Genomic DNA, 55,226 nt, shown 5'->3' with positions numbered 1-55,226 from the left:
GGTGTGGTCATGCCATTAAATATAATTAATAGAAAATCCAGGCTGTTGAATGCACTGCTTGGGCTAACAGGTACAGCCGCTATCATTGCTTTGGTTGTTGGCATTATGCCTCTTAACATGACGACACTTTCACCAGATGACCAGAATACGCTATCAAATATCCATGAGCTTACGAGCTGGATGAAAGCCGATTGTAAGAAAATGAAGCTGGAAGATTTTCATCTTGAGAACGATCCCGCTTATCTCAGAGACATTTCTCGCAAGTTAGCAGAGGAATGTATTTCCGGTAATTAATTCCTGTAGAATTGCTGGCATTCTGTCAGCTGCAGCTGCGCGGCCATGCTCAAAAATGCTGGCGTATTTTCCTCTCCGGATGCGTAGCCGGTCGCAGAACTGCTGGCAAACCCTGTCTGTTACGTAATCCTCTCACCACGCTGGACGTTCAGGTTGTTCTGTCCAGTTCTGCTGGCTGTACGGGAGATTGATAAGTATGATTGATAAAAGAGGGGGCAGAGAATGAACATTCCTAAACAGACACTGGTTTTATCTATTGCAGGTTGCTCACTTCAGTTATTCTTTATTTTCGCTTCTTTCATAGGTGCTGATGATAGTTTTGCTGTCTTCTGGACATCATGCGGCTTTGCCTATGTATTGCTTGCGTTCCATGTAGTCACTGGCGTTGTCGCTTGTTATGACATAAAACATCCACTAAAAGTTTAAAAGGCCGCATCTGCGGCCTTTTTTATTTCTTATCTGCGGGCTAAATTCCATCTGATCCCCGAATGATTATAACGGTGAAGGTGGTTTCCAGTTTGATTCTGGCGCATTGCCCACAGCTTCTGTATTACTCCCTTGGTTCGTCATTTCAGCAAAGCGTATCTCGCTTTCAACACGTACCTGGTCGATGTCCGGCCGCGAGATCTGATATTCATCGTCATCACGGTGGTTCACGTTGTGCCATGCCACCATTTTGGCAAATGCTGTATTGAACTGCTCATTATTCCCTTCCGGTGCCATCGCGACGGTAGAAGAACGGCTAAAGAGCACCGGCGCTACCTTGACCATATCCCTCTTGAGCGCATCGTAATCGCCGGTGTTTCGGAAAATTACCCTGTCGCCATAGTCGGTACAAATGTGACGACCGGTCTCCGGGTCACGGAACTGGACGCGTCCATTTTTCTTCAGTGAAGCCTGCAGACCAGGAACACCGGAATACATCGGCGTGCCACCAGGCTCACAGATTACAACACATCTGCTGTCTGTCGTGGATTTCACCGCATTACCTCGACGATCCCTGTAATCCCATCCTCTCAGCTGCGATATCGCAGCCTTGTCACCTTTCACCGCTTCAGCTTCCACCCACTGCCGGTAAGACGGCGGATACCATTTCCCCTGCCCGATAAGTTCAGCTCGTTCAGCCTTCATGGCTTCTTTAAGAGTAATTAGTGCCTGCATGCGCTGAAGCTCTGCAATATGATAATGCAGCTTCCTGACCAGAGGGTCACGATGTTCGATGCGGATGCGCGCTTTACGCATCCTGCATTCGTCATGAATCACCTGGTAACGTTCACGTCCATGCAAATCAGGCCGCTGCCAGTTAGCCCGCCAGGCAGCGTAACGGGCTTTCAGATCTTCTCGCGCAGCTGCGCGCGCTTCACGGCGCTGGCGACGCAATTCAGGATCACGCTTCATACCAGGAATATCGCGGTCGCTCACGGCCAGTTCCGGATTGTAACGGCTAACCGGCTTAACACGTTCAAAGATGTCTGCCGGCACCGAAACAAACGAACCAGCATGAGGTTCCGCACGCGCAAGCGTCAGATCAGGATGAACGTGGCTGGCCTTTACAGGGGTCTGTTCGTGATTGTAAGCGTCCATCACGACCAGTCCCTGCTGCTCGCGCATCAGCAGTAACCCCTGACGAGCCAGTAGCTCATGACAGCGTTCCCAGGAAAATTGTTTACTGCCGATAAGCATCTCAATGTCCTGACGGCAGTGTGAAACCGCATAACCCCAGAGGCTTTCCTTATCAGAGAAAATCTCACGTTTCAGCGCCCCCTGCGGGCCCGAACCTGTTCGCAGTTTTCGCCATTCCCGATCGGATACTGGGGTGGCTTCCAGACCGCCGCCGGTGAACTGTTCCGCAGGGGGAACCTGCTGGAAAATGTCTTTCGGTACCGGCTGCCAGCCTCCTTTATACGAGTCCAGAGTAGCCTTCGTTAGTGCAGGCCACACACGTTCCGCCCTGACAGGTGTGCGAGTTGGGTCATACCCGTCACAGATAACCAGACGGTCATGCTGTTCTTTCAGATACAGTCCAGACTGGGCCAGAAGTGTATGCACTGACTGTATGGTTCGTTGCGTTGGATCCTGATCAAGTGCAATCAGCGGCGCACGTAAACGTGCGGTCGCATAGTCCGATAAGGATTCTTTTTCTGTCATCCGTTCAGGGCGAGACGGCATAATAATCTTGTCTGGTTCGTAGCGACCGACAGCCGAAACTCGCGAGAAAATGTCCTGTGCAGGGGGAACAAACTCACCCAGTTTACGAGTAAGTTTATCGGTATCAAAAGCATGACCAAACGCGGAAAGCGTAACGCCAGGACGTTCACTGTCCCACCCATCCTTCACTTTTATCTCGCCGCTATCCTTTATCAGGAACAGACCTTCTTTCGCAAAACGCTGATGGAGAGAAGACCAGTCGGTAACAGGTGACTCCCGTAAACCAGCTATTGCCGTGTCAGCGATATATTCTCTCAGGCTCTGATTGCGACCACGTTTCCATGCACTTTGACGATCGCGTTCAACAGAAGTACGACGAACAATACGATTATCAGGGGCAATCACATAGCAGCCATTGTCTGGCGAAAAGCCATGTTTGAGCTCCAGCTCACGACAGGCCTTACTCAGTTTTTCCTGACTGTAAGCAAGACGGTTCAGATAACCAGTCTCCGGATGTACGCGGTTTACAGCGATGTGAACGTGGAGATTATCCGTGTCAGTGTGAACGGCAGCAACGAACTGATGGCCGACTAAACCGAGACGGGAAAGTGTATGGCTGACCGAATCGTAAATCTGTTCCGGGCGCGGGCTTTCATGAGATTGCCAGCTCAAAATATAGTGGAATACAGGGTCGCTTTTGTTATGGGCAAACTTCGCTTTACGGGCGGAGAACTCCATTTCTTCTGCTGCACTTTCAATTGATGTGCAGTTGTGAAAACAGGTCACACCGTAAAAATTCACCCATTCCCCGCCGTCAGGCATCACATCAACCAGCGAGATAAACGACTCATCGCGCAGCTTAGTGGCGTAGTCAACCAGACGGGAAAAGCGACTGCTGTGCGGCATTTCTGGCTTTGTACCGGAAGCTATCACGGCTTCCATTAAATCATCATCGCGCGGTTCATCACGAACAGAAACATACGACACCAGGTCCCCAAAGGAGGACTTGCCGTCTTGTCGTTTCGGTGGAATAACCGGGATCATGATGTTGTACTTTTCTCCGTGCTAATCGTTGTTCATGAGTTTGTTTCTGAGCGTTGTCGACAGTTCTGTTATTGCGACAAGGACCGTGGAGTACTCCTTATCCCCCACTCGTTTCCCTTCAACAAAGAGATGCTTTTGCAGTCTCCCCAGCCTTAACAGCTCGGTCATAAAGCTGTCGTCGATGAGTGAAATCATTTTCCTGTTCATCGCAGCGTTACGGATATAAGCCGATACGCTTTGCCCTACTGCTTCCGCTTTCTGTTCAATCTCTTCGATTTCATCCGGCGTGAATCTCAGGGTCTTGATTACGGTTTTCTGCCGTTTATCACTTCCCCTTCGGGATGTTTTGTCGCTCATATGTGCTCCTTACTCGGGTGTCGGGGCGGAGCCCTGACCAGGTGGCATTTGTAATATCGTGCGTGCGCGGTATTACAAATGCACATCCTGTCCCGTCTTTCGAGCCATTATACGCTTCGCTGACTGTTTCGCCTAGTGGCGATTTGACGGCATAGGCAGTGCGGAACACTGCCACTTTTCAGTGGTCAATGTTATGATTTGGATGACAATATTCTTAAAGAGGCAAGAAGATGAGTAAGAAGGCATTTTATTCAGATGAAGATATCGAGTTGGCAAAAGTTGCACTGGCTGGATTACCGGATCTGACATCTCAACGCAAATCACAAAAGGAATTTCTGGATGCAATCCGTGATGACCTGTTAGCACTGGTCAAAACGAAAGGTTACACAGTCTCAGACCTTAAAGAGACACTAAAAACCACGGGGTATGAAATCAGTGAGAGAGCACTTCGTGAAATCGTTCGTGATGCTGATAAAAACAAACCAGCCCGTAAAAATCGCAGGTCGACGCCAGGAAATTCGTCATCACCAACGAAATAATTCCTGCATCCTGAAGATATGATGTACTGATATTTTTCTTACCTGGCTGAAATATTTTTTCAGCCAGGTAAGAAGGGCGACGATGTAGAAATTACCATTCGAACGTCGGAACGTCTGCCAGCATTTCTCCCCATGAAGTAAAATGAACCATGCTGATGTCAGCCTTTATCATGGCAGTGTAAATCACTATTCTAGCCGCTTTTGAAATACCATGACGTTTCAGAGCGAGAAGCGGATAGCTGACGGCATCAACACGAATGATGAAACCCAGATCCGATTCATGTATCCATTCGCTTTCATACTCTGCGTGACATAGTTCGCTCAGAATCTCGCTATCCCTCCGCGTAATATGGCTCAGACTACATTCCAGAACAGAACGCAAAACTTTGTAATTAAGTTCAATGCGCTGCCCCCATCCGAGCGATGCAGTAACATCCTCCCACGTCCAGTGAGGGTTATCAGGAACCTGAGCAGTAAGCTGTTTAAATGGCAAACTAAGTGCGGTTGACAGGTTCAAACCTGATGCAACAATACGCGGATATAGTTCACTGGCTTTACATGAGTAAATCAGTTCTCCATTAACGAAGAGAGCTTCATCACCGTTATCAAGACGAATGCAGGTGACACCATGAGGCGCGCGGGAAATGTAGTGAGGCATGTTCCATTCCTTTCAAAAATGTGCCGGATAATATTCCGGCACTGTGTTATAAAATTCCGCCCCATTGCAGGGCTGTGATTATCAGGCGTACGCGCGGGAAAGCTCAATGGTACTCAGAACGTGATCCCATTCAGCCCCGTTAAGTGCTGGAATATGGATCGGTTTATGAATACGCCCGCAACGGACAAGTGATGTCCCCAGTTGTTTCAGATGTGGCGCGATAGCGTCTGGTTTCAACGTTTCGCGGGTTTTCCGTGGATGACGGGTTTTAACCCGCTCCTTTACAAAGTATTCGCGACATGCGACGATGAACTGGTCTTTCATAGTGCCTCCTCAGAGTCATTGTGATAACGAGCTGTTACAGCAGCCCGTGTAAACAGGCAGGGCACCCGCCCTGCTTTTTTATTGCCAGTCTTTCGGCAATATCCTGCGCGTCTTACGACGTAAATCTTGCAGGCCACCCGGCCTTTTCTGCCGTCGTCCTTTTCCGTTTTCTTGCAATGAGGGAAATGCCTTCATTACGCTAATGCCCTGACAGGGTGACGATGGAAAGCAGGGGTGAAGGACAGATTATTTGGAGCCTGCGAGAAAAAATCTGGACGGAAAGCGTCAGCGTCCCTTGCTGAACAGAGGCGCTCTGTCAGAGTGCATAAGTAATGAAAGGCTTTCACGGCAGAAACGGACAGGACGGCAGAATGCGCCGGTTAATCCGGCGTTCCCTTGCGACCGCCGTGGCGGTCAGTGGGAGCGGCGCTGCCGGAACGGCAGCTGCAAGCGGGATCGGTTAAGGTATCGCTTGCTATCCGTCAGGACGGAGACGCGTGCGGCTCCGCGTAGCGCGGTGGGCGTACGGCCACCACGCGAAGTGCAGGCGACGACCCGGCAGCGACGGGGAGCCGAAGGTACCCAGATGTCAGTCCTGACGACATGCTTTTCGTCGTCATTTAGCATCAAATTAATCCACAAAAAAAATTCATAAAAGTGCAGAATCTGCACTTTTTTCATATGTACTTCCCCACAAAAAAAACACTAAAATAAGTGCAGAATCTGCACTTATTTAGGTATCAGAAAATGACGGGTTACGAACTTCGTTTATGGCGAAAAGGTATGAACTGGAGCAGTGACAGGGCGGCCGAAGAGCTTGGAGTCAGCCTGCGAACATGGAAAGTTTACGAGAAGTCGGAAAAGGTATCGCGGGTAGTAGAGCTGGCAACCGTGACACTTTCTATCGCTGCTGCTGTTCCTTCCTTCGGACACCGGAAAACCACCAAAGAAAAGATAATTACCATGATCCAGACACTAACCGGCGCAGCTGGACTCATCGGGAGGCGCTGAGCACCTCCCCTGCCCTTATCAGGCGGCTTTCGATATATCGCGCATAAAGTCCATCATGGCTTTAAGTCTGCGCTGAGTGTTCAGCTTCGCTTCAAAGTCGTTGAGATAGTACACAGGCGTATAACGTACACGATTGAACTGCATCGTGAGCGTGTTCCCTGTCACCACCTCCGCCGCAATCCCCAAAAGAGACAACTGGATAAATGCCATATCGGCAGCAACCGGATCAATATCGATGCAACTGGCGAACAGGTGCGCGGACGGATTGATATCAGCCTCAAGCAGACATTCAGCATAGGCAATAATCATTCCTGCCGAACCGCAGGCCGGATCGCTTATCGTCGCGATACCCTCCCGCGTGACCGTCTCTTTAATGCCGGAAACCAGCATTCTGGCCATCATTGACTGGACAGAATAGGGGGTAAAATATTGCCCCATACCTCCCGACCCCAGCTCAAGCTCCATAAAAATTGAGCCGATGAAGTCATGGAATTTAGCCTCCAGCGCACACACCATCAGGCGGAACAACTCATGAAAATTGCGGATATCGTCAGCGTCGTATCGCGCGCAGATCTTCCGGCAATTTTCCGCGTTCTCTGGCGTTCTCACCCGCGCAATATCCAGTTCGCTCGCGGCAAGTCTGACAAAATCGCTGAATACATCCCAGCGGTGAAGGTGGCGGGCAGTCTGGTTAAACAGACTGATAAACTGCTTACGCGCGGTGTCGATGCTGATAAGGCGCGGGAGGGCTGGCTCGGACTGGACAGCCGGAGCCGCCTGCACGACAGGGCGGGCGGCTCCGCGCTTTTTTGTCTCATTGAAGAAATCGGCAAAACTAATCTGGGTCATGGCTTTTCTCCTGCCGCCCCGTCGGGGGCGGCGTTGTTGTCAGTTACAGGCGCGGCTCAGTTCAAGCGTACGCAGCACATGACCCCACTCGCTCCCGCGCATGGCGGGAATACGTACTGATCGCCCCTTTTTCCGGCAGTGCGCAATATGACGCCCCAGTGCCCGCATTTCCGGACTGAGGGCATTGCTGGCAATTTCACCGCGTTTGATACGCACCTGCTTTTTCACGGGCGTGTTTTGAGCCTCCTGCATCTGGACATAGAGGGCGGTTGGTGTAACAATCGAAACTTCACTGAATTGCATGGGTTTGTTCCTTTTGGTGAAGGCCGGATTTTTTCGTTGGAATCGCTCAAATCCGGCGTGGATGGAGCAGGCGTAAGCCTGCTTTTTTCATTTCTGGCTCTGGTTCTCAGGGCTGAATGCTGCTTTCACCTTCTCCACGATATCGGCGTGATTCAGGTTGCTGTAATCACGTACGCGGAAATAACGCTTTCCAATACGGACAAAAATGTCCGTCACGTTCATACAGATCATCTCTGCCAGCATGAAGGTTTCAGTGTCCTGCGCGGTATCACAACGCCAGTTGATCATCGGTGGGTGCATTCCCGCCGCATCGTGGAATTTGTTCACATCGATTTCCACGGGGGCGATCAGTGCGGACTTTTCGCGGCTCAGCCAGTAGGCCATTTCAGATTCAGCGCTGGCGCTGGAATCAAGAGAAGCGAAAGAATCAGTCGTGTGTAAATGCATGGTTTATCTCCTTTTATTAGTACATGCCGGATATCCGGCGTGGGGTTACTGCTGTACGTATTGCAGGTTGCGTTTCAGATCAAAAAGAAAATCCGGTTCAAACGACCAGGCGCGCCAGTTAAGCGTTCCGTTGGTGCGGATTTCCACCTGCACATCGCCGTATCGGGATACTTCAGACACGGTGACAGTGACACCCGCTTTCAGCGCAGTGGCCTGTGCCACCCATTCCTGCGCGACAGAAACAGGGTTTTGTTCTTCCTCCATCTTCCTGGAAGATTCTTGAGCGGCGGTTTTGACGTTGACGTTTCGTGTGTGCATCCTGGTTTTCTCCTGTGGTGATGGTTGCCCATCTCCCTGGTGAGTTCTCTCGCGGCAAAGGGCAAAGGAGCGACGGCGGGGCGGCAGGAAAAGGGCGCAGACAAAAGTTTTTGCAGTCCCTTGCAAAAAGTTTTGGCGGCGTTCACTTAACCCTTTGGATGACGACCTGACGGTGCTACGACCAGCCCTCCGCGTGAGGACACACGGGGGATGGGCTCACGCGGGCGAACAGGATGCACACACCCGACACGTCGGAACGGCGTGGCGCCATTAAAGCGACGGCTTCGCCGACGCGGTGAAGGCGTTCCGGACGGTACGGCCGGAGAAGCCGCAGCTGTTGACCTTTGCCATCAGACCCTAGCGATAGCCCGAAACCGCTTGCGGGTTCGGCGGAGACTGGCTGGTGCGTAAGCAGCTGCCTGGCGGAGTGGGGCTCGACGACTGGACCGCCACGCGGGCCAGGAGCCGAAGGTGGCCATTGCCCTGCCCGTCTTTCTGGCTCTGGCCATCACGGAACTGTAGCGAAGAGAACTAACCAGCAGGAAATCGATCAAAACAGACAGGATGAGGCACACGGAAAAGTCCAGCCTGAAGCACAGCCTCAGCAGACTAATCGCAACAGTGTGAATTAACAGCAGCCAGGAATTGAGTGATTGAGCGAGGACATACCAGACGGAGCAGAGGGGCAGCGCCGGAGGCGCGCCCCGCTTCCCCCGCCCCCGCAGGGGTACGGTCCGTCCCGGAAGTTCAGGCGTGCGGTCGCGTCGGGATGGAAAAAGGGGCTACCGGCGAACCGGCAACCCCTTCATAAAGGCGCTTCAGGCATGTCAAACCAACTCAGCCCTGAAAAGGCGGGGTTTCCCCCGCCTCCAGGTTGCTACTTACCGTTGGATTCGTAAGCCAGAATTGCAGCGACCTCCCGTTGTCCGTCCCTCAGGCGAATTTCGCAAAGCGATTTCCGCGTCAGGTAAGTGAATATCAGCAGTGTGAGACACACTATCAGTACGCACCAGATAACGGTACTTCGCGGCAGTTTCATGGTTTACTCCTCCTTGCATTAAGCTCGGTAAGAGGCCATACTGTTGTTGTTGAGACATACAGGGGGCCTCGTGGGTTAATGAAAATTAACTACGGGGCTTTCTGCTTTCTGCCACACAACACGGCAACAAACCACCTTCACGTCATGAGGCAAAAAGCCTCAAGCGCCATCGCCATTATATCCCGACGAGCCGATTCTGCCCAGGAATAACAGACTGATTACTGGATAAATCGTCACCTTTGACAGGTTTAATCAGGATCACTTCTGCCTGTGGACCAGTTGTGTATCTGTTCGTCGAGCGCCTCAAGATGCTGATCAATGCTTTCTGCGAGTCGCTCACTTTCTGTTTCCAGCCAGCCGCTTAACCCGTCCCACTCACAGCACATGTCTTTCAGCTTTTCCGACATGGTTTTCAGCTTATTACGCTGGCTGCGGGCAACCTTCAGCTCTGTTTTCCACGGGTTGTTTCTTACGGCCATACCGACCTCAGCGTAATTTTGTTTGGTACCATCCACCGTTCAAGCTCTTTTTCCGCCGGTGTCGAAGACTCCGCCACATCATGTACATCAAGTACGATCTCATGCGCACGGTCGTAGTAAGCCTTCACCAGATGAGACAGTGACGGGCTGCGTTCCGTCCACGCCCACAACATTCGCTGGATGTCATAGTCCCGTATATCCTGCTGGGACCAGAACTCATACCATGCGCGCAGTGTCTCCGGTGTCTGAAATGCCAGGTCGATTTCAGCCTGCCCCACGCGGTTCTGGTATTTCTCTTCCTTTTCACGGTGTCGCCGTGATTCCTGACGGGAATAAAGATTATCCTCGCGCACTTCCCGCTGCGTGTGGCGTTCTTTGATGCTGAACGCCTGCTCCGGAAACAGGTTCTGCACCATGTCGGTACCGAGCGGAGGGTAACACAGGCGACCGCGGCTACTGATCAGTATGTCAAACGCCTCTTCATATCGGGCCAGAGAAATTTTATCCCCCTTCAGCCAGTACGCCCCGCGCACCTGGTTGATCGCCTTTCCGCTAATTTTACTGCTACCACTCAGGAACCGGAAAAATGCTCTGGCATAGGGATATGGCTGCGGGTGTCGGCTTCCGTACCGCCCGCCCCCCTCTTCTACGGCAATAATGGCTCGTAACGCTGCCTCACGCTCCGGCAGTTGCGTGACAAGAGAAAGGTGACGAGGGATCATCAGGCCACCTCCATTCGCAGCGTTGAGAGAATATCGAATATTGAGTATCCATCACTGTCCAGCCTGCTGGTCAGGCTCAGCACATGGTTTATCACAGCAGCGTCAAATTGTGGGCATGAGCGGATACAGGATACTTCCTGCCCTTTTCTCCAGACCAACAGCATGATCCAGTCCTGACTAAACTCACCAGGACTACACAGAACCACTTCAAATCGGCCATGAGTGGGTGAAAAACGGATCTGCACGGGAAATAAGCCCCCGAACTCGCTACGATACTCCCCGTTAACATCCCAGTTTGCAGGCGCACTCAGTGCCCCCATAACAGCGTGTGTCATCTCACGGCGATAGGAGTAACCAGCGGCGCGGCAGGTTTCGAAATCTTCACCGATCATGGAGGAAAGCTTAAAGTTTGGCATATTCATCAGGTATCTCCTTATTGCCGCCCCGTAGGGCGGCTATCCTTATCAGGCGGCAATTGCCGCGTTGTCAGTGTCGGTATCGGTGCTGTCTTTTGCATCAGGCTGCGGTGACTGTAACCATGCAGGAACCCAACGGTTCTGCTTCATAAAGAACTCCGCATGCACTGCCGCGTCGCCTTTCTTCATTTTTTCTGCGTCAGCAGCGGCACCAGTCAGACCTGCATCTTTAAGTGAAGTGACTATCTGTGAATGTTTCAGGCTACCGAAGTAGTTCTCTTTTGTAGGCTGCCACCAGTCGCGAAGGTGAAAACCTATCGCGGCCTCAACCGTATCGAGAGGGCTGCGTGATGTGTGTCCATTATCACGCGTCTGTACACCATCGACGGAACAAGCCGCACAGAAGGCCAGCAATGACATCAGTACCTCTCCGTTCAGGGCGAAGAAGGTCGTGAAGTCCTTCTCCCATCCTGCTGGCAGCAGGGTTTTCAGGCGCTCTTTTTCGGTCATCAGGACTTCAAACGCTGCGCCTTCTTTACCGGACGGGGCGTTCTCTGTGAGGCTGCTGTGAGAAACGGTCAGGTTGATACGGAACGGATGCGGCGTGGTCACACATCCAGCAAAGACGCAGGTACACATACGCCAGACCATAAGCGCCACGGCCTTTTCAGGTTGCTGCATCAGCGCGGCCTGTACCGCCAGAGTGCGCTCGGATGACATTTTGGTGAGCAGCGGGATGCTGATCCCTTCTGCTGCATCAGGTCGATGCATATGAGTCACGGCAGGAGACTGCGCGGAATCCTCCCCGTTACTGTCATGGTCAGGTAAATCAGACATGCGGCATATACCACGCTGAATACGAAGCGCACCGTGCATGAAGCTCACTACCACGCCTGATTTTGCTTTCAGATCTTCTGTCCACCCACGAAGCTCAGCGGCATGTTCAATGAGGGATATTTCGCTGCTAATGGCCTCGGCTTCATCACTGTCAGGATCCAGAGCGTTAAATTTGTCGGACAGTTCGTCGATACGGCGGCTGTCATCTTCGCTGTAGATTGCATCTGGCTCCGGCAGAATGCGGTAGTCCTTTCCGTCAGGTCCGTAAAGGTTAATTGCAGCCAGACGTCCGGCAGCCCACATCCAGCCCTCTTTTTGATGGATTTCCTGAGCGATCAATTCAAGCTTTTCCAGTACCAGACGTTCAACAAGCAGACTGTCTACTGTTCCATCCCCTTCCTGCTCACTGAACAGATCTTCACGAACAATTCCGCCTGCGGCTTCATAAACATCACGCCCGATAAATGCGAAACGTGGATGCGAGACAGAAATTTCACTTTCCGTGATTCGGTTTTTGAGTGCGTTTACGGTAGTGCGTCCCCATTCCTCCTTTACGCTTTCGTAAACAGCAACCTGACGTTCAGGATCGCTTTCAAGACACAACACCTGACACTGCTCAACATCAAGCTGACCTTCTGCCAGCAGTGTGAGCAGTGACGGGGCAAGACTGGCAAGTTTGAGCATGCGCTGGACGTGGCGGGAACCGTAGCCAAGCACGTCGCCAATCTGTGCGGGGGTTTTCCCCTGCGCCGCCAGCGTACCAAATGCAGTGATCTGCTCGGCAGGGTGCATGGTTTCAAGTTCGTTGTTCTCGGCGTAAGAAGCCTCAACAGCAAGCTCGTCGCTGACACGTTTAACCGGAACCTGATAATCCGGTTTGATACGCCCCATTTCAGACATGAGCGTCAGCGCAGTCAGACGCCGACCACCTGCTGCCACACCGTATTTTCCCTCGGGCAGGGCATGGACAACCAGATTGTGAAGCAGTCCGAGGCTTTCAATGGAGTTAGCCAGTCGCTTAACGCTCTCGGTGGTGTAGGGAATCGTGCGCACGTTTAGCGGTGATTTAATGAGATCGGTCAGCGGAACATACTCAATGACTGCCGCATCGAGGGCAGCTTTCAGCGCCTCGTTTCCGGCGGTTTTATTCTTGCTGGTTTTTTTGGGTGCTTTTGATTTAACATCTGCAACTGTCATGATTTAGTACCTCTCAGTATTAATGATTGTCTTGCCCTGCGGAGTGACAGCTCCGACAGGGCACCTTCTTACTGCTGTTTTCTGGCTCTGTAACTGGCAAGGGCGCGGTTAAGCAATGCCCCCACGTCGTTCTCAAAGTTCCACGCGCACTTCGTCAAAAACCCTTCTTCACCCCGCACAACAAGCTGAAAATAAGTACCCTGATCGTTCTCAATACTGACGTTGGTGTACTGCGCCACCAGGGCGGTCGCCTCTTCACGGGTAAACGGCCCCTGAGGCAGCATCACGGGTGCAGTGACGGTACTGCCATTCAATAGAGCCGCCAGTTCGTTTTCTTCGGCGGTGGGTTCGCGCAGCAGCACTGGCTGATTCAGAAATTCCTGTAATGTTTTTCCCACTGCATACTTCCTTTAAAAAAGTGGCTGGTTTTAAAACCCATCACCCGTTGAGTTACGGGAGCCGCGGTTTTGACGTTTCGCGGGAACCTGCTGAACTTTCCCGGGGGATAAAACATCACCCGTTTGAGAACCTTCGCCGCAGGTGCGTAAACGACACCGGCCGAGGCAGATGTCCGGGGCGGACGCTAAAAGTTTTTGCCTGCAAAAAGTTTTGGTGGCCGTGCGTCAGCATTCACCCTGGACAGCCACGAGGACTGTGGCGGTCTCAGCACCCGGAGGAGGGACTCAAAGGGGTGTAAAAGGACCGGATGGAATGGGCAGGGACACGCCGCAATGACGGGAAGCCGCGCGCGGCGAAACGACATTGCCCCCTACATCACGACGGGGTATTTACGGCGTGATGCAGGGAGCGCAGGAAACGGCGCGACTGAGCGGCGCAGCCGGAACGGCTGCTGCAAGCGATGGGGGTTGCGTCATGGGATGGACACCCGCTGCCCCGCAGGGGCCGGGCAGAGACAGCTTTGCTGGCTCTGTGCGAAGCATGACAGCCCGCCCGGACGCCCACTGCAACAAGGGCAATGAGTTTGATTTACAGCATATCTTACTGAAAAAATTACTTTTTATTTGCCTCAGCCATTTCTGAATATTGTGGATCGCTGGCTTTCGGTAACTGCTGGCTCAGCTGACGATAATGGCGCAACCTTTCCAGGAAATATTCACGAAGCTCCTCGGGCTGCTCACGCGCCACAATTTCCGGCACTATGGGCTGATTTAGCCTCTCTTTATAAGCCACACCTGACGCAGCAAGGTCGACGGCGATCCGGTCCTGATCCTCTTTTGAACGCTTCGAAATATTAATTTCGCTCATGTTTTTCCTCTTTAGAATTCGACAGCACAGCTATTCTCGCTGGCATTATTTGCCATGGCGGTTAGTTGCTGCGCCGCAGGCGCGGTGACAATCGCCGGCAGGCAAAGCCTGCCAGGGTTTTCGCGCGGACTAACAGGCGGATGATACCGCCTGCCAGGTCATCAGTGACCTTTTCCACCCTGCAAAATGAAGTGACCGCCAATATAAACCGAGCACTGGCAGGTCATGTAATAGCATATTTCGTCGATCACCTGCTCCGTTCTTAGTTCCCGTTGACCATTTTCACGTCGACGGGCGTTAATCAAATTTTTGTACTGACGCAGGATGTCACGGGTCTGTGGATCAAGTTTCATTTTTTCTCCTGTTTGGCGGGGCTTTGCCCCGCCTTTACAATCAACCGTTGAACACATATCCATCAAGAAACACCAGACCGCTCAAGAACATATCTTTGGCATAAGCCGCCATATCAAAATATCCCCGCAGCGATTCCGGAATGTCATTGAGAAGGCCGCACTCTTCAGCCATAGTCCAGGCGTAGTCTTCTTCGCTCTCAGCTTCTCCGCAATATGCATCCTCGAACGCGTCATAATCACATTCGCCGGAGTATTCAACCCAGGCAATAAATGCAGCATCCTGGCCGTTTTCCAGCGCACGCTTGTAGGCTTCAATGAAATTCCAGTCAACGGAAGATTCGGATGCAAAGGCAGACGGGATCCCCTCCCAGTCCTGAAACATGAGTTCCGGGTCGGATTCATTGGCGTGCAGCTCGTTGCAGGCTTCCAGAAACTCCGACTTGTCATCAAAATCGGTGAGGTCAAACCATTTACCGTAAAGGCTACCGCAGTTGTATTTGTGGTACGTACCTACATAAATTGCCGGGGTGGTAGTGTTCATTAAATATTCCTCCAGTGTCAGTGTCGTCTGAGTTCCGGCTTACGCCGTGCCGACACGACAGCCCGACTACGAGCGGAAGATGCAGGGGCGACACCGGAGGCCGCAGCGCAGATAAATAGCGATGACGATCTGGACGGTTCTCCCGCGAATATTGAGCGGGAGAACGACGGGAAGAACGGCATCAGGCGTAAAAATCTGCGACCGGGCGAGGATGGCGGCGGAGCGAACCCTTGCATCTGAAGCGATCGGGCTAAAGTGAAGGCACGGCGTTAGCCGCAGACCGCACGGACGTTTTCACCTGCGTGCCCGTAACATCGTGGAGGGTGCGCCGGTAAAGCGGAGCGTGCGACATCCTTTTCGCAATTAGGCGGGGCGCGCTGCCCCGCCTAAAATCAGGCGGCAATTCGTATGCTGGAGAAAGATTTCATCATCGAGTCAATCTCGGTGCGGGCGCTGCTTACAACATCCCGCAGCCAGTGCCTGTCAAACCAGTCGCGGGATGGGCTGTCAGGGTGACGAAGCGCATAAGGCACGTGGGTCTGTCCGACTGTGCGGCCATTACATTCCAGGCGGATTTGCAGACGACGAAAGGTTTCCTTCCCGTCGAGTACCGATTTAAGACGTGCATCGAGAGTTTCGTTATCCCATTGCGCATCATCCTGCACCTGCTCCACTTCCGTTACTGTCAGGAGGAAATTGCGAGTTCGCCGTGTAAATACCAGCGGTTCAGCGGCGGGACGCAACGCTTCCATCAAACGGTATCCAGCGGATGCCACGCAACTACAGACGTGGTTAATCTCGTCACGCAGGGCTTTCAGCAGGCAGAGGATATGTTTCGTGGACATACCATCAGGGCAATTATCATATTCAAGCGAAATGGTTCCGGCATGAGCCTTACGATGCCCCAGCGAATTACGATAAAGGCGGACAACTAGTTCACTTCCTGCCAGTAATGGCAGCAGCATCTTCATAGCCTGATCGGACATCAAACCACGCAGTGCAATCTCAGGTAACAGTCGCTGTAACTGTAAAGCATCCAGCTGGCCATAGAATGCGACACCTTCTCCCCTGGAATAATTCAGGCTTGTATCGATATCCATATTGGCTGGCCAGCCGCGCGCAACCAGCGTGTTACGCGTATGACGGTGCATAAAGCGGTAAGCAATAGTCATGGTGTTCTCCTCTTCTGAATGCGGCGACGTCTTCGCCGTGCCGACACGACAGCCCGACATCGAGCGGAGAATGCAGGGGCGACACCGGAGGCCGCAGCGCAGAAAATGATCATGGCGGTCTGGACGGTGTTCCGGCGAAAATTGAGCCGGAACACGACGGGAAGAACGGCATGAAGCAATAAATTACTGCGACCGGGCGAGGATGGCGGCGAAGCGAACCCTTGCATTTGCAGCGTTCGGGCTAAAGTGAAGGCACGGCGTAGATATCCGCCGCGCCGGCGCGGCATAAAAAGCGGAGTGAGCGACTTCCTTATGCGTTGAAGTGACACCGGCCAGCATCAGCTGACCGGCAATGATATCAACGGGTATACTCCTCCCAATAATTATCATAATGATCAATAGCATCCAGCCGCTCCTTCGTACCGGTAATTGACCATGTATCCAGGAACCTCAGGCCTATGAGCACTGATTTCTCGACATCATCCAATAAAACAATACTGCAGAACCAGACAGTTCCTTCCTGATACGTCCAGCAATGATCAGAGTCTTCCCCTTTTAAGACTGGCCACCATGTGCGCCCCATATGCATGGCACCGGCTTCTGCCATCTCCAGATTTTCAGCCTCGATCAGGACGTGAACAAATGTCTCTACATTCGCAATTTGTGTCTGGAATCCAACAAGCCATGTATTCATGTGCGCTTTACCTCATCGATAGCAAAGCGCAGGTGATCCCAGTTAAAACCATAATTTGCATCATGGGAGTAATACGCCCGTTCCATAGCGGCAGCAATACTTGCGGAATCGAGCGAAGCGTCAACCTCAAGAAAGTCATCTTCCAGCCAGAATGTGCCGGTACAGAGAGCCACCAGGGGGTATTCCTGCAGACGGGTAATCATTCCCCCCACAGTCATCTCACGACGCAAAGCATGAGATGGGGTAAGCAACGAATCTGCGACATCGTTCCAGCACCATTCTTCATCATCGGGCACAGGCTGTTGAATGGTCTGGAGATGAACACCAGGCATCCTGGAAAGTCGTTCCAGCACATCACCCAGATAAAGTTTTTCACCGCTACCATCTTCACTTCCCAGGTAGTGGTTGTTGATGTATACGGCAAACTCCCCATTATCAAGATCAATACAGGTCAGTCTAAACATTCTTTAGTCCTCATCATCCGGCACCAGTCTGCGCCGTGCCGACACGACAGCCCGACATCGAGCGGAAGATGCAGGGGCGACACCGGAAGCCGCAGCGCAGATAAATAGCGATGACGTTCTGGACGGTTCTCCCGCGAATATTGAGTGGGAGAACGACGGGAAGAACGGCATCAGGCGTAAAAACTGCGACCGGGTGAGGATGGCGGCGAAGTGAACCCTTGCATCTGGAGCGTTCGGGCTAAAGTGAAGGCACGGCGGGAAACTTCTTTAAGCAACAGAGAGTTAAAAAATGGGCAAAGCAAAAACTTGAAAGTACATTCAATAAAGCAATAATACTGTATATAAATACAGTGCGGAGGTGCCTATGTTTGAATTATTACGTGTCGATTGCGAACCGGAAATTATACCTATTCCTCTTTACAGTGAGAGGTGCCCAGCGGGGTTCCCGTCCCCGGCGCAGGACTATGTCGAAGCCGAACTTGACCTCAATGATTACTGTATATCCAGACCCAGCTCGACATACTTTGTGCGAGCTATCGGTAATTCCATGAATGATATTGGGCTACATTCAGGCGATCTGATGATTGTTGATAAAGCCGAAAAGGCACAGCACGGCGATATCGTTATAGCTGAAATTGAAGGTGAATTTACTGTTAAGCGATTACTACTGAAACCGAGGCCAGGGTTACAAGCAATGAATCCGGCCTACCCTACTCTATGGCCAGAACCTGAGCAGCTACAAATTTTCGGTGTCGTAACTGCCTTTGTACACAAAACCCGGGGACATGGCTGATGTTCGCCCTGGCAGATGTGAACAGCTTCTATGCGAGTTGTGAGAAGGTCTTTCGTCCTGACTTACGTGATAAACCAGTGATCGTTCTTAGTAATAACGATGGTTGTGTAATAGCGAGATCGAAGGAAGCGAAGCGGCTTGGAATCAAGATGGGGATCCCATGGTTCCAGCTGAAGGCAATGCAGTTCCCGGAGAAAATCCTTACGTTTTCCAGCAATTATGAGCTGTACGCGAGTCTGAGCAACAGGGTCATGGCACACCTGGAAGAACTGGCGCCCCGCGTTGAGCAGTATAGCATCGACGAGATGTTCCTGGACATTCGCGGCATCGATGGCTGTACTGACTTTGAAGATTTCGGGCGCCAGCTGCGCGAGCATGTCCTAAGCGGAACCGGACTGACAATTGGTGTCGGGATGGGACCGACAAAAACTCTAGCAAAATCAGCACAATGGGCTTCTAAGGAATGGCCACAGTTCGGCGGCGTGTTAGCCCTTACCACCAATAATCCAAAGCGTACTGAAAAGTTGCTTTCTCTGCAACCGGTAGAGGAAATTTGGGGGGTTGGGCGCCGCATAGGCAAAAAGCTGAATACATACGGCGTGACGACCGCGCTGCAGTTGGCGCGCATGAACCCTACCTTTGTGCGCAAGAACTTTACCGTGGTACTGGAGCGAACTGTACGTGAGCTGAACGGTGAGGCCTGTATATCTCTTGAAGAGGCACCGCCCGCGAAGCAGCAGATTGTCTGCAGCCGATCATTCGGGGAGCGCATCACAACTTACGAAGCGTTGCGGCAGGCTATCTGTCAGTATGCCGAACGCGCGGCTGAAAAGCTGCGGGGAGAGCATCAGTTCTGCCGGCACATATCGGTCTTTATCAAAACCTCCCCTTTCGCAGTCAACGAAGCGTATTACGGCAACGTGGCCAGCGAAAAGCTTCTTGTACCTACCCGCGACACCCGGGACATTATTAATGCCGCAGTAAAGGCCCTGGACCGAATCTGGCTCGACGGGCATAGATATGCAAAGGCCGGCGTAATGCTGAATGACTTCACTCCTACGGGAGTAGCACAGTTAAATCTTTTCGATGAGGCTAAGCCGCAGGAACGAAGCGAGGAGCTAATGAAAGCCCTAGATGGCATAAACCATTCAGGGCTCGGGAGGGTATGGTTTGCTGGTCGTGGAATTGCACCAGAATGGCAAATGAAAAGAGAGATGCTTTCTCCGGCATACACAACCAGGTGGTCCGATATCCCCAGAGCCTCAATTTGAGTGTCAGAAGAGGCCTTTCATTTTGACTCGGGCCTCTTCAAGTCGCCGCTGCTCATCATCTTCTACGACTTCAGGTTTGATTGCAGAATCAAATGTCCCTGCCCCCAGTTCTGTAAGCACATCACGAATATTGGCCTGGGACGGCTTCCATCCCGTTGTCTGACTGAGTAAACCTACCAGACTATCTGCAGTGAAACTCTTATCCAACAACAGTGCAAGTAAGCCAGGAAGCCGTGGGTCGAGGTGGTGAAGTGCTAAGCCGGAGATAAGCGCTCTCCTATATAAATCCCCTCTATCGCTCCGTGGGACAGAATCAATAATGTCTAAAGACACATTGTCCGCCACCTGGTCCGGATGAAGATAAACCGTAAACTTCTTCCGTTCCTCGCTCACAGTCCTATTCCCCTTTAAATGCTGCGATGGCTTCTACGAGTGATGTTTGCGGCGAGTCCATCATGACAACCTTCGAGCCCAGATGCTGCCAAGCAGCCTTAACAGCATCCTCGATCAGTGGCGCACCGCCACCAACAATATAAACCCGGTTAACGTCCCTAAACCCTGCCAGGTCATCGACAACCTGGGCACCCAGTGTAGCGATCGCGCTATCGATGGTATCCAATACCAGTGCTGTCTTGCTTTCATCGTTGATAACCTGACGGACGAAGTCAGCGTTTGTACGCTGTTTGATAAGTTCATCAGCGACCATAGCACTCGTGTTGCTGGATGCCATTTTTAACGCCGTGAGTGCAGCGTTCGTCACCAAGGATACGCCGATATCCGAGTTTCCGTGTATCGCGCTGACAGAGTCGAACTGACCAACGATAACGCCAACGTCGAGAGTTGTACCTCCGAGATCAATCACCAGAGACTTTTCGTACTGCCCTACATTGTCTTTCACCAGGCGTTCAAATACGGCAGGCAAGGATTCAGGCATGACTTCGACATGCTCGATGGTAAACACCTCGCCTTTGTTCAGCTTGACCGGACGCATCAGGTTGTCAGTTTTCCGCTGAATATTCAGCTCATTCTTTTGACAATCCCTGGTGTAGAACTCACTGATAGGTAAGGTCACTGTCAGTGACACAGGCTGAGGTTTCAGCCCGCTGTTCAGAAGTGCATGGTGAACCGCCAGAACGTTTACATCGGTATATTGATACTCAATATGAGTAGTAAGAATGGATTCATTGCTGACTTCGTCATATGTGTACTTTTTACCTTCAAGCTCATAGTTGAAGGTCTGACGTACACCCATACCCTCCACTTTCCAACCCTCACGAAAAGAGTTAGATGACAATGACTTATGAAGTTTCTTATTGTTGATCCATGCAAGTTTTACAGTTGTAGAACCATCATCACAATACACTTTCATCCTGAACCCCTTGATACTCAAATTGAGAAATCCGATTGAACTTAAGTGTCTAAACACTCAGATTGAGTATTAAATCATAAGTATGAAATAATAAAACACAAGTAATATTTATGATGTATTAAAAAATAACTCACATATCATACTTCACACCTCATACTTCATAAATTTTATTGCGAGCATTGACTATAACTGCGTATGTGACAGAATAAATCATACTTCACACATCACATTTATGAGGCAGAAATGATTACTGTCGTAGGTGGAAATAAAGGCGGTTCAGGTAAAACAACAACGGCGTCAAACCTGGCAATAGCACTAGCACATGAAGGCCAAGATGTATGCCTATTAAATGGAGACCTGCAGCGGACGGCCGCTAAACATCATGCTGAGCGTGAAGCTTCGGGGATAGAGCCAACATTCACGCTCATCGAAAAATTCGATAATCTGACACAGACCCTTCGAGCATTAGACGAAAAATATGATCATGTAATCGTGGATGTGGCTGGCAGAAACTCAAGAGAATTCATTACCAGTGGCGTCGTCGCACATCAGATCATTGCACCATTACAATGCTCACAGCCCGACCTTGATACATTGACAGAACTTGCTCAGCAGATTGAAGCTATGCGAGATCTCAACCCTGAGCTGAAAGTCTATTGCTTACAAAGCATGGCTACCACAAACCCAGTGCTAAGAGGGAATGAACGGAAAGAGTTTCTGGAGTACCTGGAAGAGTTTCCAACTATTGAAACGCTGCAAACAGTAATCTGTTTCCGCAAGGTCTATCGAGATTGCATGAGCAACGGAACTGGTGTCGTAGAAACGAATAATGAAGCGGCAAAAGCAGAAATTATGCAATTAATGAAAGAGGTATTCGGATAATGGTTAAAAAGCCGAGCCAGCAAGCGACAGGCAGAACAGGTGTCACGGCAGAACAAGCTGAAGCCCTCGCGCAGCGTCTTGCAGATAAACCTTACGGAGCACCTGAAAAACCGGAACCTGAAAAACAGTGCCGCACAACAATCTCATTAGGGGAGTCTATGTTAGTGAAGGTCGAAGACATCGCACTGCGGAACAAGCGTAACGGGAAGGATCCTAAAAACGTCAGTGCTATAGTCAGAGAAGCCCTCGAACTTTACTTTCAGAAAACTGGCGAATAAAAACAATACCACATCATAAGTATGATATATGAAGTATGAATTAGGCCGCATTTGCGGCCTTTCCCATACCATGCAGATCCTCAAAGCCTGAAGAGAAACTAAATGGTTCCTTTGAGTAATGCCACAGCATCAGCCCCCGGCATCTGAAACTGTACCCTGTGCCGTGCCGCCACATCGAGCGCAAACACCTTCGTATACACCTCCGTCGAGCTGATGCTCTTATGTCCCATTAAACTCTGCAGCACCTTCAGTGGTATACCGGCATACAGCATGTGCATGGCGTAGGAATGACGGAACGTGTGCGGTGTCACCGGCACAGAGAACGTCACCCCGTCGGCCGCTGCCGCTTCAACCGCTTCGCTGAGCCAGGTGCGGACCGTCCGATCGGTGATCTCCCAGATACGCGCCTTCTCGGTTCTGCCGCTTCGCTTGTTGCGTCGTTCAAGAGGTATTTTCAGCGTGGCCACCATCATCTCCAGCTGGCTGACATAGTTCGCATCGGAAAGCGGAACCAGGCGATGCGCCTGACTGCCGGCAGGCGAGCGGCCGGCCGTTCGTGCCGCTTTCTCCGCCCGCTGCTTGAGTGTGGCCAGCTGCACGAACGGGTAGGGCGGCGACAGGGAAAAATCACTCCGGGTCAGCGCCAGCGCCTCGTTAATGCGCGCGCCGGTGTTCCAGAGGGTTGCCAGCAACATCTTGCGGTGGAGATCAGGTACATAGTGGAGCAGGGCACTCACTTCCGGCGCCAGCAGATATTTCGGCAGTTCGTCCTGAACGAGCGCCATCTGACGCAGGGCAAGTGCGGCAGGGTAGTCGATGGCCACCGGCAGCTGCGCGGCCGAAAAAGAAACGCCCTGACCTGGGATTGCCGGCATCATTGCTTGTTGTCCCTGCCGGACAGATATTGCCCAGTAAGTCGTGCCAGTGCTTTCTGCGCGTAATCCTCGCCCGGGAGCACACTGATTTCTCCCCGGCGTTCCATCTCGGCGCCGATGGCGCTCAGGGTCGTCATCACAGGTAGCAGCCGGCGCAGCTGCAGGGCATGTCCGCACGCTGTGCGGATACGATCGGTAAACGCATCCTCATCGCGGGAATAAGCCCCGGGCTCCGGACGTTCCCGGCCGTCCTTTTCTGACTGCAGCTGCTGACACAGTTTCATAAGGCCAATAATGTCATCGGCGGCTTCGTTTGCATGCGGATCGTTGAGATAATTGAGTTTCACTGGTTATCCTTTCTCATCAAGGGACAGGTCGTTCTGTATCTTCCGCTGGCGTTGCACATGACGGCGCCACAGCGCGCGCCGGTTGCGCCACAGGATGAACCCGATCCGCCTGCACAGTTCCCCTTCGCGCGGGGGAGGAAGATCGCAGATCCGGCGAAGACGCCAGGCTATCAGCAGCACTTTCAGCCCCAGACGGGCATACTGGTACCGGGCGGATTCCGTGACGTCAGGTGGAGATTCGTACCGGAATACGCTTTCAATAACGTACCGGGCCTCCCTGTTCAGCGCCGGCAGGTTACGGAGACGAAAAAGCAGACCGGGAGGAAGCGAACGCCAGTCTCCCTCGACTCCTTCCAGACTCAGGAGAGGCAGCGCCTTAGCCGACCAGTTTTTTTTCACTGGCTCCGCATCGCAGGCCACATCACTGCACTGATCGGCAAAGTGCTCAAGCAGACAGATCAGTTCCGTGCTGATAAAGAGGCGCTCGCGGACCAGTTTCTCTTCTGCCGCTCTTTCCTCGCGCTTTCGGGTGTAATGATGCGTGAGACTGACACCGCCCAGAGCTGCACCAATGGATGAAACTGCCGTGATGATCTGCGGCCACAGGCTGGCGCTGTCCTTCACCACCTTCACGCCCTCAGTTGCAATAAACCAGTCAGCCATATTTGTTCCCTTACTGAAAAATCCCGCCCCGTTATGGTGTTCATCCGTGCAGCGGCAGGGAGTTCAAATGTTCCGTATTCAGTTTACCGGACAGACACGGTGTCACATTCGGAGCAAAACCGTCCTTCGTCGTCAGTTGGATATCACCATTCGGCCAGCGCTCCAGGAAGCCCGCCACTTCGCCGGTGCTCTGACCGGCGGCGCTTTCCTGCCAGAAACGGTAGATATTTACGCCCGCCACCATCAGGCTGACGATAATTCCGATGCTCAGAATTTTACTCATGAGCTGAAATGCATTCATAAACCGTCCTCTTCTGCTGCATAGTCATAAATCCCGCCAACCATTATGATCAATTCTTCCTGCGCATATGTAACAGGGGCTCCGGAAGCATGGATCTCGTTACCCCGAGAAGATACCTGGTTGATATGAGATGCAAATCCATTTCCACAGCCCCTTCCGGCAGCCCTCCAAAATGTCTGGCGTGCCATGAATCAATTCGCCAGCCATTTTCTGGCATTTCCGGGACATCAATGCGACGGGCCAGTTCCTTTCCGTTCAGATCGACAATAACCTGGATGTCAGGAGAGTTACCGTCCGGATTGCTGACGCCTGGTTCACGGAGATACCAGACAAATTTGTAACCGCTATCCATCAGCTCACGAAAAAGTTCTTTCTCGTCCATTTCTGCTCTCCGCAATCCTTTTCCAATAAATAGTCACTCAGAGTAATTATGACGCGCAGCACAATCAGCTTCGCACAACCCTGCGTCTGTCACCGGGATGATTTTCCCCTGCCGTCATCATTTTCAGGCTGATAATAAGCAGGCATATAGCCACGCTATTAAATTACCGGATGACCGTTTCCGGCAGATCCGATTTTCTGGCGTATAACAGATTTCCGGAAGTGTACCACGCACGCGGAATAAGCAAAGCTCCGTTTTTGGGTGGTGAGCTGGCGGTCGCGGGGCAGGGGGAAAGCACTACATATAGATGAAAACGCCGCTGACGGAGAGGCACATGTTGTGTTTCCGTGCCGCTGCGCCCCGGAGGGAACTGAGAAGATCCGGAACCTGAGGTTTTCGGATCTGACCATGAAAGGAGAGAGACTGTATGTAAGTTCTGTACTGTATGTATGGTATGTACAAACTGTATTATATGTATTAACTGTATTTTGTGTATTGTGTATTTTTTACACCGGGCGTACGATGACGTCATTCCCTGTAAAAACGGAGCCAGACCATGACCACCCTCTCCCCGGACACCGTCCGCCGCATTGAAGACGCCGCTGCCGCCCTGATCGCCGCCGGCACCCTGAACCCGACCAACGAGCAGGTGCGCCAGCACCTCGGCGGCGGCTCCCTGTCGCATATCTCCCCGGTAATGCGCGCGTTCCGCGCCCGACGGCGCGAGCAGGCCTCTGAGCAGACCACGCCCCTGCCGCCGGAGCTGGCAGAGCTCCTGACCGGCCAGCTGGGGCTGCTGTGGCAGGCGGCCGTCAGGCAGGCTGAAGCCGGGACCCTGGCGGCGCGCGAGCAGGCCGACGCGGACATTGAACAGGCCGACCGGGAACGGGATGAGGCGCTGGCGAGCGTGGCCACCCTGGAAAGCGAGCTGGCAGTGCTGCGCGAGGTGGTGGCCGAGCGTGACCGCCTGCTGCAGGAGGTGCGCGATCTGCGCGCGGAGGCGCTGCCGCTGCGCGAGCAGGTGGCCCGCCTGACCGCCACCGGCGAACACCTGGCGGCACAGCTGCAGGACACGAAGGCGGAGCTGAAGGAGTCCCGGGAGGACGGCCGTCAGCTTCAGGCCGAACTGCTGGCCCTGGCCCGCCAGGACGGGAAGGTGAAGAAATGAGACCGGAAAGACTATTACGTATAAAAGCCTTTCGACGGGCGCTGGAGCTTGCCGCCGGTGAGCGGGCTCACGAGTGCCGTCGTTTTCCTCGCTGGGAAACGGAACATAGGAATTTCCCGCACGGCAGCTGCGACCTGGCCAGCAACACACTGGCGCAGTATTTGATGGATACTGAGGGATGCCATCCCTGCATCATTTTTATGCAGGGGAACGCAGACTTTCATGAAGCGGAAAACTCAACGGTTCACGCGCATGTCATCGTATTGCTGGACGGGGAGTACACCGATCTGACGCTGGACCAGTTCGACGAATATCCGGACTACATTCCTGCCGAACCTGTCGAGTCTGACGGGCAGCTTGGTAAGCTGTTACGCAATATCATGAAGCATGAAGGCCCCGTAAAAACCCGCCAGGTTGATCTCGATGGTGGCGATACGCTGTATGCCTGGTTACGCGATACCGCGGAGGAAGCGCTGGCGGCAGATCCGGATTGGCAGGCCTGGGAACAGTCCATAGAAGAAGCAAGGGAAGCCGCTTTTAAGGCGTTCCCGTTTCTGTCTGACATGCAGAAAACTGAGTGCGAACAGGGCCCGGACAGTCAGGAGGCTGCCAGATGAAGATTTATCATTACACTGACCTGAACGGACTGAAGGGCATCATCGAATCAGGCTCACTGTGGGCGACGCACTTTTCCTTCCTCAATGACAGCAATGAGCTGACTCACGGAATGAACTGCCTTGAGAATGCCCTGCAGTACCTGAGGGACGACTTTAACCCGAAAACCCTGAAGTTCATCGAACAGGCACTGACGCACTTCAGAATGCACCGGGCTGCTCATGTCTATAACGTGTCGTTCTGTCTCGAACCCGACTTGTTAAGCCAGTGGCGGGGTTATGGCAGCTCTCAGGGCGTGTGCCTGGAATTTGATGATGAAGAGCTGCTTGCCTCCCTGGAATTAACTCAATATCAGGTGTTTAAAAACCGGGTACTCTATACCAAAGAGGATTCCACGGTTGAAGCCCGGAACGAAATCCTCGCCTTCTTTCGTCAGCCACAGGTTCAGGCGGCAATAAATGCAGATGTAATGCATGAGATGATTCAGGCAACCAGACTGGCACACAGCCTGCCGCCTTTTTTCAAGAATGACGGTTTCAAAGAGGAGCAGGAGTTCCGGATGGTAATCCTCCCGGACAGCCCTTATGAGGGTGTTAATTTTCGTGTCAATGATAACGGTCTGGTGCCATATCTGATCATTAATGCAAAAGACAAGCTGCCACTGACAAACATCAGAATTGGTCCCCGCAGTAACAGAGCAATGATGATGGACGGGATTTCATTCCTGTTGCAGAGCAGGGGGTATACCAGTACACGGATTTCATTTACTGAGACTCCGTTCCGGTAATCTCAACTGAGAAGTACAAACTATTAGGGACCAGTATGTTGGATAAAGTTTCTCAAATAAAATTGGCCAAAGTCCTGGCATTAAAATTTAACAGCGGTGACTGGAGGGAGCTTTTTGCTGTTACCGATTGTGAAGACGTTCCTGCGGGGCTGAATCAATTCTACAGGCATGTTGAATGGGGTAACGATCAGCTGAAAGGGGTGGCCATCGCTGCCATAGAAACTACCCTGGCCAGGGACGCTGATAACCTTTCTAAAATCTGGGCGCTGGATAATGTTCAACGCTATATCAGCAATACCGATAATGATTTATTCAATGAAATAAAGGACATTGTTAATCAGAATGGACAAAGAAACGTTTCTGCAGCGCCAGTGAAAAATGTGAATGAAAATATTTACCAGGCCTTAGAAGATGCGGAAGTGTTGCTTCAGAAAAATGGCCCACACCGGGCTTATGATCGTGTCCATACTGCTCTTCATGCTTCATTAAGACAAATGTGCGCAAACCATGGAATTGCGACCAATAGTACAAATAACAATGTTCCAGGATTGCTTTCCCTGATTACTGCACATCTTAAGGCTCTGCCGGATGATGGAAGAAATGAAGATGTGTTTAAAATGTTGAAGTCTTCTGCCGCAATACTTCATGGAATCAATAACCTGCGCAACAATTACAGTATGGCCCATCCTACTGAAACTTTGCTGAATGAAGCCGATGCCCGTTTTGCCATAAATCTGGTTCGTTCCATCATGACTTATGTTGATGAGTTGCTTTAGTTTTAATAAATATATGAGACTCACAGCGAACAGATAGAGCTTCAACGAAGAAGTGAAGTACGGCCAGAATTTCGAGCTCTGGCCCTCCGGAAGATGCCGGACAGACGCATCATCCCGTCGCGGCCGCTTCCACTTTTGTGTGTACTCAACCTGCCGGATCAGGATGGCGGCAGGATTTGCACCCGATGTTCCAGCCGCCTTGCCTCTTCCTGATCCCGGTATTCCCTCGCCTTTTTCATCATTTCTGCCGTTGGCTCCTGCAGTTTGTCCAGAAACTCCTTAGATCGTTTAGCCACCGACTGAAGGGAGACACTGTCCGTCCTGCCGGTATTGCGATTGGTGTAAACCAGGCGGGTAAGGGGTCTGGTTAACTCCTTCCCTTCCATAAAGCGTTTGAAGATCCAGAGATATATATCAACCAGCTCCAGCCCTGCACTTTTTGTACCCGACTGGAAGACCAGCGGTTCAGCAGGCATGTTCGTCACATCCATGACCGGTAAACCGGGACCGTGTGCCCACGGCATCTCACGTATCTGGTAATAGAACTCCCTCAGCTCCCGCTGGGTGGTGTTGAACTGTGACTGCTGGTCCACAACGATGTCGGCTTTGCGATTTGGTGCTCCCAGGCGGGAACAGATACCGCGCAATACGAACTGAAATCCAACCATATTGGGCATGATCTGCAGCTTTTGTTTACCGGTTTTGCAGTTATATCCCAGTTCGTCAAAGTGGGTCATCGCCCAGGACAACGCATCGGTAATCAATTCAATGTAACGGCGGTCCCCCAGGGAATGAGCGCGCGCAAGCAGCTCACTGCAGACCTCACTGAACAGAGATGAGGACCTTCCATCATGAGCTTCGAGACGGGCACGCCACGCTTTTTCAGCCAGTTCATTATCGAACAGGCTTGCCAGATTCAGTAGCAGCGGGTAACGAAAGGGGGTCCAGTAGGCAACCCTGGGCACTGCAGGATTCATCCCCTGATCGAACACCTGATCGAAGAACGAAATAATGGCGTGATCCCGTTTAACGACCTGCCAGACATCAAACCGTATCCGGTGCTTCTTTTGCAGGACAAGCAGCGTATCAACCACCTCATCAAGGCGGTGCATGCCAAGCTCTGCGGCGTGCAGGCGCTGCACTCCCAGTTTCTTACGCAAGGCAGCAAGATCGGCTTCGGCAACCTTGTCCAGGTCATCCGGTGAGGAAAGCACACCGTAGGAAAGCACAGGCTGGGTACGGTCAAAAAGATTGGGACCGGTATGACCGGTTTCATCCACATAAAAATGCATGCAGGGTTCCTTTATCAGGCAGGCGCAGGCGAAACGATATTGTTGATGCGACTGTAAAACCTTCCTGTCAGTGGGTGCAAGAGAACCTGTTAACACTTTTTTCGGATCTGCGGAAAGGTTGTGCGCAAAAAACCAGCAATATGCGATTTATTACTGAAGGCTATGTGCATTCTTTAGCGAAAATGATGGTGTTCTTTTAAGTATCGGATTAGAAAGGTGATGAAATAATGACAATAATTTTTAAAGGATGATTGCTCCGACTATGAATATTATCAACCCTTTCCACACAGACTGCACTGCCAGAATACACGATAGTTACCCCGACCATGTGCCGCGCTCCCCCATAACATCCCAGCTTGATGCGGCGCAAGTTCTGGCTTTCGCAGGGGCTAATGGCGATATTGCCTGGCATATTGAAAATGAACTGGAGAATGGCGGTGAATACGCGAACTGGAGAGCAAACATGCCGCCAGTTACACCGCAAATTTTACTGGACTATCAGCAGCTGTATCCCCTTTCGCCGGTGCAGATGGCTCAGGTGAACAGCGAGGTAAATACCCATGGAATGATGATCCCCCATGGTCAGATTCTCTTCCACGGTGGCCAATGGAAGGGAAATAACGCTGTTACTAAACTCAGTGATCCCTTTGCCACGACCTTCTGTCCACAAGTTGCCATGCGTGAAGCTGAGCACTCAGGAAAAGCATACAAGCAAGGCTACATTGATCTGATGGTCATTACGGTTATCGATCCCCAGGTCAAAGCCTTTGTGTTCGACATGGATGAGCCAGAAAAGGGAAATGAGCTTGAGGTTCTGTTTGCGGCCGGAGCCACGATAACGGTTACCAACAGAACCGCTATGAATTTCAAATACCCTGTTTACGGGAATCCAGAAAAAGAAATTACGACCTACCTCGTTGAAGCGACACTCAGTTAATAACAGAAGGGCGCAATGTGCGCCCTTAATATATGAGCTCGTTGCGCAGAGAGAGTTTTACGGCGACTGAGCCCCTTATGCAGGCCGATAAGCGCCAGCGTTCGCTGAACAAATTCTGTCTCAAAATCTGAATAATTTCCCCTTCAAACCTCCCGCTTCGGTCCAAAACCCACAATACCGTCAGGTCAGTCAGGTGCTTAAGGCCAGCAATTCCGATTTCGGGAGTTTTCGGATCTGCGCGGCGGGAAACGGGCGGGTGATATGATTATCAGGAAACCAGAATAAATTAATATCTGATGTGATATTTATTATTTATCAAAAAATCACATCTGATATGATGTTTGCAAACTTAGTATAAAATCATTCAAAGTATGATTTCACACTTAACCTGACATAATCAGACGGAGCGTGCAGGATGGAACAAGAACAGAACACTTCACTCCCCTATGACATCCTGACGGGCGAATGTGAAGCCGCAATCAGAAAACATCTGGCCAGAACGGAGCTCCTTGACGACACTGGCCTGGAGCTCGAACAGGCAAAGGCCTTTGCCGTGTTGTCACTCTGGTCCAGTCTGGCCGTCGCGGCAAACGCACGCCCGGAAATCATCGATGCGGACAGGCAGCGCCTGATGCTGATGATTGACGAAATCCAGACCATGAGGCAGCTGTAATGACCGATGTGAAAAATGCGCGCCGGCCTTCGCCACTGCAGCGGCGGGTGCTGATTGTGCTGGCTGCCCTTGATGCAAAACGTCCGGGACCGGTGGCAACACGGGATATTGAGCGGGTGCTGGAGCTGGGCGGGGATGCCCCGGTGTACGGGCCGAACCTCCGCGCCTCCTGCCGGCGCATGGAAGCCGCGGGCTGGCTGCGCACCCTGCGCGCCCCGAACATGCAGCTGGCCGTTGAGCTGACGGACGCCGGCCGTGCGCTGGCCGCCCCGCTTCTGGCTGACGAACAGGCGCGCGTCCTGGCGGAGCAGCGCGCGACGGCGGTCCGGGTTCTGCCCCTGGTCCCGCGCAGCCCGGATGAGAAAGCAGACGACCGGCCGGTGGCGCTGGACGACCGCTGGCACCTGGCGTGCCGGGGCGACTACGTTATCCGTCTTGACGGCACCACCTGCCTGCAGCTGTGGAACACGGCCGGCCAGCTGACGCGTCTGGAAGGCGATCCCCTGCAGGTCGCCGCCTGGCTGCAGGCTTGCCACGATGCGGGGATTGCGGTCCGGGTGCAGATCAATGAGAGCGCCGCGCCGGAGGAGGGTACACCGGACGGGACCGCGCCGACTGACCTGACCGGCACCTGGTACCGCCAGCTGGACACCGCGCTGCAGGCGCTGGGGATCACCGGGCTGACTGAGGATATTCGCCTGGCCGTGGTCAGTCCTGAAGCGTCCCTCCGGATGATGCCGGCACCGGCGCGCCTGCTGCACGTTCTGCGCGACGCGGACCCGCTCACGGCTGCCACATACGAGGAAGACACGGAGGCTGCGCTGGCCGGCCTTCTCACCGGCGCGGGGTTCACGGGCGACCAGGCGCAGGAGCTGCAGTGGCACCGCATTCGCTGGCCGCAGATGAGTCAGGAAGACGCTGACCGGCGCGAGCTGAACAGCCTGCTGGATGAACTGGAGCAGCGACAGCTGTACTGCAACCGCGGGCAACTGACGGAGATTGTGTTTTCGCCGGTCCGCAAACCCGGCGAGCGCTGGACTGACCGTCTGCAGTGGCTCCTGATGACGGACGGATTCGGGTTCCGGAGCCCGCTCTCCCGTGACGCAGGCTCCAGGGGGCTGGCGATCCTGGCCGGTTACACGGGGCAGGAGGTGGCGGACCATCTGGCCACGGTGATCGTCTGGAACGACGACAGCGCGGGGACGCCGTCATGAGTACAGGCAACGTCCATCTCATTGTGACCTGCACGCGCCGTAAAACCGTGCCTGCAGGTGATGCGGTCTTTCCGGATGAACGAGACGTGGAGAGAGCATACGGGCTCTGGCTGGAAAGGCTGGCGCAGGCCCGTTGCGGATCGCCCCCCCTGACCGCCGGCGAACTGTATACGGGTCAGCACTGGAGCAGGGCAGCTGCCGCTGCGGCGCGTAACGGTGCTGAGATGTGGATTATATCTGCGGGCCTGGGGCTACTGCATGTCTCAGATCCCGTGGTCCCGTATGAGGCCACGTTCTCCTCGATGCCGTTCTGCCATCGCACTCACTGGGAACGACTGACGGCACGTCCGCCTGCTGAACGACGCAGCACCTCCCTGAGGACGCTGATGCAGGCAAAGCCTGACGATCGGTTTGTGGTCGCCGCCTCCCCGGTGTACCTGCGCGCCGTTGAATCAGACCTGCTCGCGGGGAGGGGAGCGCTACGTACATCTGAACAGCTGCAGGTTGTCACCTCAAAAGGTTACCAGGGGAAGCTGAAAGACAACGTCAGATACACCAGTGCGGGTATGATGAAGGCACTGAACACCAATATGACAGGGCTCAATATCAGCTATGCATCTCAGTTACTTGTTAACGACGTCAGTAAATGACTTAAGAGCAAGCACCCTGACAGGACGTAAAACTAAAACACGCGACTTCTTTTTTGATATTCGTTACACAGAAACGATATCATAGGATTTCAGGAAAATATTACGTGCTCTGCTTTCCGAAAGGCTGAGAACAATCAGAACAGCCATAAAATATGTATATGTAAGGTGCCATTATAAAATGGATTTAGTTTTAGATAATCAAACGAAAAGTTATGCAGTACAGAATTACAGGCAAGATATAGACGGTCTTCGCGCTGTCGCTGTCCTGCTTGTTATATTATTCCATGCAGGATTGTCATACTTCCCTTCAGGATTTATTGGTGTTGATATATTTTTTACCATATCAGGATTTCTGATTACCGGAAAAGTCATCAGTGAAATTGAAAGAGGAACCTTCTCCCTAACTAATTTTATAAAAGGCAGATTATGGCGATTGCAGCCAGCACTGCTGGTGACAATTCTCGGCGCCATCATTGTAGCGACATACTGTTACATTCCTGACGATTACACAGCGTTCACGAAAAGTGCCAAATACACCACTCTGTTCTTATCAAACCAGTATTTTGACAAGCTTAGTGCAGCATATGCATCTCCTGACTCTGATTACTTCCTCCTCTTGCATACATGGTCGCTGGCAATTGAATGGCAGTGGTATTTTTTCTTTGCGCTTTTCGCGGGCATTTTGACACTACTGCTCAGTAAATTTAAAAGAAAGTTTTCGTATAAGCCGTTCCTTTATGGCTGGTTGTTACTGACCTTAACTGCAACAATAATTGTTATTCTTATCAGCCTGTACTCTTCCAGTCAGCATTACTATTCATTAAATATGCGCGCTTTTGAGTTTCTGATTGGTGGAAGCGCCGCTCTCCTGAAGGACAGAGTTCAGCTAAATCATAAATGGCTGAGTAATTCTCTGACAGTGGCAGCTATCGCTGTACTTATCTGCACTTCAGGTTTAAGCATTCGCGTCGAGACATATCCAAACAGCTGGACACTGCTTGTTTGCCTTGCCTCTGCAGTATTACTGTTAAATCCAAATACATTCGTAAATCGTACCTTACAACTGACGCCGATAAACTACACGGGGAAAATCTCCTATTCTCTGTACCTGTGGCACTGGCCCGTATTTGCAGCGTTCAATTATCTTGAGTTCACCCTGTCCGGCAAGGCACTGTGTATTGCACTGGCGATGACTGCAGGACTGGCGGTAATCACCTATCACGGCATAGAAGAGCGCTTCCGTCGGGTTAAGCTGTCTTTTACAAAGAGTATAATCCTGCTTGTAATTATCCCGCTCACGGTCTGCACGGCCCTTTACTCATTAACCGAGAAAACCAAGGGGTTGCCGCAGCGCTTCAGCGATGAATACAATCACTCGTTACAGCTGTTGAACAACGCTTCCGGGAATGCCGCATCGAGGGATGGCTGTCTCAGTGGAAGCATGGTCCTTACGGACTGTCAGTTCGGCGATCATGAAGGGTCGAAGAAAGCCTTTCTGATTGGCGATTCAAACGCTAACCAGTTCTGGGGGTTTTATGATGTGCTGGCTAAGGATGCTGGCATAAAAATGTATTCCCTCACCACCTCTTCGTGCCTGACCTTACCTGGAATCTATCAGTTTGACTGGTGGAAATATAAAGGCGTCAAATATCAGGAATGTCATGATAATACTGAGAAGTATTATGATTATATAAAATCAAATCACTTTGATTACGTCATTATAGGCCATGTGTGGTCGAATTATTTTGGCGCTCAGTTAATCACTAAGGATGGAGATGAGCGAAGTGAGGCACTTTCAGGCAGTCGATACGAAATGGCGTTACGTACAGCCATACGTACGATCATAGATGCGGGTTCAAAACCAATTATCATGTTCACCACTGCGACCATGCCACGCAACTATCAAAACTGTATAAATCAGCACGTTATTCATCGGCGCCCGTTTGACATCAATGAATGTGATATGCAAAACCCGGCAAATACCAACGGGGAAAAAGTCACGCAACTGATGATTAAAATGAAGTCTGAATTCCCAACACTGACCTTTATTGACCCTAAATCAATACAGTGCATTAGTGGTAAATGCATTACAAATATTGATGGCGTAACTGTTTACCGTGATGTGGGACATCTTACCGATTATGCTTCCTATAAATTCGGTCAGCTGTACCTAAATGAATTTGGTAATCCATTAAAGTGAATCTGGTGTACTTATAAAATCTGACGGTAACTTAAAGGGCACATTGTGCCCTTTTTAATACACTTTTATCTATACGATACATCAACTACCCACAACATCGCGATATACTCTGGCTTCTATAAATGAGACATTCATATAACGAAAACATCAGAGATATAGCCATGTTCCGGAAACTGTACTTAATTACTTTGCTCATCGTGACGTATCAGGCCAGTGCGGATATCAACGGCAGGATTGTTCGTGTGCTCGATGGGGATACCGTTGAGATTCTCGGTGAAGGGAACCAGCTGACGCGTGTTCGTCTTGCCGGTATCGATGCGCCGGAAAAGAACCAGCCCTTTGGCCAGCGCTCCAGGCAGGAACTCACATCAATGGTGGCGCAGCGTAACGTAACCATCACGGGTGAAGAAACGGATCGCTACGGGCGGCGGCTGGGCACCGTGTGGCTTGGCGCGACGGATGTGAATGCCGCGCAGATCCGCAAAGGGCTGGCTTGGGTATACCGGTACCACGGAAAACCGGCCCGGACTGACTATGCACAGCTGGAAGCCGAAGCCCGCCGACAGGGTATCGGGCTCTGGTCAGTTCCGGGTCAGACTGAACCCTGGCGCTGGCGTAGCCAGCATCAGGAGAGAGGTTCAATCAGAGACGCTCCCTGATTCCGCACGTTGCCGATCGCTGGGGAAACCGGATACCAGGTGAATGCCTCAGCAGGTACCGCCCCCTGTTTGGCTGTCCTGCCCGCCTCGTCACCACTGAGACTCTCGCGCAGCCAGTCCCGGGCAGCATCCGGCGTCAGCACCAGAGGACGACGATCGTGGATATCGATAAGTCCCTTGTCCGCAGCTGCCGTGACAATAACAAACCCTTCCCCGTCATCCCTCAGACCAAATGGCCGTGCACCAATGGCAGCCATGAGCACGGGCTGACCGTCCCTGCGGTAAATGAAATACGGCTGTTTTTGGTTCCCCTGGTGTACCCATTCATACCACCCGTCAGCAAACACTATGGCGCGGCCGCGTTCCCACAGCGGACGAAACATACGTCCCTCAGCTGCAGTTTCAACACGGGCATTAATCAGGGGCGCTTTATGCCACCACTCCGGGGAATATCCCCACAGAACGGGATCGAGCTGCAGCTGATCATTGCTTTCACTGAGCAACAGCACCCGGGTCCCCGGCGCCACGTTGTAGCGTCCGATCGGCTCCGTCACTGCGGAAAACCTGGCATCAACCTCACCGGCCAGATAAGCCAGGTATTCAGCGCGGGTCTGTGACTGAGAAAAACGTCCACACATAAGCGTTTCCTGCCGTTAAAGGGTAAGTATAAGAAAAATGAGAAGCATGGATTGTTTAACGGCAACGGACAACGATCCGGACAGGGGAGACAAAAGCAGGAAGGTACGGGACGTCTAAATAGTGTATTCTTTTTATCAGGTTAAAGGAGACGTGAATGACAGTGAAAAACCAGGAACTTATCGCGGCAGGATTCACCAGTAAGGATATCGAGCGAATCAAACGTCACCAGGCGACGGGGGACTCGCTGGATAAGGTTCTGAAAGATCTGGCCGGCTATTTCCTGTCGGTAGCCTGGATCACCGGCGGGATGGCCATCATCACCCTGCTCACCGCGCTCTTTGGCAACGCCAGCCATCTTATCTCCTGCGTGGTTGCCGTCGTCTTTCTCCTGATTGTGCTGCTTCTGGTGATGCCGGTCAGACTTGGCTATAAATCATGGAAGCTGATGAGATCTCATATCAGCGACTCCGGTCATCACGGGTAAGGAGTTCAAGTACTACCTTTGCACCGACCCCCCATCCCAGAACCTTCATCGTCAGTTTGCCCGGAGACATGGTTTCCACCTTGCGGTAATAGTCTCCGGGAAGATAACGGAAAAGACGCCAGGCCTCAGCTTTCCCGGTCAGACCAAACACACCATAAACGCTGGCTGCAAGCGTGGTTGCATTAAAGATCCCCAGGCCGACATCGCGGCTGAAGCCCATAAACTCCGCTATGGACATGGCGCCGTCCGCAAGGATCCCCTCTGAAGCAGGTTCATTCAGGAACTGACGGGCTGCCTCCCGTGATACCGTATTAAGGGCATCACCGACCAGAACGGCACCGGCAAGCATACCAGCAGGCGTCATCGTTGCGATCATAACACCGCCAAACACGGCCTGAACGCCGGCGAGAACGACCTTAATCCCGGATATGAAGTATCCGACAATTTTATTCTGCTCTGTTACATACTGAATTTCAGCGTAGATTCGGGCATAACCGGTTTTCAGCATGCGCGACTGTTCAAGCAGGAACTCATTCTCAGCCCTGAGGTTCTTCAGGCAGGCAATGCATTCTTCATCGCTCCTTGCTCTTCTCGCCGCGTCAAACTGTTGCATGACAACCTGTCTTATTTCATCCACGAATTTCAGACGAGTCAGTGAATCACTGAGGTGCATGGCCGCGACGGTATTTGCGGTATTCACAAGCTTTCGGGCTTCCAGATTGATCATTGTATCAGCCCACTGACGCCGGCTCTGCCCGGGAAAAAGCGCGATATCCATTACATATTCCTTATCTGTCGTCAGGACAAGAAGCCATTAGCCTGCCTGTCTCAAATATTGCAGCTGCGCGCCAGGACTTCACGTCTTCAGTTTTCTTACCGTCAACATACCAGTGGAGCCCGTCGGTATTTATTCGCTCAAAAAGAAAAGACATATCCCACACGTGTTCAGGGATTAACGTTCCTTCCCCCGCCAGAATACCGGCCGTGATGGAGTGATTACCTCCCCGAACAAAACCAATGCGCCAGGGCAGCCAGAGTTCAACATAATGATTAGTACGATCCTGCTGCCATACTCTTCCTTTTGCCGTACCAATCCGGGACACATTATCGATATAACGGGAAAGACTCCACGGCCAGGGAAGAACCATATCACTGGCCAGAGAAAGCGGGTAATCTTCTGGATTAACTTCTCCCGCCTTCATACGGCTATAGTCCTGAACCTCTGTGATGGCATTAAAGAAAAATGCCCCGGGAGTCAAATCCGGACGGGCATCGGTTCCTTCTTCTGCCACCGCGAGCAGGAAATCACTCTGCAAAGGGCGGACCATAGCGCGAATCAAATCCGGCAAAGCCTGGACCGGAAGCGAAGACGCAACCGACAGCAGATGTTCAAAATTATGCTTAGCCGTGGTGAGCCTGCTGCACTTCCTGTTCCCTTTCCAGAACACAATTCTTCTCCCGGTGTTCACTCAGCCAGCTATGCCAGTCGTCAGATCCGTATTCGATTTTGTCAATAATCCCCACTGCACTGGTATCAAATATCACGGTAGTTGTACCGTGAAGATAGCTGTCCGTAAATATACCTTCCCAGTCATAAACGCCCTGGATACCACAATTCAGGTACAGGCGGATCATTTCATCTGAATCCACATGCCTGTTACCCACATAAAACATACGCCCTTTGTAAGTGCTGTAATGAGGCTCGCGCAGGGCATGCCAGTCCCAGCCTTTACTGAGTTGGCTACTGATGCTGATAGGAAGTCCATCTCTCAGACGTGCCGCGATATCGGGCTGCTCTGCGAGCGGCAGCCGGTGATTAGCGATAATCGCCCCAGAGTTCAGTTCACACCGGCAAACCAGTGGCTGTCCGGGATTTCTGTTTTTGAATAACGCATGATTGCTGGCTCCTTTAAAATTATCTGTAAACCAGCAAGCATCGATGTTTCCGGACTCACCAGTTCCCTTGTATGCCACATCAAACTCATCAAACCGCTGTCTTGTTCCGTGGAAAAGCTGCATTACTGGTACCTCCAGTCAGACAGTATTGAGGATGAGGATCTCATTGATCATAAACGTAGAATAATTATGCCGCCTGGCGACATGGAGGCGCCAGCGGATGTTAACTATGAAAACGAAGGTCAGTGGCGCCGTCACCCGGCAAAGCCGGTAACGCCGCTGGCAGATTCTGATGTTAGAAGGCCGAGCAGCGCGCAGGCATTCAGAAAATGCGCCGCAGGCGCATGAAGGCGCCCTCATGAACAAAATATTGCACTTTCGTAAATGGCGCCGTAGCCCGGCGAAGCCGGTTACATTATTGATAGGTCCCACCAATCCATCCCTTCGCCCTGCTAAGCCATAACCCGCTTTCAGCGTTCACAGTATTCGATGTGCGCCGTCGGAGTGGTCACGACAAGGCGTAGCCGCAGTCGGGGCGTATCTCCGCGTTAGCGGGCCTTAAGGACCGCTTACGGGCGTGTGACACAGAACTTGGCAGCAGAATGCATTTAAGCGACTCAGATCCTAGTTACAACATCCATCATTAAAAGCGATGTCTTCCGGCCCTTTGGGCCGGGTGGCTGCGCTTTTCAGTGGTGGGTCTATGTGCGGAGTTGAGGATATTGGTGATCGATGCTCGGCTATTGGCACTTGGTAACGTACTGCACCCTGCCCGCCATTTTTGGCGGGTGCTACCTCCAGGCGCAGAGCGCCTGAACCGAACCGGCGCGGACAACGTCCGCTGCAAGGGCGGGCGTTATACACATGTCCACAGGACAGGTGCCGAATAGGTTTTATTTTTAAAAGTAAGTAATAACTGAATTTTAAAAGAAAGTAGATCAGGAGTTTAAAAGGATCATCGTGGTTTGTAAAAATTCCATTTAGTGGTTTGAACGCTATCCTTCCAGTGGATTGAAGAGAAACCCTCTTGTAGTTTGTGTGGATAACTAGAAGAGCAAAGAAAAGTGGTGAAACTTTGGGCGAGCGGTCACAGAAATGTGTGGTTAACAACGTTCGGATTTTAGTTAAGTTAATTCACACCGATGTCGGCTGGGCGTGTTTGTCATTTCGGTGCCAACCGGTGGGTGGAAACAGGGACTGGATCAGGTGAAAACGGCAATAAAAGCCGAAAAGCGGGCAGGCGTAGATCGGTGCCAGGGCACCAGGTCATGGAGGCTGTATTAGCAGGTGTCAGGTTGTGACCAGTAATGCATCACCGAGTCGAGCATAATGGCCACGCGAGAGCTTCATTCGCTCCGTGACGCGACGTTCTATCTCCGCGCGCACCGCATCAAGACTGCCGAAGAAACGGCCCTTCCTGATTTCTTTCTGGATCTGCAGCCGAACCAGCTGCTCGATCTCTTTGCGTGTTCGAGGAGCATCCTTACGCGCTCTGTGCCGTTTCATGCCGTGTTCATAACGAGACTTATGGTACTGACGGAAGCGTTCACGAACGAATGACCAGGCCGCACTGATAAGTTCATCAGCACCGGCGCGTGGCAGCCCTTTCTTCTCACGCTGTTTATTCTCCCACTCGATACGGCTGCGACGCGCAGCGGCAACGGCTTCTTCAGAAACCCCCAGCACCTGCCACATCAGCGGGGTGAAGGTGATATCAGTGGGAATGTTGCAGCCAATTTCTTTATCGTATTCGGTGTTATAGGTAATGAGGTTCAGCTGGGCGAGAAACTTCAGGGCGCCCGTCAGACGGGTGATCGACAGACGTTTTTTTTCCGTGGCCAGTCCGCAGCGAATACTCATGGTAGTGAGCGATGAACCAACGCGATTAGCCAGGGGATTAAAATAGTGGCACATTGCCTGAACAGCTGCTTCCAGAGCCCGAATGCGTAACACTGGCGGGCGCTTTTTGCGCTCACCACGGGCGATCAGCATAGCAACCAGAGCCTGAAACTCTGCACGCTCAGTGAAGCCAACAGCTTTCTCGCGAATTTTTTCACAGAACGGTAGAGTTTTCTTTCCCTTTTCAGGAATGAATTCTGGATTCGGGTTTTTTACCTGACGGTAAAGTGTAGTGGCTTCAGATTTCTGCTTACTCACCACTTCCTGCGCTTATGTTGCACAGAAGGAGTAAGCACGGAATCTCTTGTCTTTTTTCGCGCACGGGTTATACTCCCATACAGAAGCAACAACTTCTGCATGATTTGTTAAGGACCCCGTTAATCTCGCGATGCCGCCAAGTATCTAAGATTATCGGGGTTTTTGCTTTTCTGGGCTTTACTAACTAACCACCCAGAACCTGCCACCTTCTTCGGCGTGACAACCTAATAAATTCATTTAGAACAATAAGTTCTCCGACTTTATCACCACAACAATGCTGGATCAATTTTTAGGATCTCTCCGGCAGCAGGATCAAACATCACCTCTGGAGCGATGCGCCTCTGCGTCTCGTTTTAAGCTTTCGAAAAGCTCAAGTGGTACAAGATAAAACGCCGGCGCGCTACGGTTCAGAATAGCAATAGCATCACCCTCTGCTGACTCGACAGTCCCTAACGGATCCCTTTTGAACTCCGTGATACCAGCGACTTTCGTGCAATGTATCGGATGTGCCATAACTCCTCCTGATTTACAGATAGCACCTACGAATTATTGTATCGTAGCATACAATCAGACACTTAAAAGCATCATTAACTAATATTATGATCGCAGATCAAATCCAGTTAAGTGATGGCTTACATGATATAGTACATCAACACACAAAATATACCTCTAAATTTCAAATACATACGGCTATTAGTGGATGATGTCTAAACTCGTTTCTTCAAAAAAAAGTTCCAACTCGCTCCTCAGGTCTTAAACCTGATATCCAACAGCAGAGAACCTATGACAATCAAGAACGGCAATCTGCAGTATGTAGCGGTAAACCAGGCTTTTCTTCGATTATTGAAACTCCCCAACGATTATCCGATTGTAGGAAAAACATTAGACCAACTCCCTACCTCCTTAGCTTACCTCTCACAGCGGATACATAAGCAGGAGGAACTCGTTATGGAACATGAAGATAAGTTTTCTTCAATCGTTACGCATCCAATAGGTGAGAGCAACTCTATACATGCTCTCTGCTTCGAATCCCGCCCCTATTACGACGATGATGGGATCTGCTCAGGAACTATGCTTCAAGTTAGGCCTGTTGATATTTTTGGACCAGACAGCTTGCTATCGGGAGACGTTCCTAAATCGTTGGTATACAGGGTACCGTCCGAGATATTCACTAATGCTGAATGGGAAGCTATCTTCTTAATCTCTCTAAAATACAGCAGGAAAATGATGTCTCGGATATTAGGAACCTCTCTTAAAGCGGTAGAACACAGAATCAGCCGATGCCTGCAGAAAACCGGAACCTCGTCTGGATCCGAACTTTTAGACTTTTGCAAAAAGAATAACTGGGATGCGTATGTTCCTCCTCGCTTCTTAAAGCCGCGGTTTCGACTATTCAGAGCTGCTCCTGATGCGTATCTAGTTGACTCATCACGAAGCAGACAGTAGTCTTCAAATGTCACAGTAAATCCTGTGATCGGGCGTGAGAACCCGCATCTACACGTGCACACAGACACGCACATGCGTGTTTTTTTGTGTACTGAACCAGCACATCTTCGTAATGGCGGTTCAGGTAGGGCAACCGTAAGGTTGGCCGGTACCGTGTAGGCCGGTTTCTCACCCCTGCCTGGGCTGCCACCAGAGCGTGAGAACTCCTTGGTAGCCGACATAGCAACTACACGGGAGCATCATCTATGATGTGCAAGAACCTATCAAAAACCTCTACATCCCCCTTAGCAAATGAACCTGGCTTTATAGGCCTCGCTGCAAAAGCCCCCCCTTATCAGAACTCCTTCGCCCATACCAGATGTCGCGACAAGTTCCATGGGGTTTCTCCCCATTAAGGGAGATGCATATTACGCGTAAATTTACTACGTATAGATTTGCTAGGGGACTTAACGATGATTAATGACAACACTATTAACGCCCTGCATAGCGTATTTCCTGAGCTTTCCAGAAAACAGTTAGAAATCGTTACTCTGTATGCTCACGGTAATGCATATGAAACCATCGCTGACATTTGCAATATCTCTGTTGAGACAGTTCGCTCACATCTAAAGCGAAGTACTAAGGCGCTGAACTTAAAAAGTAACGATGCAATGCGTGCAGTTATATTGTCACGCTCTTACTTTTTCATGATTTCATTGATGATCACAAATCAATCAAAAATTGCACCCTAACGGGTGCAATTTTAGGATTTGGACTATTTACACTTTACTTCGTTTTGAAGTGATACAAAAATACGCACAGATCCTTAAGTATTGCCGCCAATTTTACTTAAGGGTCTAACCTACAAGAGCATCCTGAGGCATGAGAACTTCCCAATAACAGCTTTCAGACTTAAGTGTCTGTTCGTAAGACTGTTTTGTTATCATGTTTGAGTATGTTCGACCCCGTTGAACTTTGAATTATCCCGCTATGGATCAATTCTGCGCGAAGCGTTCAAAAAATGAATATTGAGACTGTATGTAACCAACAATGGTATCTTGCTCTCTATATTACGGGGGGCAAAAACCGCGAGAACTTATTTGACTGGCTTCACGATAGGAGAGTTACTCCTTGGACGCCATTATCCCTAACTCAAATACGACGTGCGGATGCACCGCATGTTTTCAGAAAAAGGGTCTCTGCTGTATTTCCAGGATATTTCTTTCTTAAAGCCAATTTCGAATTCCAGAAAATTGATACCATTCGGGCGCATTCAGCGTTTTGCGATTTTGTGAAGTTCGGCAGTCAAATCACTCCCGTTAATACAAGAGTGGTTGAAGCATTAATGAAAAAATACCCCGACCCTACTCACCATCCAGCGGCCAGAGCTGAACTCGAAGCTGCATCAGATATCTGGCTAACGAAAAGTCAGTACAAACGTTTAACTCAGCTGGAAAAAATTGAACACCCCATATCCCGGACAGCAATGTTGTTCGATATGATTACCCATGCTAATGCATGGGGCTTTTGAGATGTACTTAGACCGAAGCCTCTTTTGCTGGCCATAACCAGTTTTCATCCCTTTCCTTTAGTTCCCCCTTTTTATGGGGGCTTTTTTTCCTCCTTTTTCTGGCAATGACGTCTGGGCTGGTCCTGCCCGATGAACATCCTCTGTTCCTTTAACCGGCCTGCACTCAGGCTTCCTTCATTCTGGCGGAATGAAGGTACAGACGTCATTGCCAGAAACTGAACCATAGAGAGACATACCATGCAATCCACCCAGGAACAGGTCAGCCATCTCTTGTGGTGCATTCTCGTTGCCTTACGCACGGCAGTCGAAAACCATCACATAACCTCAGAACGTGGCAAACGTAAATTCATCACTGAATGGCTAAGCGGGGCACGAAAAATACCTACGTTCAAAGGAATGGGTAGTGAATTTATGACTATCCGGCAATTACTTGATACCGAAAAAAACCGCCCCATCGATGCCGTACTGACTGCACTATGGACCAATTCTGTATCAACCGGAAACTGTGATCTTTTTCGGTTTCGGGCTGTCCTGAATTCACTTCTCGGACTCGGGTGGAAACACTGCCTTTGCCCCTGGCCAGAACAGGTTGTTACCGAAATCATGGAGCGTCAACGCACTCGAAAAAACCACATCCTGCAACTCACTCGTATGGAAGAAGCATTTACCGCAACAGGCTCAATGACTTCACCTGTCACATTTCAACTCCTGCTGAAGCAAAACGAGGACGATGAAGTGGAAAAGTCTTTCTATCTCGATCGTTTCTCTGTTGTTCGAGGCCGTGACACCTCGCTGTCTAAAGCCACTTTACGCACTCTCTATATCGGACATAGCACCCTGCCGGAATCCGCCTGGGGGGCATGGGGAGATCGCGAAGGTGTAGGCAGCGGTAATCTCTGGCGGCCAGACCTTCACTGACCGAAAACAAAAGGAACAAACCATGAAGTTTCGCCCATTCTCCCGGGGCGTCAGCGTGCATAAAATTGCCCTGCCCCTGTTAATACCGTCACTATTAAGCAGCTGTACGGGATTTCAAAATCGAAACGTCGCACCAGATACACCTGCGCTCGTGTTTGTCGACGGTCAGATCAGCGAGAGCGCTGATATAATCACACAGACACAGCGGCGGGTAGCACCTCCGGCCGCAACACCTGTTCCCGTACGACAGCCGACTACCGCAGCGTTGGCACCACAGACCTCCCCCTTACCGAAACCTACGATACTGACATCTTCAGCAAGGCAATCCGGATCACCAGACCCAATAGTGAACACATCATTGCCAGCACTTACGTATATTGGCACACCTGGTCCCGTTGCTGTTCTGTCATTATCCCCGGCACGAAGTCTCACCCTTGAACAGTGGGTAAGACGCATCATTCCGACAGGCTGGGCATTGAACTATGAAAATGCCCTGCGCCCTGTTCTGAATACCCGCATCGTCTCGGTAGATACAAATGACCAGTGGACCAGGGTGCTGAATCGTTTGCTGGACGAGCAATCAATTCAGGCGCAGGTGGACTGGAATCGTCATGCCGTCACACTGCAGCGAAAGGGGCAATCCGTTCAGTTAACATCACCTGCACCGTCCACTGAAAACCACACAGCTCCTGCACAAGCAACTGGCGCACCGAGAAACCCGTTCAGCAGCCCGGATAAAGCCCAACCCGTAGCTCCGCCAACGGTTAAAGCCAGTCCGGCCCCTGTAACAACTAAACCGGCGCAGACACCGATAGCGGTGGTGAAATCGCAGCAAGTCATCGGGCAACCAGTCGCACCTGTGGTTCAAGGCAAAAGCTGGACGGCACCGGCTGGAACAACTCTACGAGAAATGCTGATGAAGTGGGCACAGGATACCCGCTGTGAATCTGGTGCCTCGCCACACTGGACGGTTATATGGCCAGTATCCGTGACGGATTACCGGCTTGATGCGCCACTGACGTTCCGCGGCTCATTTGAAACTATGCTCGGCCAAATGTTCGATCTTTACCGGACGGCACAGAAGCCGCTTTATGCTGAAGCTTCCCGGATGCAGTGCGTGGTATCGGTCAATGACACGCCGGCAGGTCGATGATGGGCTGGGTCATACTGGCCATCGGCATGATATTTTTCCTGATCGCCGGTGATATAGATTCGCAACGCAATCAGAGCAGTCGGGCCGCAATACAAACCCAGAGCGGCCAGCTTTATGCTTCCCAGTTTCTTACCATCGCTAACCGTGTTAATGACTGGCGTTACAAGACTGGTCAAAAGGACGGCACCATCCCTGCCGACCAGTTGGGTCTTCCCTTCACCCCAGACAGTCGAATCCAGTACCGGTTACTTCAGAGCAGATTGTGGATCTGGATGCCGGAACAACCTGGACTCGTTGATGCGTTACGGACACAGAGTCGCGGTTCGGCACTTATCGGCACCATGAGAAGTGGTCAGCTAATCTGGCTTTCCGGTCTTGCCACCGGACTCACGGCACCACAGGGCGTTCCTGAAGGCGCCGTGGTTTACCTCAACTAATCCGGATTTTCCCCATGAAGAAAACCCTTTTGCGGCGCCTGCTGATGGCGTCCTGCTTTGCCATGCTCGCAGGTTGTACCTTCTCTGAAATCAACAAAATGCAGACTAAGGCACAATCTGACGCCACGGTAGCCCGCGCGCAGGCGCAGCTGCCACGAACACAACATCAACAACCACTGACCTGGACGGACCGGCAGTGGATTAACCCTAGCCCCATTCCTGTAGCCGTACGTGAAAGGAACCGTCAGGCTCCGTCCTGTAATATCACCCAGGCAAAAAACAACATTACGCTGCAGGAGCTGGCACAACGCATCACCGCGCTGTGCGGCACACCAGTTATCTTTACTCCTGATGCCATCGATATCAGCCAGAGTAACGTCAGCACCGGCGTCACGCGACAGATGAGTGGCTCACTACCACCACCCGATGACAGCGGTCGGACACCACTGGCAAGCCTGGGTGGCGTAACCTCTCCGCAAACAAGCGGAACCAGCCAGCCCCTGAACCTTACCGGATTGATGTGGCAGGGAGATTTGGGCGGGCTTCTGGATCTAATGGCCAGCCGTAGCGGTCTCTATTGGCGGATGGATAATGGCACCATCGTGTTTTACCTGATGGAGACCCGGACATATTCGTTGGCCATGCTGAACACAAAAACGTCCAGCACGTCGAGCGTCAGCTCAGGAACAACCAGCAGTATGGGAGCCACCAGTGGCACAGATAACTCCGCCTCCGGTGAATCCACCACGTCACAGAGCACAACCACCGGCCAGGAATACGATTTGTATGCTGACCTGCGCAAAGCTGTGGAGTCCATGCTGACTCCTAACAAAGGCCGCTACTGGCTGTCCTCGTCCAGCTCCTCACTGATCGTGACGGACACTCCGTCTGTACAGGCAGCCGTGGCCCGCTATGTGAACGAACAGAATCTCATCATGAACCGGCAGGTTGCCCTAAATGTTGAAGTTCTGAGCGTCGGTAACTCACGAAACGAAGACTTCCGGATTGACTGGAATCTGGTCTACAAGTCGTTACATACCGCGGGCGCTACCCTTAACAACGCAACAGGGGATCTCACTGGCGGCATTTCTGCTGGCGCGTCCATTCTTGATACAGCTACCGGTAATGCGGCGAAGTTTGCTGGCTCAAGCCTGCTGCTGAAGGCTCTATCAGAACAGGGCGATGTCAGCGTCGTCACCTCTCAGTCCAGTACCGTGACTAACCTGACGCCCGTGCCTATCCAGATGGCAGATCAGACGGTCTATGTGGCACAGTCGGCTACAACTACCACCACGGATGTCGGCGCAACCACAACTCTGACACCAGGGATGATTACCACCGGCTTCAACATGACCTTGCTGCCGTTGATTCAGGAAACGGGTAACGTACAGCTGCAGGTGAACTTCAATCTGTCAGATCCGCCGACCATCCGTAACTTCACGTCAAAAGACGGTAACTCTTACATCGAGATGCCATATACCAAACTGCGCTCTCTGAGCCAGAAGGCAAATCTCCGCGCCGGGCAGTCGCTGATCCTCACTGGTTTTGATCAGAACAATACCTCCGTCAATAAATCCGGCACCTTCACGCCAGGGAACCCGCTCCTGGGCGGGAGTCAGTCAGGTAAAAACGAGCGGACCACTCTGGTCATCGTGATCACACCGACATTCCCGCAGAGTTCCGGAGGCTGAAATGAATGATGAGGCTTACCTGTTTACAATTCGGGATGGAAAATCCCGCAGCCGTTACTGGTTGGCGGGAATGGACTGGGCCCCAAAGGAAAGACAGAAATTCAGGCTCCCGTCCTTTCAACTGAAAAAAGCACGGCATGCCAGAACAGGTGGTGTTGGCGTCCACACCTCAACTGGACAGATAAATGGGCGAAACAAGCAGCAACTGGTCGCGGGGAGTGGTCTATTACCGGCCCGCCATCGCCGTCATCAGCTTTTTTCGCTGGCACTCGCGTTCTGTGCCGGTACACGAAATGGATACGGTATTTACCGACTGAACAGCACCGATTTCGTGTTCCTGGCCAGCATTAATGGTTTGCCTGCCGTCACAGCCGATAAAACGGGTGGCGCCGACAAAATGGAATCACTGCTGACACTGTTTCTGAGCATGAACGAACCGCCCGCGGAAGGGTGGGACTGTCTTGCTACATTGGACAATCCCCTGGATGCCAGCAGCCTGATTGACGGACTATCTGTACGCAGGCGACAGCAATGCCGTGTGCAAGTCGATGGACTGCAGAAACAGCGATGGTTGATGTTATTCGCGGCAATTCTGATAGGAGCCGGTGCCATTGCATGGTGGCATGCAGCGACACCACCTGAGGAGCCGGTGCTTTCCGCCGAAGAAATCCAGGCCAGGGCCCGCGCAATGTTCGCCAGTCAGGCAAAACCTAAGGTTTTGCCTCATCCCTGGGCACGAGAAGTCACGGCTCAAGCATTGATAGACGATTGCCAGCGAAAAACCGATCCAGCGCTACACGTTTTGGAAAGCTGGAAACTGGCGTCCGGAACCTGTTCTCCTGATGGGATAACCCTTTTGTACCAGATTATGCCCGGAGGCACAGTCGAAGGGTTTCTGGCACGCAGTCAGGAGGTCTTCGGCGTCACGCCGGTATTCAATCTTAAGGAAGGGGGACGGGAGGCCCGAATTACACTTCCGCCCCCAGAAAGGCCACTCAGAGATGAAGCCGTGCCTGACAGCTCATCGCAGCTCATACGAATCCTCTCCTGGTTCCAGCGTCAGCAGTTAACACTCAACATTACCGATGTAGTCATGCCTCCAACCTTACCGGGATCAAGCGGGGAACCACCTCCTGTGCAGGACTGGCAGGAATACGCGTTTAGTTTCTCTGCGACCCTCCCCTCCATCATCTTATTCGATGGTCTGGATGAAACAGGTATCCGACTTACCCGTTTAAGATTCGAGCTGAACGGAAGCGCGTTCAGCTATACCACTGAAGGTAAAATTTATGCGTCAGCAAAATAACTTTCTGCGACAGGCGACAATCTGGCTTCTGCTGCCAGTATTCAGTTCATTACCCGCTCTGGCCTCTCAGTCCACTAACCAGCAAGTATCACTGCCAGATGGGAACCTGGCAGCCGGAGTGACGAAAGGACAGCTTGAACAGCTGCATATCCGGAACATCATTCTTCAGGCTGAAGTTCAGGGGGCACAACTGCAGCGCCAGCTGGAGGAAAATCAATCTGGCGGCGCTACCTCTGCCCCCGCTCTCCCCGGTGCCATAGTCGGCGATACTTCCCTGCCCGGCCAACCTGCGCGCTCAGTTGCCGTGAATAACCGCCCTGTCGTGCTGGAAATTAACGGCCGGGACAAAAACCTCCGCGCCACACTGCAATTGCCATCAGGACAGTCACTGGTTGTATCACCGGGGAACCGTATCCCGGGGCTGGAGAGTACCGTCAGGAGTATTACGCTTGCCGGAGTCACACTCAGCGATGGCACGCTGCTTGCCTTCGGAGATTAACCATGAGCGCTATTACTGCAGAATCTCTCCTGCTGTTTGATGACGGAGATAAGAAAGAAATCCTCATCGACACCAACCAGCGAGGCGATCCCGGTGTACAGGCCGCACTGATGGATTTAATGAACAAGCATCCAGGGATCAAACATCGGTTTGTTACTCTCTCCGACTTACGTGAGGCGCGGAAAAAGCAGGCTTCTCAACCTCAGGCCAGCGATAAAGCAGGTTTGACGCTGGCAGACCTGGGCGGAGACAGCAGCCACAGTGAACAACGGATACTGAACTATTTCTCAGTGGCCAGAAAGCTCGGCTCCTCAGATATTCACTTCCTGATTTCAGATTCACTCTTCCAGGTCAAAATGAGGGTCCACGGCTATTTACATGTGGTGGATGAACGTCAGCGAGACGAAGGTATGTCCCTCTGTGCTACCTGCATTCTCTCCATGTCGGATGTGTCAGAAACCAGTTTCTACCCACACCGTGAACAGGATGCACGACTCTCTCCGGCCATGATGCGGAAAATAGGCCTGTTTGGTGCCCGCTACAGTCACCGTCCAACTGGTGATGGGCTGATTGCGGTTATGCGCCTTATCCCGGATGACGGCAACAACGTACCTGACTTCCTGCAGCTGGGGTATCTGCCCGAACAAATCAAGCTACTGAAACGCATGATTGACCGCCCCGAAGGGAAGATAATTCTCTCGGGACCTACCGGTTCTGGTAAATCCACCACGCTGCGTACTGCCTGCCGTGTATACCTCGATACCAACCCCGGGCAACACCTTCTGACCATTGAAGACCCGCTTGAGGGACAGGTCGTAGGTGCCGTTCAGACGCCGATCATCTGCGACAAATCAGATGAAGAAGCAGTACGTATCGCCTGGGGAAAAGCCATCTCGTCAGCGCTGCGACTGGATCCGGACGCTATCATGGAGGGCGAAATGCGCGATCTTGTATCGATGCTGGCCACCATTTATGCCGCTCAGACCGGACACCTGGTGATGACCACCCTGCACACAAACTCAGCACTCGGCATCCCGGAGCGCATGGTTACGCTCGGCGTTAACGAAAATCTGTTGTGTGATGCCCAGTTATTGATTGGGCTTATCAGTCAGCGCCTGGTGCCCACGCTATGTCCGGAATGCCGTATATCCTGGCAGGATAAGGTCGACACCCTGAGTGACGAGGAAAAGGTCTGGCTGGAGAAATACTGCAATATTGAAGGCATCTGTTCGACCGACAAGCTCTATTTCCATAACCCGGCAGGGTGTGAGGCATGCACACAGGTGGTGGAGATAAACGGTCAGGTTCGCGGCAAGGTTGGTCAGGGAATCAGGGGGCGAACTGTCATTGCGGAAGTTATCGAGACCAATAATCGTCTTTTTAAACTACTGAAAACTGACGGCAAAGTAGCGGCTCGGCAATTCTGGATAAACCACATGCAGGGGATCAGCCGTGTCCGGCACGTCCTGAATAAAATCAACGACGGGTTAGTCGACCCGCTGATGGCCAACCGTATCATTCCACTTGATGAAGATGAACGTCTGGAGGTGGATGATGCGTGAAATGCACTTCCTGAAACGAATCCGATATAACCTGGTTCGCAAGACGTTCAGCGGTCAATATCGTGTTCAGTTCTATGATGCACTGCGGTTTCTGATAGAAAACCGGCAGAAACTTAAGCCTTCACTGGAGAAAATGCGCAATGCCTGGACGAACTTCGGCCAGAACTGGCACCCCTACGTTGAGCTGACGGATGACTGTGTTGATGCCTTAAGGGAAAACAGCGGGGAGAAAACTCTGGAGCGTACACTCTCCCGATGGCTACCGGCCGCAGAAGCCTCAGTCATAAGCGCTGGCATACGCAGTGAGTCACTACCACGCGCACTAAGATACGCCAGTGCCTTGACCAGCGCCGGTAAGCGTATTCGTGCTGCAGTATGGCAAATGGCCATCTATCCGATTGGCTTTGCCATCATGATGTCCAGCTCTCTCTACGTACTGAATACAGAGTTACTTCCTACGTTGACAGAAATCAGCCCGCCAGAGAACTGGACCGGTGCGCTCGGTTTTCTATACGGTATCTCGCTGTATTTCCGTGAATATGGCGTGATAACTGCCATCGCAACCATCGCACTAATTATCTGGACTATCTGGTCGCTTCCTCGCTGGCACCGCCCCGACAGACTTCGCCGTGCATTCGACGGTCTGATGCCATGGTCGGTTTATAAGGATATTCAGGGCGCTACCTTCCTGCTGAACATTGGCGCACTGCTACAGTCCGGCGTCAAAACCAAAGACGCGCTGGAGATCCTGCAGGAAACAGCGTCTCCCTGGCTTGCCGTACGTATAGAAGCTATTACCGAACACGTCCGTGAAGGTAAACATTTCGGACTGGCCCTGAAAGACTGCGGTTACGACTTCCCGTCGCAGGAAGCTGCCAACTTTCTCTCCCTTCTACAGGGGGACGGCGATGATGAAATCATCATTAACTACGGCCAGCGATGGCTTGAACAAACCCTGGAGCGAGTAGCAAAACGTGCTGTCGTTATCCGCGGTCTCATGTTCCTGACAATGATCCTGATGCTTCTGCTTCTGGTTCTTGTCGTTATGGATATCAATGCCCTAAACAGCTCGTCGGGCGCTTATTAAATGAGGAAAAATCATGCAATTAAATTCTGAACCAACTTCTCAGACATACAAACCGGCTAAGGCGATGTTGCACCATCGCGGTTGGGGGTTCCTGGAACAGGGCAGTATTGCTCTGATCGTACTTGTCGTCATCGGGATCGTACTGGCGGGATACTTCGCCCTTAAAAATAACGTCAACGTGGGTAAAGAGTCGTCGAACATTCAGTCGCTCATCACAAGCACCCAAAACATGATGAAAGGAGGCGATGGATACACATTCACTTCCGGTGCCAAAATGATGGGCTCGCTTATCCAGATGAAACTCCAGCCTAAAAGTATGACTGTACGTGGCACAGCTTCTTCCGGAACTGCCACTCTTTATAATGGATGGGGTGGAGCCGTGACACTGTCACCGGTCACAGTGTCCGGGTTCTCAAATGGATTCTCTTTGACCTACGAAATGGTTCCTCAAGATGCCTGCGTCTCGCTCATCACACAACTCAGCCGCGCCAAAATTGCTGATGCGATCACCGTCAACTCTACGGCGCACAGTGATGGTGTCGTGACAACCGAAGAAGCAAGTGCGCAATGCACAGCTGACAATGGCAGCACGGGCACTAATAAGCTGATCTTCACAATGAACAGCTAAGGAGATGACATGCGGAGAGAACGCATTCTCTCCTGCCGCCTGGCAATGACGCTGCTCTTTCTGTCCTTTTCCTCCGGCCCATTGATGGCCAGTTCGAACTCCCCGCCTGCTACGTTTGATGCCTGCTTTAACAATGCCGGTGCCCGTTACCAGATAGAGCCACTATTGCTTAAAGCTGTGGCCAAAGGGGAGTCATCGTTCCGTCCATGGGTCACAAACACTAATAGGGATAAAAAGGGTAATCCGGTAAGCACGGACTATGGGTTGATGCAGATAAATTCAACCCATGTACCGAAGCTCGTACGGATGGGCGTCATCCAGAGTGCAGAAGATCTGTTGAAGCGACCTTGTCTGAATATTCAGATCGGGGCGTGGATTCTGGCCAGCCATTTTCAGGTATGTGGTGTGACCTGGAATTGTCTCGGATCTTACAACGCTGGATTCCGTAAGGATCGGCACGAAACCCGTGAACAGTATGCCAATCGTATCTGGGGGTTCTATCTGGAACTGAAAGGCCTTCGAGTCTGCCGGCAGATGAAAGGAAAGCGAATATGCGAACCATCATAGTCACCAGTCTGGCCACAGCATGGAGTCTGCCGTTACTACTTGGGTTTGCGCTCATGGGTAGAGGTCTGATGTGGCGCGTCCTCGACTTTCTGGGGGATGTCCCTGCTCATGGTAAGGAGCGGAACTCGCTTCTAACTGCAGGGATTTGGCTTTTCGCCACTTTCAGTATGATCGCCGCGTTGGCGCCGGCTCCAATTGCTGATCGTGCTGCAGCCATAATGATGATGGCTTTCCTGCTTCAGGCCGGTATCACCGACGCAGTCAGTGGATACTTGCCACGCACTTTCACTGCACGTCTGTTACTTGGAGGACTCATCTGGGGAGTAGCAACAGACGTTTCGATTGCAGGTGTATATACGCAATTGGTGGAAATCGCTGTGATGGGCGGCCTGGGGGCGCTGCTGAGTGTCCTAGTGAACCGGGGCGCTCAACGTCTTGGTCGGGGAGATTTATGGCTGATAACAGGCCTGACGGCCTGGATAGGGGGGAAAGATGCTGCACTGGCCACCCTGTTTGGTGCTGCAGCCTTTGTTCTCTGGCTGCTAACCTGGCATTTGTCTGGAAAAAAAGAGGGGCCTCTGGGCCCCTGGCTGTGTCTTAGCGGAAGTCTCTTCCAGCTATCTCATCTGTATCAACCTGTATGGATATCAATCCTATGAAAAAGCACGATCGTGGCTGGGCGAATCTTGATGTTGCTCTGGCACTCATTGTTGTGATGGCAATGACCGTCTTTGGGCTCACTAAATACAAAGACTGGCAGCAGGAGAAAAACTGGCAGGTTGAAGCCGCCCATATCAGTACATACGCAGCAGCTGCACGGGGATACGTCGGTCGTAACTACGCCACGCTGTTAAGCGCAACCAGTACCACCGCGCCAACAGTGATCACCACGGCCATGCTTAAAAATACCGGTTTCCTGCCGTCCGGTTTCACCGAAACAAACAGCCAGGGCCAGCGTATGAACACTTATCTGGTCAGAAACGGGCAAAACACAGAGTTACTGCAGGGCATGGTGGTATCCAGCGGCGGCAGTGTATACCCGGCCAAAGCATTAAGGCTAATCTCAAGAGATATCAAAACCGGCTTCGGGGGATACATTGATGACAGTAAAACCGCCACCGGTGCATTGCGGACATGGAAAATTCTGCTAAGCAGCTACGGAGCCACCTCCGGTAACGGGCACATTGCAGTGCTTCTCTCAACAGATGAGCTGTCTGGCGCCCAGGAGGACAACGACAGGTTATATCGTTTTCAGGTAAATGGCCGCCCTGACCTTAATAAAATGCACACAGCAATCGACATGGGGGGAAATAACCTGAACAGTGTCGGTACCATTAATGGACAGACCGGAACATTCAGCGGGAACGTAAGTGGTTTAAACGGTATTTTTTCACAGAATATTACAGCGGGAGCGCAGGTAAAAGGAGCCACAGTTCGTGCTGACAGCGACGTCAGCGCCGGGCGCAATATTTCGGCAACTAGCGAGGTATCAGGTGCCACAGTGAAAGCTACTGGCAACCTTTCAGCTGGCGGTGTTTTGCAACTGGGTCAGGTCAACGTTGCAGGTATGGCATGTTACCCAAACGGGCTTATAAGTCGTGATGCCAGTGGTGGCATACTTTCCTGTCAATCCGGTGCGTGG

67 protein-coding genes and 2 pseudogenes are annotated in these 55,226 nt (G+C 51.8%); 35 read left to right on the top strand and 34 right to left on the bottom strand.

Features of this window, described 5'->3' with window-relative positions; translation table 11 throughout:
* Positions 1-9: 9 nt before the first annotated feature.
* Both SK53_RS22115 and SK53_RS23700 read left to right on the top strand, forming a co-directional pair.
* A complete protein-coding gene (locus SK53_RS22115) occupies positions 10-294 on the top strand; it encodes a hypothetical protein (protein WP_048210057.1) in 285 nt (94 codons plus the stop codon).
* 222 nt (positions 295-516) lie between these two features.
* A complete protein-coding gene (locus SK53_RS23700; RefSeq protein ID WP_123839396.1) occupies positions 517-720 on the top strand; it encodes a hypothetical protein in 204 nt (67 codons plus the stop codon).
* Between the two features lie 66 nt (positions 721-786).
* Here SK53_RS23700 and SK53_RS22110 read toward each other — a convergent pair whose 3' ends face one another.
* Together SK53_RS22110 and mobA are read right to left on the bottom strand one after the other, a co-directional pair.
* Positions 787-3,486, bottom strand: a complete 2,700-nt coding sequence (locus SK53_RS22110; protein WP_048210056.1) for a relaxase/mobilization nuclease domain-containing protein — start codon at positions 3,484-3,486, stop codon at positions 787-789.
* A 21-nt stretch (positions 3,487-3,507) separates the two neighbouring features.
* Entirely contained in the window at positions 3,508-3,843 is a 336-nt protein-coding gene (gene mobA, locus SK53_RS22105) for a plasmid mobilization protein MobA (RefSeq protein WP_048210055.1), read from the bottom strand.
* 230 nt (positions 3,844-4,073) lie between these two features.
* On the opposite strand from mobA, the gene SK53_RS22100 reads away from it, so the two are divergent.
* Complete coding sequence (locus tag SK53_RS22100; protein ID WP_048210054.1) at positions 4,074-4,382, top strand: hypothetical protein; 309 nt, start codon at positions 4,074-4,076, stop codon at positions 4,380-4,382.
* Between the two features lie 91 nt (positions 4,383-4,473).
* Here the strand turns inward: SK53_RS22100 and SK53_RS22340 are convergent, their stop codons facing one another.
* Together SK53_RS22340 and SK53_RS22090 are read right to left on the bottom strand one after the other, a co-directional pair.
* The gene (locus SK53_RS22340; RefSeq protein ID WP_053070177.1) at positions 4,474-5,040 is read right to left on the bottom strand and encodes a DUF5983 family protein; all 567 of its coding nucleotides are present in this window, start codon (positions 5,038-5,040) and stop codon (positions 4,474-4,476) included.
* Between the two features lie 81 nt (positions 5,041-5,121).
* Complete coding sequence (locus SK53_RS22090; RefSeq protein ID WP_048210053.1) at positions 5,122-5,364, bottom strand: hypothetical protein; 243 nt, start codon at positions 5,362-5,364, stop codon at positions 5,122-5,124.
* Positions 5,365-6,147: 783 nt separating this feature from the next.
* On the opposite strand from SK53_RS22090, the gene SK53_RS22085 reads away from it, so the two are divergent.
* The gene (locus SK53_RS22085; RefSeq protein ID WP_369794051.1) at positions 6,148-6,375 is read left to right on the top strand and encodes an XRE family transcriptional regulator; all 228 of its coding nucleotides are present in this window, start codon (positions 6,148-6,150) and stop codon (positions 6,373-6,375) included.
* Between the two features lie 18 nt (positions 6,376-6,393).
* On the opposite strand, the gene SK53_RS22080 is transcribed toward SK53_RS22085, so the two are convergent.
* The 17 genes and pseudogenes from SK53_RS22080 to SK53_RS22000 all read right to left on the bottom strand — a co-directional run bounded on the left by SK53_RS22080 (position 6,394) and on the right by SK53_RS22000 (position 17,472).
* A complete protein-coding gene (locus SK53_RS22080; RefSeq protein ID WP_032650540.1) occupies positions 6,394-7,224 on the bottom strand; it encodes an N-6 DNA methylase in 831 nt (276 codons plus the stop codon).
* 39 nt (positions 7,225-7,263) lie between these two features.
* On the bottom strand, positions 7,264-7,527 hold the full coding sequence (locus tag SK53_RS22075) for a hypothetical protein (RefSeq protein ID WP_048210052.1): 264 nt from the start codon (positions 7,525-7,527) through the stop codon (positions 7,264-7,266).
* An 87-nt stretch (positions 7,528-7,614) separates the two neighbouring features.
* Positions 7,615-7,974 carry a hypothetical protein gene (locus tag SK53_RS22070; protein WP_045891845.1) on the bottom strand — a complete coding sequence of 120 codons (360 nt, stop codon included), beginning with the start codon at positions 7,972-7,974 and terminating at the stop codon, positions 7,615-7,617.
* A 45-nt stretch (positions 7,975-8,019) separates the two neighbouring features.
* Positions 8,020-8,292, bottom strand: coding sequence for a DUF905 family protein (locus SK53_RS22065; RefSeq protein WP_045891937.1), 273 nt, complete (start codon positions 8,290-8,292; stop codon positions 8,020-8,022).
* Positions 8,293-9,169: 877 nt separating this feature from the next.
* A complete protein-coding gene (locus SK53_RS22060) occupies positions 9,170-9,292 on the bottom strand; it encodes a type I toxin-antitoxin system Hok family toxin (protein ID WP_176483648.1) in 123 nt (40 codons plus the stop codon).
* Positions 9,240-9,350 (bottom strand): annotated as a pseudogene (locus SK53_RS23995) (DUF5431 family protein); the annotation flags it as partial. The gene SK53_RS22060 and the pseudogene SK53_RS23995, both read right to left, overlap by 53 nt.
* Positions 9,351-9,579: 229 nt before the next feature.
* Positions 9,580-9,810, bottom strand: a complete 231-nt coding sequence (locus tag SK53_RS22050; protein WP_045891847.1) for a hypothetical protein — start codon at positions 9,808-9,810, stop codon at positions 9,580-9,582.
* Entirely contained in the window at positions 9,801-10,532 is a 732-nt protein-coding gene (locus SK53_RS22045; protein ID WP_048210051.1) for a plasmid SOS inhibition protein A, read from the bottom strand. Before SK53_RS22045 ends, SK53_RS22050 begins: the two co-directional genes overlap by 10 nt.
* The gene (gene psiB, locus SK53_RS22040; protein WP_120784901.1) at positions 10,532-10,954 is read right to left on the bottom strand and encodes a conjugation system SOS inhibitor PsiB; all 423 of its coding nucleotides are present in this window, start codon (positions 10,952-10,954) and stop codon (positions 10,532-10,534) included. Before psiB ends, SK53_RS22045 begins: the two co-directional genes overlap by 1 nt.
* A gap of 42 nt (positions 10,955-10,996) precedes the next feature.
* Positions 10,997-12,982 (bottom strand): ParB/RepB/Spo0J family partition protein, encoded by a 1,986-nt coding sequence (locus SK53_RS22035; protein ID WP_048210050.1) that lies wholly within the window; start codon positions 12,980-12,982, stop codon positions 10,997-10,999.
* A gap of 68 nt (positions 12,983-13,050) precedes the next feature.
* Positions 13,051-13,266: a DUF905 family protein gene (locus SK53_RS22030; protein WP_045891942.1), complete on the bottom strand. Its 216-nt coding sequence runs from the start codon at positions 13,264-13,266 to the stop codon at positions 13,051-13,053.
* Positions 13,267-13,993: 727 nt separating this feature from the next.
* Positions 13,994-14,248, bottom strand: coding sequence for a DNA polymerase III subunit theta (locus SK53_RS22025; RefSeq protein ID WP_045891851.1), 255 nt, complete (start codon positions 14,246-14,248; stop codon positions 13,994-13,996).
* A gap of 161 nt (positions 14,249-14,409) precedes the next feature.
* On the bottom strand, positions 14,410-14,601 hold the full coding sequence (locus SK53_RS22020) for a hypothetical protein (protein WP_045891852.1): 192 nt from the start codon (positions 14,599-14,601) through the stop codon (positions 14,410-14,412).
* Positions 14,602-14,641: 40 nt separating this feature from the next.
* Positions 14,642-15,142, bottom strand: coding sequence for an antirestriction protein ArdA (locus SK53_RS22015; RefSeq protein WP_045891854.1), 501 nt, complete (start codon positions 15,140-15,142; stop codon positions 14,642-14,644).
* A 392-nt stretch (positions 15,143-15,534) separates the two neighbouring features.
* Complete coding sequence (locus SK53_RS22010) at positions 15,535-16,314, bottom strand: hypothetical protein (RefSeq protein WP_048210049.1); 780 nt, start codon at positions 16,312-16,314, stop codon at positions 15,535-15,537.
* A gap of 358 nt (positions 16,315-16,672) precedes the next feature.
* The gene (locus tag SK53_RS22005) at positions 16,673-17,008 is read right to left on the bottom strand and encodes a hypothetical protein (protein WP_048210048.1); all 336 of its coding nucleotides are present in this window, start codon (positions 17,006-17,008) and stop codon (positions 16,673-16,675) included.
* The gene (locus tag SK53_RS22000; RefSeq protein ID WP_047345407.1) at positions 17,005-17,472 is read right to left on the bottom strand and encodes a hypothetical protein; all 468 of its coding nucleotides are present in this window, start codon (positions 17,470-17,472) and stop codon (positions 17,005-17,007) included. The genes SK53_RS22005 and SK53_RS22000 overlap by 4 nt, the downstream gene beginning before the upstream one ends.
* Before the next feature lie 364 nt (positions 17,473-17,836).
* Between SK53_RS22000 and umuD the strand changes: the two genes are divergently transcribed.
* Positions 17,837-18,265, top strand: a complete 429-nt coding sequence (umuD, locus tag SK53_RS21995) for a translesion error-prone DNA polymerase V autoproteolytic subunit (protein WP_048210047.1) — start codon at positions 17,837-17,839, stop codon at positions 18,263-18,265.
* Positions 18,265-19,536: a Y-family DNA polymerase gene (locus SK53_RS21990; protein WP_048210046.1), complete on the top strand. Its 1,272-nt coding sequence runs from the start codon at positions 18,265-18,267 to the stop codon at positions 19,534-19,536. The genes umuD and SK53_RS21990 overlap by 1 nt, the downstream gene beginning before the upstream one ends.
* Before the next feature lie 3 nt (positions 19,537-19,539).
* Here SK53_RS21990 and SK53_RS21985 read toward each other — a convergent pair whose 3' ends face one another.
* Both SK53_RS21985 and parM read right to left on the bottom strand, forming a co-directional pair.
* Positions 19,540-19,929 (bottom strand): plasmid partitioning/stability family protein, encoded by a 390-nt coding sequence (locus SK53_RS21985; protein WP_048210045.1) that lies wholly within the window; start codon positions 19,927-19,929, stop codon positions 19,540-19,542.
* A gap of 4 nt (positions 19,930-19,933) precedes the next feature.
* Entirely contained in the window at positions 19,934-20,905 is a 972-nt protein-coding gene (parM, locus tag SK53_RS21980) for a plasmid segregation protein ParM domain-containing protein (RefSeq protein WP_047345411.1), read from the bottom strand.
* A gap of 243 nt (positions 20,906-21,148) precedes the next feature.
* Between parM and SK53_RS21975 the strand changes: the two genes are divergently transcribed.
* Positions 21,149-21,787 carry an AAA family ATPase gene (locus tag SK53_RS21975; RefSeq protein ID WP_047345412.1) on the top strand — a complete coding sequence of 213 codons (639 nt, stop codon included), beginning with the start codon at positions 21,149-21,151 and terminating at the stop codon, positions 21,785-21,787.
* On the top strand, positions 21,787-22,065 hold the full coding sequence (locus tag SK53_RS21970; RefSeq protein WP_047345413.1) for a ribbon-helix-helix domain-containing protein: 279 nt from the start codon (positions 21,787-21,789) through the stop codon (positions 22,063-22,065). The genes SK53_RS21975 and SK53_RS21970 overlap by 1 nt, the downstream gene beginning before the upstream one ends.
* A gap of 98 nt (positions 22,066-22,163) precedes the next feature.
* On the opposite strand, the gene SK53_RS21965 is transcribed toward SK53_RS21970, so the two are convergent.
* From SK53_RS21965 to SK53_RS21945, 5 genes are all read right to left on the bottom strand, one after another.
* Positions 22,164-22,943, bottom strand: coding sequence for a site-specific integrase (locus tag SK53_RS21965; RefSeq protein WP_048210044.1), 780 nt, complete (start codon positions 22,941-22,943; stop codon positions 22,164-22,166).
* Positions 22,940-23,224, bottom strand: coding sequence for a hypothetical protein (locus SK53_RS21960; RefSeq protein WP_048210088.1), 285 nt, complete (start codon positions 23,222-23,224; stop codon positions 22,940-22,942). The genes SK53_RS21965 and SK53_RS21960 overlap by 4 nt, the downstream gene beginning before the upstream one ends.
* Before the next feature lie 66 nt (positions 23,225-23,290).
* On the bottom strand, positions 23,291-23,950 hold the full coding sequence (locus tag SK53_RS21955; protein ID WP_048210043.1) for a hypothetical protein: 660 nt from the start codon (positions 23,948-23,950) through the stop codon (positions 23,291-23,293).
* A 40-nt stretch (positions 23,951-23,990) separates the two neighbouring features.
* Positions 23,991-24,251 (bottom strand): hypothetical protein, encoded by a 261-nt coding sequence (locus tag SK53_RS21950; protein ID WP_048210042.1) that lies wholly within the window; start codon positions 24,249-24,251, stop codon positions 23,991-23,993.
* 49 nt (positions 24,252-24,300) lie between these two features.
* Positions 24,301-24,633 (bottom strand): hypothetical protein, encoded by a 333-nt coding sequence (locus SK53_RS21945; RefSeq protein ID WP_048210041.1) that lies wholly within the window; start codon positions 24,631-24,633, stop codon positions 24,301-24,303.
* A 556-nt stretch (positions 24,634-25,189) separates the two neighbouring features.
* Here SK53_RS21945 and SK53_RS21940 point away from each other — a divergent pair.
* The 5 genes and pseudogenes from SK53_RS21940 to SK53_RS21925 all read left to right on the top strand — a co-directional run bounded on the left by SK53_RS21940 (position 25,190) and on the right by SK53_RS21925 (position 27,979).
* On the top strand, positions 25,190-25,801 hold the full coding sequence (locus SK53_RS21940) for a DNA-binding protein (protein WP_048210040.1): 612 nt from the start codon (positions 25,190-25,192) through the stop codon (positions 25,799-25,801).
* Entirely contained in the window at positions 25,798-26,418 is a 621-nt protein-coding gene (locus SK53_RS21935; RefSeq protein WP_048210039.1) for a hypothetical protein, read from the top strand. The genes SK53_RS21940 and SK53_RS21935 overlap by 4 nt, the downstream gene beginning before the upstream one ends.
* Positions 26,415-26,606 (top strand): annotated as a pseudogene (locus tag SK53_RS23985) (hypothetical protein); the annotation flags it as partial. The gene SK53_RS21935 and the pseudogene SK53_RS23985, both read left to right, overlap by 4 nt.
* A gap of 15 nt (positions 26,607-26,621) precedes the next feature.
* Complete coding sequence (locus SK53_RS21930) at positions 26,622-27,203, top strand: DUF2971 domain-containing protein (RefSeq protein WP_255349784.1); 582 nt, start codon at positions 26,622-26,624, stop codon at positions 27,201-27,203.
* Positions 27,204-27,238: 35 nt separating this feature from the next.
* Positions 27,239-27,979, top strand: coding sequence for an abortive infection family protein (locus SK53_RS21925; protein ID WP_000884837.1), 741 nt, complete (start codon positions 27,239-27,241; stop codon positions 27,977-27,979).
* Positions 27,980-28,137: 158 nt separating this feature from the next.
* Here the strand turns inward: SK53_RS21925 and SK53_RS21920 are convergent, their stop codons facing one another.
* A complete protein-coding gene (locus tag SK53_RS21920; protein ID WP_048210037.1) occupies positions 28,138-29,271 on the bottom strand; it encodes a DUF3800 domain-containing protein in 1,134 nt (377 codons plus the stop codon).
* Between the two features lie 262 nt (positions 29,272-29,533).
* Here SK53_RS21920 and SK53_RS22335 point away from each other — a divergent pair, with 262 nt between their 5' ends.
* From SK53_RS22335 to SK53_RS21890, 6 genes are all read left to right on the top strand, one after another.
* Positions 29,534-30,208 carry a hypothetical protein gene (locus tag SK53_RS22335; RefSeq protein ID WP_053070176.1) on the top strand — a complete coding sequence of 225 codons (675 nt, stop codon included), beginning with the start codon at positions 29,534-29,536 and terminating at the stop codon, positions 30,206-30,208.
* A gap of 415 nt (positions 30,209-30,623) precedes the next feature.
* Positions 30,624-30,881 (top strand): hypothetical protein, encoded by a 258-nt coding sequence (locus SK53_RS21910; RefSeq protein WP_048210036.1) that lies wholly within the window; start codon positions 30,624-30,626, stop codon positions 30,879-30,881.
* Complete coding sequence (locus SK53_RS21905; RefSeq protein WP_048210035.1) at positions 30,881-32,095, top strand: hypothetical protein; 1,215 nt, start codon at positions 30,881-30,883, stop codon at positions 32,093-32,095. The genes SK53_RS21910 and SK53_RS21905 overlap by 1 nt, the downstream gene beginning before the upstream one ends.
* On the top strand, positions 32,092-32,745 hold the full coding sequence (locus SK53_RS21900) for a DUF6884 domain-containing protein (RefSeq protein WP_048210034.1): 654 nt from the start codon (positions 32,092-32,094) through the stop codon (positions 32,743-32,745). The genes SK53_RS21905 and SK53_RS21900 overlap by 4 nt, the downstream gene beginning before the upstream one ends.
* 178 nt (positions 32,746-32,923) lie before the next feature.
* On the top strand, positions 32,924-34,945 hold the full coding sequence (locus SK53_RS21895; RefSeq protein WP_048210033.1) for an acyltransferase family protein: 2,022 nt from the start codon (positions 32,924-32,926) through the stop codon (positions 34,943-34,945).
* A 161-nt stretch (positions 34,946-35,106) separates the two neighbouring features.
* Positions 35,107-35,604 carry a thermonuclease family protein gene (locus tag SK53_RS21890; protein WP_048210032.1) on the top strand — a complete coding sequence of 166 codons (498 nt, stop codon included), beginning with the start codon at positions 35,107-35,109 and terminating at the stop codon, positions 35,602-35,604.
* Here the strand turns inward: SK53_RS21890 and SK53_RS21885 are convergent.
* Positions 35,571-36,242: an SOS response-associated peptidase family protein gene (locus tag SK53_RS21885; protein WP_048210031.1), complete on the bottom strand. Its 672-nt coding sequence runs from the start codon at positions 36,240-36,242 to the stop codon at positions 35,571-35,573. The two genes, SK53_RS21890 and SK53_RS21885, sit on opposite strands and share 34 nt — an antisense overlap.
* A gap of 155 nt (positions 36,243-36,397) precedes the next feature.
* On the opposite strand from SK53_RS21885, the gene SK53_RS21880 reads away from it, so the two are divergent.
* On the top strand, positions 36,398-36,727 hold the full coding sequence (locus SK53_RS21880; protein WP_048210030.1) for a hypothetical protein: 330 nt from the start codon (positions 36,398-36,400) through the stop codon (positions 36,725-36,727).
* On the opposite strand, the gene SK53_RS21875 is transcribed toward SK53_RS21880, so the two are convergent.
* The 4 genes from SK53_RS21875 to repA form a co-directional block, all read right to left on the bottom strand.
* Positions 36,702-37,505, bottom strand: coding sequence for a DUF4225 domain-containing protein (locus SK53_RS21875; RefSeq protein ID WP_048210029.1), 804 nt, complete (start codon positions 37,503-37,505; stop codon positions 36,702-36,704). The two genes, SK53_RS21880 and SK53_RS21875, sit on opposite strands and share 26 nt — an antisense overlap.
* Before the next feature lie 10 nt (positions 37,506-37,515).
* A complete protein-coding gene (locus SK53_RS21870; protein WP_255349782.1) occupies positions 37,516-38,175 on the bottom strand; it encodes a DUF6710 family protein in 660 nt (219 codons plus the stop codon).
* Positions 38,129-38,746: a hypothetical protein gene (locus tag SK53_RS21865; protein ID WP_048210028.1), complete on the bottom strand. Its 618-nt coding sequence runs from the start codon at positions 38,744-38,746 to the stop codon at positions 38,129-38,131. Before SK53_RS21865 ends, SK53_RS21870 begins: the two co-directional genes overlap by 47 nt.
* Before the next feature lie 1,167 nt (positions 38,747-39,913).
* Positions 39,914-40,780, bottom strand: coding sequence for a plasmid replication initiator RepA (gene repA / locus SK53_RS21860; RefSeq protein WP_048210027.1), 867 nt, complete (start codon positions 40,778-40,780; stop codon positions 39,914-39,916).
* A gap of 759 nt (positions 40,781-41,539) precedes the next feature.
* Here repA and SK53_RS24100 point away from each other — a divergent pair.
* The 15 genes from SK53_RS24100 to pilV all read left to right on the top strand — a co-directional run.
* A complete protein-coding gene (locus SK53_RS24100) occupies positions 41,540-42,226 on the top strand; it encodes a helix-turn-helix transcriptional regulator (RefSeq protein ID WP_369794052.1) in 687 nt (228 codons plus the stop codon).
* Positions 42,227-42,678: 452 nt separating this feature from the next.
* Positions 42,679-42,957 carry a helix-turn-helix transcriptional regulator gene (locus tag SK53_RS23215; RefSeq protein ID WP_075262554.1) on the top strand — a complete coding sequence of 93 codons (279 nt, stop codon included), beginning with the start codon at positions 42,679-42,681 and terminating at the stop codon, positions 42,955-42,957.
* Between the two features lie 269 nt (positions 42,958-43,226).
* A complete protein-coding gene (locus tag SK53_RS21845; protein ID WP_048210026.1) occupies positions 43,227-43,736 on the top strand; it encodes a transcription termination/antitermination NusG family protein in 510 nt (169 codons plus the stop codon).
* Between the two features lie 237 nt (positions 43,737-43,973).
* Positions 43,974-44,654 carry a hypothetical protein gene (locus SK53_RS21840; protein WP_048210025.1) on the top strand — a complete coding sequence of 227 codons (681 nt, stop codon included), beginning with the start codon at positions 43,974-43,976 and terminating at the stop codon, positions 44,652-44,654.
* Positions 44,655-45,129: 475 nt separating this feature from the next.
* The gene (locus tag SK53_RS23980) at positions 45,130-45,807 is read left to right on the top strand and encodes a TcpQ domain-containing protein (protein ID WP_053070174.1); all 678 of its coding nucleotides are present in this window, start codon (positions 45,130-45,132) and stop codon (positions 45,805-45,807) included.
* On the top strand, positions 45,804-46,244 hold the full coding sequence (pilM, locus tag SK53_RS21830; RefSeq protein WP_255349781.1) for a type IV pilus biogenesis protein PilM: 441 nt from the start codon (positions 45,804-45,806) through the stop codon (positions 46,242-46,244). Before SK53_RS23980 ends, pilM begins: the two co-directional genes overlap by 4 nt.
* 14 nt (positions 46,245-46,258) lie before the next feature.
* A complete protein-coding gene (locus tag SK53_RS21825; RefSeq protein ID WP_048210024.1) occupies positions 46,259-47,935 on the top strand; it encodes a PilN family type IVB pilus formation outer membrane protein in 1,677 nt (558 codons plus the stop codon).
* A 1-nt stretch (position 47,936) separates the two neighbouring features.
* Positions 47,937-49,241 (top strand): type 4b pilus protein PilO2, encoded by a 1,305-nt coding sequence (gene pilO2, locus SK53_RS21820; RefSeq protein ID WP_048210023.1) that lies wholly within the window; start codon positions 47,937-47,939, stop codon positions 49,239-49,241.
* The gene (gene pilP, locus SK53_RS21815) at positions 49,225-49,740 is read left to right on the top strand and encodes a type IV pilus biogenesis protein PilP (protein WP_053070173.1); all 516 of its coding nucleotides are present in this window, start codon (positions 49,225-49,227) and stop codon (positions 49,738-49,740) included. Before pilO2 ends, pilP begins: the two co-directional genes overlap by 17 nt.
* 2 nt (positions 49,741-49,742) lie before the next feature.
* Positions 49,743-51,302 (top strand): GspE/PulE family protein, encoded by a 1,560-nt coding sequence (locus SK53_RS21810; protein WP_048210022.1) that lies wholly within the window; start codon positions 49,743-49,745, stop codon positions 51,300-51,302.
* Entirely contained in the window at positions 51,295-52,389 is a 1,095-nt protein-coding gene (locus SK53_RS21805) for a type II secretion system F family protein (RefSeq protein WP_048210021.1), read from the top strand. Before SK53_RS21810 ends, SK53_RS21805 begins: the two co-directional genes overlap by 8 nt.
* A gap of 13 nt (positions 52,390-52,402) precedes the next feature.
* On the top strand, positions 52,403-53,017 hold the full coding sequence (locus SK53_RS21800; protein ID WP_075262553.1) for a type 4 pilus major pilin: 615 nt from the start codon (positions 52,403-52,405) through the stop codon (positions 53,015-53,017).
* Positions 53,018-53,026: 9 nt separating this feature from the next.
* Positions 53,027-53,584: a lytic transglycosylase domain-containing protein gene (locus tag SK53_RS21795; protein WP_369794046.1), complete on the top strand. Its 558-nt coding sequence runs from the start codon at positions 53,027-53,029 to the stop codon at positions 53,582-53,584.
* Positions 53,569-54,243, top strand: coding sequence for a prepilin peptidase (locus SK53_RS21790; RefSeq protein WP_048210020.1), 675 nt, complete (start codon positions 53,569-53,571; stop codon positions 54,241-54,243). The genes SK53_RS21795 and SK53_RS21790 overlap by 16 nt, the downstream gene beginning before the upstream one ends.
* The coding region (pilV, locus tag SK53_RS21785; RefSeq protein ID WP_048210019.1) for a shufflon system plasmid conjugative transfer pilus tip adhesin PilV at positions 54,240-55,226 on the top strand (987 nt) is incomplete at its 3' end. The genes SK53_RS21790 and pilV, both read left to right, overlap by 4 nt.

The sequence above is a fragment of the Enterobacter sp. MGH119 genome (assembly GCF_001037675.1).
Taxonomy (GTDB): domain Bacteria; phylum Pseudomonadota; class Gammaproteobacteria; order Enterobacterales; family Enterobacteriaceae; genus Enterobacter; species Enterobacter hormaechei_C.
The sequence above is the reverse complement of the archived record's forward strand: the minus strand, read 5'-3'. Positions and strand labels throughout refer to the sequence as shown.

Coding starts and splice junctions, on each gene's coding strand:
- SK53_RS22115 (WP_048210057.1), top strand. CDS start 10: ATGCCATTAAATATAATTAATAGAAAATCCAGGCTGTTGAATGCACTG.
- SK53_RS23700 (WP_123839396.1), top strand. CDS start 517: ATGAACATTCCTAAACAGACACTGGTTTTATCTATTGCAGGTTGCTCA.
- SK53_RS22110 (WP_048210056.1), bottom strand. CDS start 3,486: ATGATCCCGGTTATTCCACCGAAACGACAAGACGGCAAGTCCTCCTTT.
- mobA (WP_048210055.1), bottom strand. CDS start 3,843: ATGAGCGACAAAACATCCCGAAGGGGAAGTGATAAACGGCAGAAAACC.
- SK53_RS22100 (WP_048210054.1), top strand. CDS start 4,074: ATGAGTAAGAAGGCATTTTATTCAGATGAAGATATCGAGTTGGCAAAA.
- SK53_RS22340 (WP_053070177.1), bottom strand. CDS start 5,040: ATGCCTCACTACATTTCCCGCGCGCCTCATGGTGTCACCTGCATTCGT.
- SK53_RS22090 (WP_048210053.1), bottom strand. CDS start 5,364: ATGAAAGACCAGTTCATCGTCGCATGTCGCGAATACTTTGTAAAGGAG.
- SK53_RS22085 (WP_369794051.1), top strand. CDS start 6,148: ATGAACTGGAGCAGTGACAGGGCGGCCGAAGAGCTTGGAGTCAGCCTG.
- SK53_RS22080 (WP_032650540.1), bottom strand. CDS start 7,224: ATGACCCAGATTAGTTTTGCCGATTTCTTCAATGAGACAAAAAAGCGC.
- SK53_RS22075 (WP_048210052.1), bottom strand. CDS start 7,527: ATGCAATTCAGTGAAGTTTCGATTGTTACACCAACCGCCCTCTATGTC.
- SK53_RS22070 (WP_045891845.1), bottom strand. CDS start 7,974: ATGCATTTACACACGACTGATTCTTTCGCTTCTCTTGATTCCAGCGCC.
- SK53_RS22065 (WP_045891937.1), bottom strand. CDS start 8,292: ATGCACACACGAAACGTCAACGTCAAAACCGCCGCTCAAGAATCTTCC.
- SK53_RS22050 (WP_045891847.1), bottom strand. CDS start 9,810: ATGGCCGTAAGAAACAACCCGTGGAAAACAGAGCTGAAGGTTGCCCGC.
- SK53_RS22045 (WP_048210051.1), bottom strand. CDS start 10,532: ATGATCCCTCGTCACCTTTCTCTTGTCACGCAACTGCCGGAGCGTGAG.
- psiB (WP_120784901.1), bottom strand. CDS start 10,954: ATGAATATGCCAAACTTTAAGCTTTCCTCCATGATCGGTGAAGATTTC.
- SK53_RS22035 (WP_048210050.1), bottom strand. CDS start 12,982: ATGACAGTTGCAGATGTTAAATCAAAAGCACCCAAAAAAACCAGCAAG.
- SK53_RS22030 (WP_045891942.1), bottom strand. CDS start 13,266: ATGCTGCCTCAGGGGCCGTTTACCCGTGAAGAGGCGACCGCCCTGGTG.
- SK53_RS22025 (WP_045891851.1), bottom strand. CDS start 14,248: ATGAGCGAAATTAATATTTCGAAGCGTTCAAAAGAGGATCAGGACCGG.
- SK53_RS22020 (WP_045891852.1), bottom strand. CDS start 14,601: ATGAAACTTGATCCACAGACCCGTGACATCCTGCGTCAGTACAAAAAT.
- SK53_RS22015 (WP_045891854.1), bottom strand. CDS start 15,142: ATGAACACTACCACCCCGGCAATTTATGTAGGTACGTACCACAAATAC.
- SK53_RS22010 (WP_048210049.1), bottom strand. CDS start 16,314: ATGACTATTGCTTACCGCTTTATGCACCGTCATACGCGTAACACGCTG.
- SK53_RS22005 (WP_048210048.1), bottom strand. CDS start 17,008: ATGAATACATGGCTTGTTGGATTCCAGACACAAATTGCGAATGTAGAG.
- SK53_RS22000 (WP_047345407.1), bottom strand. CDS start 17,472: ATGTTTAGACTGACCTGTATTGATCTTGATAATGGGGAGTTTGCCGTA.
- umuD (WP_048210047.1), top strand. CDS start 17,837: ATGTTTGAATTATTACGTGTCGATTGCGAACCGGAAATTATACCTATT.
- SK53_RS21990 (WP_048210046.1), top strand. CDS start 18,265: ATGTTCGCCCTGGCAGATGTGAACAGCTTCTATGCGAGTTGTGAGAAG.
- parM (WP_047345411.1), bottom strand. CDS start 20,905: ATGAAAGTGTATTGTGATGATGGTTCTACAACTGTAAAACTTGCATGG.
- SK53_RS21975 (WP_047345412.1), top strand. CDS start 21,149: ATGATTACTGTCGTAGGTGGAAATAAAGGCGGTTCAGGTAAAACAACA.
- SK53_RS21970 (WP_047345413.1), top strand. CDS start 21,787: ATGGTTAAAAAGCCGAGCCAGCAAGCGACAGGCAGAACAGGTGTCACG.
- SK53_RS21965 (WP_048210044.1), bottom strand. CDS start 22,943: ATGATGCCGGCAATCCCAGGTCAGGGCGTTTCTTTTTCGGCCGCGCAG.
- SK53_RS21960 (WP_048210088.1), bottom strand. CDS start 23,224: ATGAAACTGTGTCAGCAGCTGCAGTCAGAAAAGGACGGCCGGGAACGT.
- SK53_RS21955 (WP_048210043.1), bottom strand. CDS start 23,950: ATGGCTGACTGGTTTATTGCAACTGAGGGCGTGAAGGTGGTGAAGGAC.
- SK53_RS21950 (WP_048210042.1), bottom strand. CDS start 24,251: ATGAATGCATTTCAGCTCATGAGTAAAATTCTGAGCATCGGAATTATC.
- SK53_RS21945 (WP_048210041.1), bottom strand. CDS start 24,633: ATGGACGAGAAAGAACTTTTTCGTGAGCTGATGGATAGCGGTTACAAA.
- SK53_RS21940 (WP_048210040.1), top strand. CDS start 25,190: ATGACCACCCTCTCCCCGGACACCGTCCGCCGCATTGAAGACGCCGCT.
- SK53_RS21935 (WP_048210039.1), top strand. CDS start 25,798: ATGAGACCGGAAAGACTATTACGTATAAAAGCCTTTCGACGGGCGCTG.
- SK53_RS21930 (WP_255349784.1), top strand. CDS start 26,622: ATGCACCGGGCTGCTCATGTCTATAACGTGTCGTTCTGTCTCGAACCC.
- SK53_RS21925 (WP_000884837.1), top strand. CDS start 27,239: ATGTTGGATAAAGTTTCTCAAATAAAATTGGCCAAAGTCCTGGCATTA.
- SK53_RS21920 (WP_048210037.1), bottom strand. CDS start 29,271: ATGCATTTTTATGTGGATGAAACCGGTCATACCGGTCCCAATCTTTTT.
- SK53_RS22335 (WP_053070176.1), top strand. CDS start 29,534: ATGAATATTATCAACCCTTTCCACACAGACTGCACTGCCAGAATACAC.
- SK53_RS21910 (WP_048210036.1), top strand. CDS start 30,624: ATGGAACAAGAACAGAACACTTCACTCCCCTATGACATCCTGACGGGC.
- SK53_RS21905 (WP_048210035.1), top strand. CDS start 30,881: ATGACCGATGTGAAAAATGCGCGCCGGCCTTCGCCACTGCAGCGGCGG.
- SK53_RS21900 (WP_048210034.1), top strand. CDS start 32,092: ATGAGTACAGGCAACGTCCATCTCATTGTGACCTGCACGCGCCGTAAA.
- SK53_RS21895 (WP_048210033.1), top strand. CDS start 32,924: ATGGATTTAGTTTTAGATAATCAAACGAAAAGTTATGCAGTACAGAAT.
- SK53_RS21890 (WP_048210032.1), top strand. CDS start 35,107: ATGTTCCGGAAACTGTACTTAATTACTTTGCTCATCGTGACGTATCAG.
- SK53_RS21885 (WP_048210031.1), bottom strand. CDS start 36,242: ATGTGTGGACGTTTTTCTCAGTCACAGACCCGCGCTGAATACCTGGCT.
- SK53_RS21880 (WP_048210030.1), top strand. CDS start 36,398: ATGACAGTGAAAAACCAGGAACTTATCGCGGCAGGATTCACCAGTAAG.
- SK53_RS21875 (WP_048210029.1), bottom strand. CDS start 37,505: ATGGATATCGCGCTTTTTCCCGGGCAGAGCCGGCGTCAGTGGGCTGAT.
- SK53_RS21865 (WP_048210028.1), bottom strand. CDS start 38,746: ATGCAGCTTTTCCACGGAACAAGACAGCGGTTTGATGAGTTTGATGTG.
- SK53_RS23215 (WP_075262554.1), top strand. CDS start 42,679: ATGATTAATGACAACACTATTAACGCCCTGCATAGCGTATTTCCTGAG.
- SK53_RS21845 (WP_048210026.1), top strand. CDS start 43,227: ATGAATATTGAGACTGTATGTAACCAACAATGGTATCTTGCTCTCTAT.
- SK53_RS21840 (WP_048210025.1), top strand. CDS start 43,974: ATGCAATCCACCCAGGAACAGGTCAGCCATCTCTTGTGGTGCATTCTC.
- pilM (WP_255349781.1), top strand. CDS start 45,804: ATGATGGGCTGGGTCATACTGGCCATCGGCATGATATTTTTCCTGATC.
- SK53_RS21825 (WP_048210024.1), top strand. CDS start 46,259: ATGAAGAAAACCCTTTTGCGGCGCCTGCTGATGGCGTCCTGCTTTGCC.
- pilO2 (WP_048210023.1), top strand. CDS start 47,937: ATGAATGATGAGGCTTACCTGTTTACAATTCGGGATGGAAAATCCCGC.
- pilP (WP_053070173.1), top strand. CDS start 49,225: ATGCGTCAGCAAAATAACTTTCTGCGACAGGCGACAATCTGGCTTCTG.
- SK53_RS21810 (WP_048210022.1), top strand. CDS start 49,743: ATGAGCGCTATTACTGCAGAATCTCTCCTGCTGTTTGATGACGGAGAT.
- SK53_RS21805 (WP_048210021.1), top strand. CDS start 51,295: ATGCGTGAAATGCACTTCCTGAAACGAATCCGATATAACCTGGTTCGC.
- SK53_RS21800 (WP_075262553.1), top strand. CDS start 52,403: ATGCAATTAAATTCTGAACCAACTTCTCAGACATACAAACCGGCTAAG.
- SK53_RS21795 (WP_369794046.1), top strand. CDS start 53,027: ATGCGGAGAGAACGCATTCTCTCCTGCCGCCTGGCAATGACGCTGCTC.
- SK53_RS21790 (WP_048210020.1), top strand. CDS start 53,569: ATGCGAACCATCATAGTCACCAGTCTGGCCACAGCATGGAGTCTGCCG.